Source organism: Gemmatimonadaceae bacterium, from assembly GCA_035633115.1.
GTDB lineage: Bacteria > Gemmatimonadota > Gemmatimonadetes > Gemmatimonadales > Gemmatimonadaceae > UBA4720.
Genome location: DASQFN010000122.1, coordinates 57,672 through 115,342 on the forward strand (window position 1 = coordinate 57,672; position 57,671 = coordinate 115,342).

At 62.3% G+C, this 57,671-nt stretch carries 57 protein-coding genes and 1 tRNA gene (2 of these 58 cut by a window edge); 6 read left to right on the top strand and 52 right to left on the bottom strand.

Going from position 1 to position 57,671, the window contains the following annotated elements; translation table 11 throughout:
- Positions 1–183, top strand: the 3' end of a protein-coding gene (mazG, locus tag VES88_18870; protein HYN83547.1) for a nucleoside triphosphate pyrophosphohydrolase. Its footprint begins 600 nt before the window's first position; the window shows 183 of its 783 coding nt (coding positions 601–783); its start codon lies off the left edge, out of view; its stop codon occupies positions 181–183.
- A gap of 2 nt (positions 184–185) precedes the next feature.
- Here mazG and asnS read toward each other — a convergent pair whose 3' ends face one another.
- Entirely contained in the window at positions 186–1,493 is a 1,308-nt protein-coding gene (asnS, locus tag VES88_18875; GenBank protein HYN83548.1) for an asparagine--tRNA ligase, read from the bottom strand.
- A gap of 67 nt (positions 1,494–1,560) precedes the next feature.
- Between asnS and VES88_18880 the strand changes: the two genes are divergently transcribed.
- Positions 1,561–3,060 carry a HAMP domain-containing sensor histidine kinase gene (locus tag VES88_18880; protein ID HYN83549.1) on the top strand — a complete coding sequence of 500 codons (1,500 nt, stop codon included), beginning with the start codon at positions 1,561–1,563 and terminating at the stop codon, positions 3,058–3,060.
- Positions 3,057–3,578, top strand: a complete 522-nt coding sequence (locus VES88_18885; protein HYN83550.1) for a hypothetical protein — start codon at positions 3,057–3,059, stop codon at positions 3,576–3,578. The genes VES88_18880 and VES88_18885 overlap by 4 nt, the downstream gene beginning before the upstream one ends.
- Before the next feature lie 37 nt (positions 3,579–3,615).
- Here VES88_18885 and recG read toward each other — a convergent pair whose 3' ends face one another.
- The 47 genes from recG to rplM form a co-directional block, all read right to left on the bottom strand.
- Positions 3,616–5,715 (bottom strand): ATP-dependent DNA helicase RecG, encoded by a 2,100-nt coding sequence (gene recG / locus VES88_18890; protein ID HYN83551.1) that lies wholly within the window; start codon positions 5,713–5,715, stop codon positions 3,616–3,618.
- A gap of 3 nt (positions 5,716–5,718) precedes the next feature.
- Positions 5,719–6,651, bottom strand: coding sequence for a signal recognition particle-docking protein FtsY (ftsY, locus tag VES88_18895; protein ID HYN83552.1), 933 nt, complete (start codon positions 6,649–6,651; stop codon positions 5,719–5,721).
- A gap of 189 nt (positions 6,652–6,840) precedes the next feature.
- Positions 6,841–7,881 carry a M23 family metallopeptidase gene (locus VES88_18900; GenBank protein HYN83553.1) on the bottom strand — a complete coding sequence of 347 codons (1,041 nt, stop codon included), beginning with the start codon at positions 7,879–7,881 and terminating at the stop codon, positions 6,841–6,843.
- Positions 7,878–9,092, bottom strand: a complete 1,215-nt coding sequence (gene ftsZ, locus VES88_18905; GenBank protein ID HYN83554.1) for a cell division protein FtsZ — start codon at positions 9,090–9,092, stop codon at positions 7,878–7,880. The genes VES88_18900 and ftsZ overlap by 4 nt, the downstream gene beginning before the upstream one ends.
- Positions 9,093–9,310: 218 nt before the next feature.
- On the bottom strand, positions 9,311–10,570 hold the full coding sequence (ftsA, locus tag VES88_18910; protein HYN83555.1) for a cell division protein FtsA: 1,260 nt from the start codon (positions 10,568–10,570) through the stop codon (positions 9,311–9,313).
- Positions 10,567–11,406 carry an FtsQ-type POTRA domain-containing protein gene (locus VES88_18915; GenBank protein ID HYN83556.1) on the bottom strand — a complete coding sequence of 280 codons (840 nt, stop codon included), beginning with the start codon at positions 11,404–11,406 and terminating at the stop codon, positions 10,567–10,569. Before VES88_18915 ends, ftsA begins: the two co-directional genes overlap by 4 nt.
- A complete protein-coding gene (murC, locus tag VES88_18920; protein ID HYN83557.1) occupies positions 11,403–12,782 on the bottom strand; it encodes a UDP-N-acetylmuramate--L-alanine ligase in 1,380 nt (459 codons plus the stop codon). The genes VES88_18915 and murC overlap by 4 nt, the downstream gene beginning before the upstream one ends.
- 31 nt (positions 12,783–12,813) lie before the next feature.
- A complete protein-coding gene (locus VES88_18925) occupies positions 12,814–13,929 on the bottom strand; it encodes a UDP-N-acetylglucosamine--N-acetylmuramyl-(pentapeptide) pyrophosphoryl-undecaprenol N-acetylglucosamine transferase (GenBank protein ID HYN83558.1) in 1,116 nt (371 codons plus the stop codon).
- 2 nt (positions 13,930–13,931) lie between these two features.
- Positions 13,932–15,110, bottom strand: a complete 1,179-nt coding sequence (locus VES88_18930) for a putative peptidoglycan glycosyltransferase FtsW (protein ID HYN83559.1) — start codon at positions 15,108–15,110, stop codon at positions 13,932–13,934.
- Entirely contained in the window at positions 15,111–16,478 is a 1,368-nt protein-coding gene (gene murD, locus VES88_18935; protein HYN83560.1) for a UDP-N-acetylmuramoyl-L-alanine--D-glutamate ligase, read from the bottom strand. It abuts the gene before it with no gap.
- The gene (gene mraY / locus VES88_18940; GenBank protein HYN83561.1) at positions 16,475–17,617 is read right to left on the bottom strand and encodes a phospho-N-acetylmuramoyl-pentapeptide-transferase; all 1,143 of its coding nucleotides are present in this window, start codon (positions 17,615–17,617) and stop codon (positions 16,475–16,477) included. Before mraY ends, murD begins: the two co-directional genes overlap by 4 nt.
- Entirely contained in the window at positions 17,617–18,981 is a 1,365-nt protein-coding gene (gene murF / locus VES88_18945) for a UDP-N-acetylmuramoyl-tripeptide--D-alanyl-D-alanine ligase (protein HYN83562.1), read from the bottom strand. The genes mraY and murF overlap by 1 nt, the downstream gene beginning before the upstream one ends.
- On the bottom strand, positions 18,978–20,438 hold the full coding sequence (locus VES88_18950; protein ID HYN83563.1) for a UDP-N-acetylmuramoyl-L-alanyl-D-glutamate--2,6-diaminopimelate ligase: 1,461 nt from the start codon (positions 20,436–20,438) through the stop codon (positions 18,978–18,980). Before VES88_18950 ends, murF begins: the two co-directional genes overlap by 4 nt.
- A complete protein-coding gene (locus tag VES88_18955) occupies positions 20,438–22,444 on the bottom strand; it encodes a penicillin-binding transpeptidase domain-containing protein (protein ID HYN83564.1) in 2,007 nt (668 codons plus the stop codon). Before VES88_18955 ends, VES88_18950 begins: the two co-directional genes overlap by 1 nt.
- Positions 22,431–22,742, bottom strand: a complete 312-nt coding sequence (locus VES88_18960) for a hypothetical protein (protein HYN83565.1) — start codon at positions 22,740–22,742, stop codon at positions 22,431–22,433. The genes VES88_18955 and VES88_18960 overlap by 14 nt, the downstream gene beginning before the upstream one ends.
- Entirely contained in the window at positions 22,724–23,674 is a 951-nt protein-coding gene (rsmH, locus tag VES88_18965; GenBank protein HYN83566.1) for a 16S rRNA (cytosine(1402)-N(4))-methyltransferase RsmH, read from the bottom strand. The genes VES88_18960 and rsmH overlap by 19 nt, the downstream gene beginning before the upstream one ends.
- A complete protein-coding gene (locus VES88_18970; protein ID HYN83567.1) occupies positions 23,671–25,320 on the bottom strand; it encodes a tetratricopeptide repeat protein in 1,650 nt (549 codons plus the stop codon). The genes rsmH and VES88_18970 overlap by 4 nt, the downstream gene beginning before the upstream one ends.
- Positions 25,321–25,438: 118 nt before the next feature.
- Positions 25,439–25,512: transfer RNA gene (locus VES88_18975), tRNA-Val, on the bottom strand.
- A 25-nt stretch (positions 25,513–25,537) separates the two neighbouring features.
- Positions 25,538–25,738: a hypothetical protein gene (locus tag VES88_18980; protein HYN83568.1), complete on the bottom strand. Its 201-nt coding sequence runs from the start codon at positions 25,736–25,738 to the stop codon at positions 25,538–25,540.
- A gap of 98 nt (positions 25,739–25,836) precedes the next feature.
- Entirely contained in the window at positions 25,837–26,484 is a 648-nt protein-coding gene (locus VES88_18985; GenBank protein ID HYN83569.1) for a tetratricopeptide repeat protein, read from the bottom strand.
- The gene (gene cheB / locus VES88_18990; GenBank protein HYN83570.1) at positions 26,481–27,554 is read right to left on the bottom strand and encodes a chemotaxis-specific protein-glutamate methyltransferase CheB; all 1,074 of its coding nucleotides are present in this window, start codon (positions 27,552–27,554) and stop codon (positions 26,481–26,483) included. The genes VES88_18985 and cheB overlap by 4 nt, the downstream gene beginning before the upstream one ends.
- Positions 27,555–27,657: 103 nt before the next feature.
- Positions 27,658–28,056: a hypothetical protein gene (locus VES88_18995; GenBank protein HYN83571.1), complete on the bottom strand. Its 399-nt coding sequence runs from the start codon at positions 28,054–28,056 to the stop codon at positions 27,658–27,660.
- The gene (locus tag VES88_19000; GenBank protein HYN83572.1) at positions 28,040–29,353 is read right to left on the bottom strand and encodes a DUF4388 domain-containing protein; all 1,314 of its coding nucleotides are present in this window, start codon (positions 29,351–29,353) and stop codon (positions 28,040–28,042) included. Before VES88_19000 ends, VES88_18995 begins: the two co-directional genes overlap by 17 nt.
- Complete coding sequence (locus tag VES88_19005; protein ID HYN83573.1) at positions 29,353–29,577, bottom strand: hypothetical protein; 225 nt, start codon at positions 29,575–29,577, stop codon at positions 29,353–29,355. The genes VES88_19000 and VES88_19005 overlap by 1 nt, the downstream gene beginning before the upstream one ends.
- 233 nt (positions 29,578–29,810) lie before the next feature.
- On the bottom strand, positions 29,811–30,281 hold the full coding sequence (locus VES88_19010) for a hypothetical protein (protein ID HYN83574.1): 471 nt from the start codon (positions 30,279–30,281) through the stop codon (positions 29,811–29,813).
- Positions 30,278–30,619 (bottom strand): roadblock/LC7 domain-containing protein, encoded by a 342-nt coding sequence (locus tag VES88_19015; GenBank protein HYN83575.1) that lies wholly within the window; start codon positions 30,617–30,619, stop codon positions 30,278–30,280. The genes VES88_19010 and VES88_19015 overlap by 4 nt, the downstream gene beginning before the upstream one ends.
- Positions 30,619–30,993 (bottom strand): hypothetical protein, encoded by a 375-nt coding sequence (locus tag VES88_19020; GenBank protein ID HYN83576.1) that lies wholly within the window; start codon positions 30,991–30,993, stop codon positions 30,619–30,621. Before VES88_19020 ends, VES88_19015 begins: the two co-directional genes overlap by 1 nt.
- The gene (locus tag VES88_19025) at positions 30,986–31,729 is read right to left on the bottom strand and encodes a DUF4388 domain-containing protein (GenBank protein HYN83577.1); all 744 of its coding nucleotides are present in this window, start codon (positions 31,727–31,729) and stop codon (positions 30,986–30,988) included. Before VES88_19025 ends, VES88_19020 begins: the two co-directional genes overlap by 8 nt.
- Positions 31,729–33,660, bottom strand: coding sequence for a tetratricopeptide repeat protein (locus tag VES88_19030; protein HYN83578.1), 1,932 nt, complete (start codon positions 33,658–33,660; stop codon positions 31,729–31,731). Before VES88_19030 ends, VES88_19025 begins: the two co-directional genes overlap by 1 nt.
- Complete coding sequence (locus tag VES88_19035; GenBank protein ID HYN83579.1) at positions 33,660–34,292, bottom strand: chemotaxis protein CheC; 633 nt, start codon at positions 34,290–34,292, stop codon at positions 33,660–33,662. The genes VES88_19030 and VES88_19035 overlap by 1 nt, the downstream gene beginning before the upstream one ends.
- Before the next feature lie 32 nt (positions 34,293–34,324).
- On the bottom strand, positions 34,325–36,088 hold the full coding sequence (locus VES88_19040) for a chemotaxis protein CheA (protein HYN83580.1): 1,764 nt from the start codon (positions 36,086–36,088) through the stop codon (positions 34,325–34,327).
- Positions 36,089–36,451, bottom strand: a complete 363-nt coding sequence (locus VES88_19045; GenBank protein ID HYN83581.1) for a response regulator — start codon at positions 36,449–36,451, stop codon at positions 36,089–36,091.
- Positions 36,452–36,462: 11 nt separating this feature from the next.
- Positions 36,463–36,906, bottom strand: coding sequence for a chemotaxis protein CheW (locus VES88_19050; GenBank protein ID HYN83582.1), 444 nt, complete (start codon positions 36,904–36,906; stop codon positions 36,463–36,465).
- Positions 36,887–37,990, bottom strand: a complete 1,104-nt coding sequence (locus VES88_19055; GenBank protein ID HYN83583.1) for an RluA family pseudouridine synthase — start codon at positions 37,988–37,990, stop codon at positions 36,887–36,889. Before VES88_19055 ends, VES88_19050 begins: the two co-directional genes overlap by 20 nt.
- Positions 37,873–38,406 carry a signal peptidase II gene (gene lspA, locus VES88_19060; protein HYN83584.1) on the bottom strand — a complete coding sequence of 178 codons (534 nt, stop codon included), beginning with the start codon at positions 38,404–38,406 and terminating at the stop codon, positions 37,873–37,875. Before lspA ends, VES88_19055 begins: the two co-directional genes overlap by 118 nt.
- A gap of 28 nt (positions 38,407–38,434) precedes the next feature.
- Positions 38,435–38,857 (bottom strand): TraR/DksA C4-type zinc finger protein, encoded by a 423-nt coding sequence (locus tag VES88_19065; protein ID HYN83585.1) that lies wholly within the window; start codon positions 38,855–38,857, stop codon positions 38,435–38,437.
- The gene (gene ileS, locus VES88_19070) at positions 38,858–42,133 is read right to left on the bottom strand and encodes an isoleucine--tRNA ligase (protein HYN83586.1); all 3,276 of its coding nucleotides are present in this window, start codon (positions 42,131–42,133) and stop codon (positions 38,858–38,860) included.
- Positions 42,134–42,155: 22 nt separating this feature from the next.
- A complete protein-coding gene (locus tag VES88_19075; protein ID HYN83587.1) occupies positions 42,156–42,836 on the bottom strand; it encodes a YggS family pyridoxal phosphate-dependent enzyme in 681 nt (226 codons plus the stop codon).
- Positions 42,837–42,966: 130 nt separating this feature from the next.
- Entirely contained in the window at positions 42,967–44,136 is a 1,170-nt protein-coding gene (gene rseP / locus VES88_19080) for an RIP metalloprotease RseP (protein HYN83588.1), read from the bottom strand.
- Positions 44,130–45,263 (bottom strand): 1-deoxy-D-xylulose-5-phosphate reductoisomerase, encoded by a 1,134-nt coding sequence (dxr, locus tag VES88_19085; protein HYN83589.1) that lies wholly within the window; start codon positions 45,261–45,263, stop codon positions 44,130–44,132. Before dxr ends, rseP begins: the two co-directional genes overlap by 7 nt.
- Positions 45,260–46,114 carry a phosphatidate cytidylyltransferase gene (locus tag VES88_19090; GenBank protein HYN83590.1) on the bottom strand — a complete coding sequence of 285 codons (855 nt, stop codon included), beginning with the start codon at positions 46,112–46,114 and terminating at the stop codon, positions 45,260–45,262. Before VES88_19090 ends, dxr begins: the two co-directional genes overlap by 4 nt.
- 4 nt (positions 46,115–46,118) lie before the next feature.
- A complete protein-coding gene (frr, locus tag VES88_19095) occupies positions 46,119–46,673 on the bottom strand; it encodes a ribosome recycling factor (protein HYN83591.1) in 555 nt (184 codons plus the stop codon).
- Positions 46,670–47,386, bottom strand: coding sequence for a UMP kinase (pyrH, locus tag VES88_19100; protein ID HYN83592.1), 717 nt, complete (start codon positions 47,384–47,386; stop codon positions 46,670–46,672). Before pyrH ends, frr begins: the two co-directional genes overlap by 4 nt.
- Positions 47,387–47,390: 4 nt before the next feature.
- The gene (gene tsf / locus VES88_19105; protein HYN83593.1) at positions 47,391–47,984 is read right to left on the bottom strand and encodes a translation elongation factor Ts; all 594 of its coding nucleotides are present in this window, start codon (positions 47,982–47,984) and stop codon (positions 47,391–47,393) included.
- Between the two features lie 153 nt (positions 47,985–48,137).
- Positions 48,138–49,076, bottom strand: coding sequence for a 30S ribosomal protein S2 (gene rpsB, locus VES88_19110; GenBank protein ID HYN83594.1), 939 nt, complete (start codon positions 49,074–49,076; stop codon positions 48,138–48,140).
- A gap of 16 nt (positions 49,077–49,092) precedes the next feature.
- Positions 49,093–49,491 (bottom strand): 30S ribosomal protein S9, encoded by a 399-nt coding sequence (gene rpsI / locus VES88_19115; GenBank protein HYN83595.1) that lies wholly within the window; start codon positions 49,489–49,491, stop codon positions 49,093–49,095.
- Positions 49,491–49,943, bottom strand: a complete 453-nt coding sequence (gene rplM / locus VES88_19120; protein ID HYN83596.1) for a 50S ribosomal protein L13 — start codon at positions 49,941–49,943, stop codon at positions 49,491–49,493. Before rplM ends, rpsI begins: the two co-directional genes overlap by 1 nt.
- 561 nt (positions 49,944–50,504) lie before the next feature.
- On the opposite strand from rplM, the gene VES88_19125 reads away from it, so the two are divergent.
- Positions 50,505–50,972, top strand: coding sequence for a hypothetical protein (locus VES88_19125; GenBank protein HYN83597.1), 468 nt, complete (start codon positions 50,505–50,507; stop codon positions 50,970–50,972).
- Between the two features lie 70 nt (positions 50,973–51,042).
- On the opposite strand, the gene VES88_19130 is transcribed toward VES88_19125, so the two are convergent.
- Genes VES88_19130 through VES88_19145 form a run of 4 tightly spaced genes read right to left on the bottom strand, consistent with a single transcriptional unit; the run spans position 51,043 to position 55,953 of the window.
- Positions 51,043–51,567, bottom strand: coding sequence for a biotin/lipoyl-containing protein (locus VES88_19130; GenBank protein ID HYN83598.1), 525 nt, complete (start codon positions 51,565–51,567; stop codon positions 51,043–51,045).
- The gene (locus tag VES88_19135) at positions 51,540–52,784 is read right to left on the bottom strand and encodes a hypothetical protein (protein ID HYN83599.1); all 1,245 of its coding nucleotides are present in this window, start codon (positions 52,782–52,784) and stop codon (positions 51,540–51,542) included. Before VES88_19135 ends, VES88_19130 begins: the two co-directional genes overlap by 28 nt.
- Before the next feature lie 10 nt (positions 52,785–52,794).
- The gene (locus VES88_19140) at positions 52,795–54,399 is read right to left on the bottom strand and encodes an acetyl-CoA carboxylase biotin carboxylase subunit (GenBank protein ID HYN83600.1); all 1,605 of its coding nucleotides are present in this window, start codon (positions 54,397–54,399) and stop codon (positions 52,795–52,797) included.
- Positions 54,400–54,402: 3 nt separating this feature from the next.
- Positions 54,403–55,953 (bottom strand): acyl-CoA carboxylase subunit beta, encoded by a 1,551-nt coding sequence (locus VES88_19145; protein ID HYN83601.1) that lies wholly within the window; start codon positions 55,951–55,953, stop codon positions 54,403–54,405.
- Between the two features lie 164 nt (positions 55,954–56,117).
- Between VES88_19145 and VES88_19150 the strand changes: the two genes are divergently transcribed.
- On the top strand, positions 56,118–57,116 hold the full coding sequence (locus tag VES88_19150) for an integron integrase (protein HYN83602.1): 999 nt from the start codon (positions 56,118–56,120) through the stop codon (positions 57,114–57,116).
- 369 nt (positions 57,117–57,485) lie between these two features.
- The coding region annotated (locus VES88_19155) for a hypothetical protein (protein HYN83603.1) crosses the window boundary (this coding region is incomplete at its 3' end): on the top strand, positions 57,486–57,671 show 186 of its 214 nt. 28 nt of the annotated region lie beyond the right edge of the window.

The window sequence follows — 57,671 nt, forward strand, 5'->3', positions numbered from 1 at the left end:
TGCGTGAATCTTTGCCGGAAGGCCGGTGTCCACGCGTCGCTGGCGCTCGATCGCGCGAACTCGAAGTTCGAGCAGCGCTTCAGGAATATCGAGGCGATGTGCCGCGAGCGCGGCATCGAGATTGGCGAAGCGGGCCTCGAGCAGCTCGACGCGCTATGGGAAGAAACGAAAAGCGCCGAGTGAGATCAGGGTCGAAGGCGATTCATCATGCGCGGAAACGCGATGGTCTCGCGCAGGTGAGACACACCGCAGATCCAGGCGACGGTTCTCTCCAGCCCCAGGCCAAATCCCGCGTGCACGAACGTTCCGTATTTCCGTAAGTCGAGATACCAGTTATATGCCTCGAGCGGCAGGTTCTCTTCCTTGATTCGCTGGACCAGCTTGTCGTAGTCGTCCTCGCGCTGCGAGCCGCCAATTATTTCCCCGTACCCTTCGGGGGCGAGACAGTCGTTGCACAGCACCGTTCGCGGGTCGGCGGGGTTCTCCTTCATATAGAAGGCTTTTGCCTCTTTAGGGTAATTGAAAACGAACACCGGACGGTCGTATCCCTCGACGAGAAGCGTCTCGTCTTCCGCTCCCATGTCGTCACCCCACTGAATCGCGCTCCCCTTCGACTGAAGCGTATTGACCGCGTCGGAGTAATTGATGCGCGGAAAAGGCATCGTCACTGTCTCGAGTCTGCTCACGTCGCGCTCGAGCTCCTTGAGCTCGGGCATTCTTTTGTCGAGGCATCGCGCGACGAGATAGGAGATGAACTCCTCCTGGAGGCGCATGTTGTCGTCGGAATTATTGAATGCGACTTCCGGCTCGCACATCCAGAACTCCGTAAGGTGGCGCCGCGTCTTCGATTTCTCGGCGCGGAATGTCGGGCCGAAGCAGTAAATCCTGCCAAACGCCGCCGCGGCAGCCTCTCCGTATAGCTGGCCCGTCTGCGCGAGATACGCCGTGCCTTCGTCGAAGTACTCGGTGCCGAAGAGACCGCTGCGCTCGCCGATGGCAGCGGTAAGAATCGGTGTGTCGACGAGCAGAAAGTCGCGGTCGTGGAAAAAGTCGCGGATTCCCTGCTCTATCTCGTGGCGCAACCGCGCTATTGCACGCTGGCGCTCGCTCCGCAGCCAGAGATGCCGGTTGTCGAGGAGAAAGTCTACGCCGTGCTCCTTTGGCTGGATGGGATAGTCAGTCGGGCTCCGCCCAATGATGACGAGGTCCGACACGGCGAACTCGTAGCCGCCTGGAGCGCGGACGTCAGGGCGTACCGAACCCTGTACCTCGATCGTCGTTTCCTGGGTAAGCTCATCGAACCGTTCCCACGCCTCCGGTGCAAGACTACTTTTCACGAGTACGCACTGCACGGTGCCACTACCGTCGCGCATGACGATAAAGGCAACTTTACCGGATGAGCGCAGATGAGTCACCCAGCCTCGCAGCCGGACATCGTGTCCGGCATGAGCGCTGAGCTCGGCTATTCTTGGCGTTGGGAGGGGGGGAATCATTGCGGATGGGGTGGATACTGCGATTGCGCGGCAAGCTAGACCACGCCTATAGGGGTGTCAACAGCGTATGACGCTGCGAACCAGGCTTGGGCTCGGGATCGTATCGATCACGATAATTCTGCTTGTTCCGTTGCTGCTGGCGCTCCGATCGCTGGAGACGGTGCACGGAATTACGCGAAGCCTGCGCGATCGCGAGTTTGCCGGCTCGCTGCAGCTCGGCCGGTTCCGTCAGGTCACCGACGACATCAAACGAACCGAAGACGCGCTGTTGTTCGTGCATGACGAGGCCAGTCTCGCGCGCATGAAGCGCAATCTCGACGCGCTCGCGGCGATTGGCGATTCTCTCGACAGATACAAGCTCAGCCCACCAGGCGAGACTCGAACGGCAATTCTCGCGCTCCGGGCCGCAACCGACGCGGAATACGCTGCGGCCGCGGGAGGCAACAGCACTGCGGCGGAGGACATCTCGGCGCAGCGAACGCGGCCCGCGATGCAGACAATCGAGCGCATCATCGCTCAGACGGAAGCCAAGCTCCGTGAAGAAACGCGTGACAAGGCGCAGCAGACTGCGGAGGCCACCGTCGACGCACAGAGAACTGCCGCGGGCTCACTTGCAATCGCCCTTCTCCTGGCCACGCTGATCGCGATCTGGCTCACGCGCTCGATCAGCCGGCCTGTACACGACCTGGAAAAGGGAATGAGGGCGGTGGCGGACGGCGACTTCACGCACCGGCTTCCGATGGCGGAGAGCCGGTCCGACGAGTTCGGACGCCTTGCCGGCAGCTATCAGAGAATGGCATCACAGCTCGCTGAGCTCGACAAGCTAAAAGCCGAGTTCGTATCCGTCGCGTCTCACGAGCTGAAGACACCGATAAACGTGATCGTCGGCTATCTGGAGCTCCTTCAGGAGAACATTTACGGTGAGCTGAATCCGAAGCAGCGCGAGATCTGTGTCACGCTCGGAAAACAGGCACAGACACTGACACGCCTCGTGAAGCGCCTGCTCGATATCAGCAGGTTCGAAGCTGGCGGCGGAAAGCTCGAGCGTCGGCAGATAGGCCTCGACAGGTTCCTCCACGCGTTCGAGTCGTCGTTCCAGGTTCTGGCGCTTCAGAGGGAGATTTCATTCCGCGTTGTTCGAGGGGACGATCTGCCCGGGCACGTGCTGTGGGACGAGGATCGCATAAACGAGGTGCTGGGTAACCTTCTCTCGAATGCGTTCAAGTTCACGGATCGTGGTGGAACCGTCGAGCTCGCCGTCGAGGGCGTGGACAACGAGGTTTCGATCACAGTGAGGGATTCCGGCGCCGGTATCCCGCCGGAGCAGCTTCCACATATCTTCGAGAAGTTCTACCAGGCGAACAACCAGGCTCAGTCCTCCGCGCGCGGAACGGGTTTAGGCTTGGCGATTGCAAGGGAAATAGTCGAAGCCCACGGAGGAACTATTTCGGTATCGAGCAGTATCGGCGTTGGTACCACGTTCACGATCACACTGCCTGTCCGGGCCGTGGTGACGCGCAGAACACCGTTCCGCCGCACGCCCCCCGTCGTGGAGGAAGTCGCTTGAACCGAAGAGCTTTGGCTGCTATCGCACTTGTCGTTGCAGGCTGTGGCGGGTCGCGGGCGCCAGCGCCACCCGCACTCGCAGTGGCGTTTGCGGCTACGATCGAGCAGGCCCGCCAGCGGGTCGAAGCTGGAGACTATCCGGCAGCGGACCGAATCCTGTCGGACTACGCCTTGCGAAACCAGGGCACTCAGGAAGCGCGCGAAATTTCATTCTGGCGCGCCATGTATATCGTCGATCCCGCAAACCGCACCGCCTCGGTGGCCCAGGGCATCCGCGCGCTCGACATCTATCTCGCAAGCGACGGCGCGATCTGGTACCGGCCACAAGCCGAGGTTCTGCGACGAACCGCTCTGGTGCTTCAGTCGGTGCGCCAGGCGGCGGTGCCGAAGCAGGTGAACGGTCGCGATACTGTCTACATCTCGCGCGAAGAGGAAACTGCCGCGCTGCGCGATCAGCTCGCCAGGGCCAATGCCGAGCTCGAGCGAATCAAGAAGCGCCTCGCGAATCCTGGCCGCTAACGCATACCGCTTCTTCACTGTCAGTGAAGAAGCGGCTTTATCCGACGCGGAATAGCTGCAACGCCCGCGAGTAGCGGGAGGAAAGAACTCGGCGGATTCCCTCATTCGCTCGAGATTCAAGCTCCGGATCCTCTGCCAGGAGCCGCTCGGCTTGCTCTCTCGCGACAATGTTCAATGCTTCGTCGCGAATTGGATCGGCGACTCTGAACGACGGTAATCCGCTCTGCTCTTCTCCGAAGAGATTCCCCATGCCGCGAATCCGAAGGTCCGCTCGCGCAATCTCGAATCCGTCCTCGGTCCCGGCGAAAATCCGCAGCCGCTCCGCCGAGTCGGGACCGTAGTCGCCGAGAAGGATGCAGTACGATGCTTCGGCCCCGCGGCCGACGCGTCCGCGGAGCTGATGCAGCTGCGACAATCCGAACCGCTCGGGATGCTCGATCAGCACGACCGTCGCATTCGGGACGTCGATGCCGACCTCGATTACTGTCGTCGCCACGAGAACATCTATCAACCCATCGCGGAACGCGCGCATCGTCGCGTCGCGCTCCGTCGTTGAAATCCGCCCGTGCAGGAGCGCAACGAGCTTCCCCGCAAACGGGCCCTCGGAGAGCCGCTGAAACATGGTTGTTGCGGCTTTGAGATCGATCTTCTCGGACTCCTCGATCACCGGATATACGACGTACGCCTGCCTGCCTTCGTCGGTCGCGCGCCGCACGAACTCGAGAACCTTGTCGCGTCCCTTTTCGGGCCTGATGACCGTCGTGACCGGCTGCCGTCCAGCCGGCCGCTCGTCGAGCGTGCTGACGTCCAGATCGCCGTAAACCGTGAGAGCGAGGGAACGGGGTATCGGCGTCGCACTCATCAGGAGGACGTCGGGCCGCTCGCCCTTCGCTGCAAGCAGGGCGCGATGCTCGACGCCGAACCGGTGCTGCTCGTCGATCAGAGCAAATCCAAGACGGCCAAACGACGTGCTCTCCTGAACCAGGGCATGTGTGCCGATGACGAGTGCGGGCGCTGTCGAACCGATTACTCGCGCCGCGCGCGACCTGTCGCGTGTCGTCATGCCTCCTGTCAACAGGAGCGGTTGAATCTCGAGAGGAGCAAGGAGCCGCGAGAGCGTTCCGTAGTGCTGCTCGACGAGAAGCTCGGTGGGGGCCATGATGGCCGCCTGGTATCCATTTTCCATCGCAAGCAGCGCCGCAAAGAGCCCGACAATTGTCTTTCCGCTGCCGACATCGCCCTGCAGCAGCCGATGCATCTTCCGGTCGCTGCACATGTCGACAAAGATCTCGCGGATTGCCCTGTTCTGCGCCGCGGTGAGACGGTACGGAAGATTTTTCTTGAGACTGCTCGTCAGGTCGCGGCGGTTGCGAAACGCAATGCCGCTCCGTGCTGCGCGCGCGAGAGCATTACCGCGACGATGGAGGATATGGACGAAGAGCAGCTCCTCGAACGCCAGCCGCGCCCGGCCGCGCATTGCTTCGGCAATCGACTTCGGGCGATGAACCATGCTGAGCGCTTCCGCGAGCGGCGGCACCGAGGCCGCCCGAAGGATTTCAGCGGGTAGATACTCGCTTACCGAGCGCAGCAACGCATCGAGCTGCGCATCGATTATCCCCCTGATGACTTTGAACGAGAGGCCTTCAGTCGCGGGGTAAACGGAGAGAACGCGACCTTCGATGAGGTCGCCGGTCTCCTGGCCAAGGTTCACGTGCTCGCGCGGCTGGAGCTGCCGTCCGTGAAAAAACCGGACGGTGCCGGTGAGGAGCAGCGTGTCGTCTTTCGCGATAGTGCGGTCTAGGAAAGGCTGGCCAGGCCACGCGGCCTCGATGATGCCTGTATCGTCGCGGACGACAGCCTGAAATATTCGCAGCCGTCGGCGCGTTGGAATAATCCCCTTGGATACGACACGGCCGATGATGGTCGCATCCATGCCGGGCTCGAGCGATGCAATCGGGCTCACCGTGCTCGCGTCCTCGTAGCGGTGCGGGACATGAAAGAGAAGGTCGCGCGCCGTGACAATCCCGAGCCTGCGAAGCGCCTCGGCGCGCCTCGGGCCGACGCCCTTGAGATACGTGACAGGCATGTCGAGGTACAGCTTGCCGGACGGCTCCGTCCGCCGCTCACCCTCGCTCAATCGTTAACCCTCTACGAGCTCGCGCGCGAACGCCACAGGGTTGAATGGCTCGATGTCCGCGATCGTCTCGCCGGTGCCGATGAACTTCACCGGAACGCCGAGCTCTTCGCGCACGGCGAGAACGATTCCTCCCCTGGCAGTTCCGTCGAGCTTGGTCATCACGAGCCCGGTAATGGGAATCGCGGCCGCGAAGGTGCGCGCCTGGGCTACGGCGTTCTGTCCTATAGTAGCGTCGAGCACGAGCAGCGTCTCGTGCGGCGCACCGGGAACACGCTTGCCGATGACGCGATGAATCTTCTTCAGCTCGTCCATGAGATTCGAGCTGGTGTGGAGCCTGCCTGCGGTGTCGACTATCACCACGTCGCTGCCGTACGTAACCCCCGCGTCGATGGCGTTGAATGCAACCGACGCCGGGTCGCTTCCGGCTTTGCTACCGACGAACCGCGCGCCGCTGCGCTCGGCCCACATTCGGAGCTGGTCGATCGCTCCCGCGCGAAACGTATCCGCGGCGCCTACCAGCGCAGTTCGCCCCCGCGCTGCCATCAGCGCGGACAGCTTTCCTATGAATGTCGTCTTGCCAGCACCGTTCACTCCGACAACAAGAATGACCGTTGGCTTTGTGGACGCGAACTGCAGCGACGTGTCGTCTCCGTCGGCGCCGAGAGATCGCGCGACGGCCTCCTCGAGTGCGGAGAGGAACTCCTCCTGGGTTTTGATGGTCCCCCGCTTCGCTTGCTGCTCGACGTTCTCGACGAGACGCATGCTGGTCGCCACTCCAAAATCGGCCTCGATGAGAACCTCCTCCAGCTTCTCGAGCGAGCCCTGAATCACACCGGCCTGCGTGAAGAAGCTGACGTCGGTCATCGCAACGTCTCTTACGCGCTGCCACAGCGAGCGACGCGGGGTATCGTCTGCCCGGCGAAGAATTCGGGACATCGATTTCAGCGGATAGAGGGCATAGGGACGAACACTACAACAACCTCAGGCTGGCTGGGAGCCGCCAATCGACAGACTTGGACCGATCCATCCCTCTCGTCATCGGAACTTTTCGAAAACAAAAAGAGCGCGAATCATCGCGCTCACCCCCGCGCTCCTTGCGCGGTAAACCAGCCAGCTGAGGCTTCGCTAGTTCGTGCTTCCGACAGGCGCCTCGAACGATGCCACCGTGCGCGACCGCATGCGGTTGAACAAGCCACGCTCGGATGAGGCAATGGGCATTCCACCCTGCATTTTGAGCGCCACACGCGGATCGCGCTGAACGCCGCCGACGAGAACCTCGAAATGAAGATGCGGACCCGTTGCGAGCCCGCTCTTGCCGACGTAGCCGATCGTGCTTCCAATCGCCACACGCGACCCTCCGCGCACACCGCGCGCAAATCCGCGGAGGTGACCGTACCGGCTCACGAATCCGTTGCGGTGTCGGATGTCGATGACGTTTCCGTATCCACCCTTTCTGCCGGCAAAAATCACGACCCCGTCGCCGACCGATCTGACGGGAGTTCCCATGGCTGCTGCGTAGTCGGTGCCCTTGTGACGCCGCCAGATGCCGAGCACCGGATGGCGCCGCCCGCCGAAAATGCTGGAAATCCTGCGGAACGAGACCGGCGCGCGGAGAAACGCAGCGCGAAGAGACTTACCCGTTGCATCGAAGTACTCACCATTCGAGCCCGAGCCCTTGAACAGAATCGCCTCGACCTCGTTGCCGGAAAGCGCGAGGCGTGCACCGAGGATCTTGTTCACCAGAATTGCACCGTTCGGCTGCTGGAGCCGCTCGACGAGAACGTCGAACTTGTCGCCGTACTGCAGGTCCCTGCTCATGTCAACGCGATACTCGAAGATGTCGGCCAGCGAGTATGCAAGCTCAGCGCGCTCTGAGCGGGATAGACCGGACGCCGGTGAGCGGTCGAGCGCGGAAGACAGGTTGGAGTGAATCACGCCACTCACGGTGACGGTATCGATCTTCGCTACAGTCGACGCGAGGACGACGACGGGCGCGACCTCGACTCCGGCCGGCGGCAACGAAGCTGCGACGGGCTGCGTGGGGGCAAATAGCGTGAACGGTCTGTCATTCGACGTCGACGCGATGGGCGGCGTCATCCGCAGTGCGAAGAACGTGAACAGCCCAACGAATGAATACGTAATGACCCGCGCTGTGCGGATGGTCAATCCATCTGCCTCCGAATGAAGGTCGGGATTTCCATGTCGCTGAGATCCTGGCCTTGGCCGTCCTGCTTATCCAATGACGGCGGAGAGGGCATGGGGGTCACTTTGCGGGGAATATCGGGAGGCGGAGTGCCGCGAGGCTGAATGACCGGCCGGGTGGTAGTGCGCTGAATGGGCAGCTGAATGACCGGAGTCCCGCGCGGCATGGTGTTTGTCGAGGTCGCCGATGGAGTGAAGCCGGTCACCGGTGCCGGGTTCTTGTCAAAGCCGGTCGCGATGACGGTGACTCGACACTCGCCCTGCATCGCCTTCTCGTTGACTGTGCCGAAAATGATCTCGGCATCCTCGCCGACGGCGTCCTTCACGATCTCGACAATCTGGTGCACATCACCAAGCGTGAGATCGTCGCCCCCCGTGATGTTGACGAGGACGCCCGTTGCCCCGGAAACGGAGACGTTGTCGAGAAGCGGGCTCGCGATCGCCTGCTGCGCCGCATCCGTCGCTCGATTCTCGCCGCGTCCGACACCAGTCCCCATAAGCGCCGAGCCGCCCTCCTGCATCACGGTGCGAACATCGGCAAAATCGACGTTGACGAGTCCAGTCACCGTGATCAAAGTGGAAATGCCCTGCGTTGCGTGAAGCAACACTTCGTCGGCCTTCTTCAGCGCGTCATGGAATGGAATTCCCTTCCCGACGACGGCAAGCAGCCGTTCGTTCGGAACGACAATCATCGTGTCAACGTGCTTTCGCATCTCGGTGATGCCGAGCTCGGCCTGGCGCAGACGCTTTCGACCTTCGAAGAGGAAAGGGCGAGTGACGATTCCAACCGTGAGGGCGCCCGCAGCGCGCGCCAGCTCGCATACCGTCGGCGCAGCGCCCGTGCCGGTTCCACCACCCATCCCGCAGGTGACGAATACGAGGTCCGCATTGGTCAGCACGCGGGACACCTCGTCCCTGTTCTCCTCCACGGCCTGCTTGCCGATCTCGGGACGAGCGCCTGCGCCAAGACCACGGGTTAGCTTCTTACCTATCTGTATCTTCACGTCGGACTTCGAGTTGAGCAGTGCCTGAGCGTCGGTATTTATCGATATGAACTCCACCCCGGAGAGGCGCTCCTCGATCATCCGGTTGACTGCATTGCCGCCGCCGCCGCCAATCCCGACGACCTTCATGCGAGCGTTTTGAGACGTGCTCTCCTCGAACTCGAAATTCATCTGGCGGGGACTCCGGGAGGGTGCCTTGAGGTGGGAAAAACGAACGCCAATATATACGCGTTTCCCAAAACCATCCAATAGAAAATCGGATGGGCTCCCAGGAATTCGGAGTTGAACGCGGAAATCGTGGATTCCCACAACAATGGGAATCCCGACAGCTTTATGATGTGGAAAAACTCAAGCCGCGACCGCGTCGAGAGTTGCGCTCGGCTGAGGCGCTAGAAAAAGTCCTGAAGCCAGGTCTTTACGCGCTGGGCGAGGCGATCCACGTTGGGCGAGGCCAGCGGTCGGCGCTTACCCGCCGCTGAAGCACCAGCCAGCGCAACCCTGTTGGCGCCGTAAAGAGCCAGTCCGACGACGGTCGAAAACCGGGGCGCGTCAACTGAATCGGCCAGGCCACCAATGTGCTCCGCAGGCTGGCCGATCCTCACACCAGTCCCGAAAACATCGGTCGCCAGCGCGGCAACACCCTCCATTGCCGCTGCTCCGCCCGTGATAACCACTCCACCGCTCAGCCTGTTGGCGTATCCGGCCCGCTCGATCTCCTGATGAACCAGGTAGAAAATCTCGTCTATGCGTTGGTGAATGATGTGAGCAAGAACTTCGCGGGCTACATGGCGCTGTCCCTGCGCGACCGTGCTCGGGAGCTCGATCATCTCGTCGGGGTCGATCATCGGCTCGTATGCGCAGCCGTAGCGCTCCTTCACGCGCTCGGCATCTGCCTGCGTCAGGCCAATCCCCTGCACGATGTCGTTCGTGACATTGCTGCCACCGAAGTTCACCGTCGCCAGATGCCTGATCTTACCCTCGTGAAAGATCGCGACGTCGGTTGTCCCTGCTCCCATCTCAACGAGTGCAACCCCGAGCTCCTTTTCATCCTCGGTCAGAACTGCGAGGGCACTGGCGAGTGGCTCGAGCACGAGCTCCTTTACGGAATAGCCCGCACGCTCGACTGACTTGCGGAGATTCGTCGCCGGCGAGCTGCCGATCGTCACGAGATACATCTCCGTCTCCAGGCGCGTGCCCACCATTCCGATGGGATCGCGTATTCCCTGGTTCTTGTCGACGGTGTACTCCTGCGGGATCGCGTGAAGCAGCTCGCGATCCTGGGGCACCGGCTGCGCACGAGCAACTTCGTTTGCGCGGTTCACGTCTGCCTTCGATATCTCCTCGCCGTTGACGGCGACGATTCCCTTGCTCGTCATCGCGCGCACATGCTCGCCGGCGATTCCCGCATAAATCGACTCGATCTTCGTGCCCGCCATCCGCTCTGCATCTTCGACGGCTTTCTTGATCGACCGCGTGGTTTCCTCGATGTCCGATACAATTCCGCGCCTCAACCCGGTCGTTCGTGCCTGACCGACGCCCAGAACTTTGAGCGTGGGCTGACGGTGACTTTCACCGACAGCTTCGGCAATCACGACGGTGGTTTTTGCCGAGCCGATATCGAGCCCGGCGATGACGCGTTCCTGAATCATTGCAGCCTTGCGATAACCTGATCGCGGTAACGAAGATCTAGCTCGGCGACACGGGAACCGCGCCGTCGCAGGTCTAATTCCACGGGAAAGATATCGGTCAAGCGGGTTGCGGACACCCCCAGCCGCGCGCGAACCCGGAGCATCCGCGGACCGCTCACTGCGACTGACGTTGCGGTGTCGCTGTTGATGACAGTGGAATCGCCTGGCGTGGACGGCCGCGAAGGTTGCAGCACCGGCGGCGATTCCGGAGCGTTCGACGTGAGAAGAATGACGACGTCGTCCGATGCATCACGGTACACTTCGCTGATGCGGCGATAGAGGACGGAATGGCGCGCCCGAACATCGCCGAGCATGCGGATCAGGCCCGGATCGCGCTGATTGGAGATGGGCAAGTCGAGCGCTTCACGGGCCGGGTCGATCGGAAGTGAGCGCCCTGTTGAATCCACCACCTCGAGCCCGCGCGCTCCCGGCACGAGTGCCACCGGCGGATTCTCCCTCACTTTCACCACAAGGGTTCCAGGCAGCTTTCTCGAGACGGAGACATCAGCGACCTGGGGCAACGCGCGAACGCGGTCCTCGAGGGGCGCCGGATCGTCCCACACGGAATGCACGGTGTCTATCGCGAGCCGCGCGACCACCGTGTCAGCCGAGAGGTACCGCGTGCCCTCCACTGTCACCCGGCTGACGCGGAAAAAGGCAAGCTTCGAAGCGCCGCGACGCGCGAGCCAGGGAGTCGGCGCGAGCAGCACCAGCAGCAGTATCACTACCGCGATTCTCCACCTTTTTCGCGGGCGAGGCTTGCTGATCTCGGTGAGATCCAGCGGCGCCGGACTCACTTTTTGCCGAGGCGCTGGCGGAGCTCTGCACCCGTTCGCGTGATGTCACCCGCGCCGACGGTGAGAACGACGTCTCCTTCGCGCGCGTGCGTGGCAATCGCGTCGGCAAGCTCGGAGCGCGGTCCTTCCCAGTCCGGGCCGCGGCCGTTCGTCAGCATCGATTCGGAGATCAGCCCGGCGGTGACGCCGGCGATGGGCTGCTCGCGCGCCGGATAGAGATCGCAAAGGTAGACGACGTCGGCCAGACCGAGGGCGTTTGCGAATTCGCGGTGGAAATCGCGCGTCCGTGAATAGAGATGGGGCTGGAACGCAACGATTATTCTGCGCTCGGGGAATGCCGCACGAGCCGCCTGCAGCGTGGCTTCGATCTCCGTCGGGTGATGCGCGTAGTCGTCGACCAGTGTGACGCCGGCGAAGTCGCCCAGAATCTGGAACCGACGCTCAACACCGGTGAAGGCCTCGAGGCCCGCACGCATCGCTTCGAGCGTGGTGCCAAGCGCAATTCCCGACGCAATCGCCGCGAGAGCGTTGCGAATGTTGTGCATTCCCGGCACGCGCAGCGCAACCGCGCCGAGCTCCTCGTCGTCATAGCGGACGCTGAACGCCGACCCGCCGTTTCGCGATTCGACATTCGATCCAACCAGTCGCGCGTCCGATGACTCGATGCCGTAGCGAATGATTTCGGCGCTGCTGGGAACTGGGAGCGTTGTCGCTCCAGGGTCGTCAGCGCACAGAACAATGACGTTTGCTCCCCGCGCGAACCGGGCGAATGCGTCGCGGATCTCGCCTAGTCCACCGGGATAGATATCGAGGTGATCCTCCTCGACGTTCGTGACCACGGCGATCGTCGGCGACAAGGCGTGAAAGGAGCGGTCGTACTCATCAGCTTCGACGACGAACAGCCTGTCCGAGCCGGAGATGAGATTTCCGTTCCACGCTCCGACTCTTCCGCCGGCGAGACCCGTTGGATCCAGTCCGGCAGAGCGAAGCGCTTCAGTGGTCATCACTGTGGTCGTCGTCTTTCCGTGAGTGCCGGCGACCGCGACGAGCTGCCCGCCCGATACCGCGCGTCCAAGAGCCTCCGCGCGGCGGGTAACGGGTATGCCCAGCTCTTTCGCGCGCTCGAGCTCAGGGTGATCACGCCGCACCGCGGACGTGACGACGACCTCGGAGGCGCCAGTGACATGAGCCGGATCGTGCCCTTCGAAGAGCTCGATACCAAGGCCTCTCAGATCGTCCGCTGTTGCGAGGGTCGCGTCGCACCCCGTAACGGGATAACCGCGCTTCACGAACAGCTCAGCCAGCGCGCTCATTCCTGCGCCGGCGATGCCGACGAAATGAATCGGGCCTGTCCTGGCCGGCAACGGGTCTTTCACATCCACGGGGCACATCTCACACGAAGGTAGCTCATCGAGTGACTGTCTCGCCGGCGCCGATCATGTCGAGTATGTGGCGGGCGATATCCTCGGCTGCCTTTGGGCGAGCGCGACTCGCTGCTGCAGCGCTGCGCTCCGCCAGCGCTGTCGGATTTATTACGAGAGTGCGGACGGCGTGATCGAGGCGCTCGGCCGTCAGCTCGGTCTGAGGAATGAGCTCCGCCGCACCGGCCGCAGCGAGCGCCTTCGCGTTTGCTGTTTGGTGGTCGGCTGCGGCAGTCGGGAGCGGGACCACGATTGGCGGAATGGCCCACGCGCAAAGCTCTGCCGTAGCCATGGCTCCTCCGCGACTGAGCGCAAAATCGGCCGCCGCGTATGCTTTCGCTATCGGCGCCAGGTACGGACGGACTCGCACGCGCTCGCTCTCCAGACTGGCAAATTCGCTGTAGCTTCGCTCGCCCGTCGCCCAGATGATGAATACCTCCTTAATCGCATCCGGCGAGTGCAGCCAGCGCGCCACCGTTTCATTTATCGCCTTCGCACCCTGGCTCCCGCCGTAAACCAGCATCACGCTTCCTCCCTCTTCCGGAAAGCCCCATTCCGCTCTCGCCACCCGGCGGTCCGGGAGCGGAGCAGGCGGTGGCTCGATCGGATTGCCAGTATCAAATATCTGGGTGCGACTGCCGGGCGAGAGGTGGCGGCTGGCTTCAGGAAATCCGTTGTGTACCTGCCGCGCAAAGCGGCTGAAGAAGCGCGTCGTCAGTCCGGGAAAACTGTTCTGCTCCTGAATCGCGATCGGCCTTCGATGAACGACGCCGTGAGCGAGGGCAATGCCCGACGCGTACCCCCCCGTGCCAACTATGCACGCCGGTGTGGACGCGGCCGAAATCCGGGAGACGCTTCGCCACGCGCTCACGGCGCCCCTCACGGTTCGCCAGTTCAGCCACGGCTGCGAGCGATACAGAGGATGCAGGTCCAGAAGCTCGTGGGGAAATTCAGTAGTGGGCAGCACCTGTCGCTCGATTCCGCGCATGGCTCCAATAAAGAACGGCTCGACGCGAGGATCGAGCCTGCGCATTGCGCGCGCGATTGCAAGGCCGGGATAAAGATGTCCGCCGGTGCCGCCACCGGCGAAAAGGATTCGCACTCCTACGCCCGGCCCATGACGAATGAGGGATCGGTCGCCCGCCCGCCGATGATCTTTTCTCGTGTGCTCCCGATGTTCACGAGGATGCCTGTCATCAGCATCGACAGCACGAGGTTGGAGCGGCCGTAGGAGATGAAAGGCAGCGTGAGGCCCGTTGTCGGCAGCAGCCCAATAGCGACGCCGATATGCAGGTAAGCGGTTAGAACTACAGTTGTAGTTATTCCAATCGCCACCAGCTGCAGAAACTTCGACCTCGCCGCTCTGGCAATCCGGAATCCAAGCACTACGTAGAGGGCGAACATCAGAATGACGAACGCAAGCCCGACGAATCCTCGTTCCTCGCCGATGTTCGCTGCAATGAAGTCGTCGTACGCCAGAGGCAAGAAACCGTACTGCTGCCTCCCCTGCCCGAACCCAACTCCGAACAACCCGCCCGACCCGACCGCAATCAGCGACTGTTTGAGCTGATAGTCGACATGAGGCGCCGCGGATCCTGGATCGAGAAACGCCATCATGCGAAGCAACGCGTAGTTGAGTCGCTGAACCTGCGACCACAGTAGGGGAATTGCGATGATCGCGAGCACAACGACGTGTCCGATTCTCACTCCGCCGGCAAAGAGGATGATCCCCATGATGAGTGTGTACGTCATGGCGACCGACAGATCGGGCTCGAGCGCCACGAGAATATCGAGGACGCCGACGACGAGAAGAAAAGGGAGCAGGCCCTTGGTGAGTCCCTGCAGCGCGTCACCCTTCTTTACGACGAGCATCGCCGTCCACACGATCACCGCGATCTTGCCGAGCTCGGATGGCTGGAGTGATGCACCCACGAGAAATCGCCGAGAGCCGTTCATGCGGGGCGCAATCGATTCGGTGAAAGGCAGGATCACGACGATCAGCAGCACGATCGACAGAATCATCACCGGCCAGGCCCACCGATACCACTGCTCGGCGTCGATCTTGGCAAAAATCGCGAAGACCACCATGCCGGCCGCAACCCCGGCCAGCTGCTTCAGAAAGAACGCGGCACCGCTCTGGCCGGACTGCTGAGCAACCATCGCGCTCGCGCTGTACACGGTCCCCAGGCCCAACGCGAGAAGAGCCAGCGTTACGAGGACCAGCAGGCGGCCCTCGACGCTCATGTTCCATCTGTACCGGATGTCCGCTACTGCTTCAGCCATCTATTTCTCCGCCGCGAGCTCCCTGAAGCGAGCCCCCCGCTCCTCGTAGTTCCTGAACATATCGTAGCTCGAGCAGGCGGGCGACAACAGAATTGCATCACCGGGTGTCGCGAGCTCGCGTGCTCGTCGGATCACTTCCTCGAAGTCTGCATCGACCCTCTGAAGCGGAACTATCCCGCTTAGATCCTTCTCCACCTCCGCGCCAGCCTCTCCGTACGCAACGACATGCTTCACGTTTTTTCTGATTGCGGCACTGAGAGATGTATATGGCTCCCCCTTGTGTCGACCACCGAGCAGGAGAATCGTCGGGCGGCGCATCCCTTCCACCGCGACACGAGTCGAGCTGACGTTCGTGGCCTTGGAGTCGTTGATCCACTGAACTCCCCCGAACTCGCCGACGATCTCCAACCTGTGGGACAGCGGGCGAAAGGCGGCGAGCGCTGCGCGGATCCGTTCACGCGCCTCGAGACTCTGAAAACCCTCATCAGCCACATGCACGGCGAGCGCGGCTGCAAGCGCATTAGCGACGTTGTGGTCGCCGAGCAGGCCGAGCTCGTTCCGCTCCATCAGCACGTTACCGTACAGCATCAATTTTCCTGTTGCCGGATCGAAGCATGCCTCGGATCGCCTTTCGAGCGAGAAGCCATACTTGCTGCCGGAGACCTCGGCCGTCATCGCCTGTACGCGATCGTCGTCGGCGTTCACGACCCAGCGACTGCTCTCTCCCGCGTTTGCGAAGAGAAGCGCCTTGTCCGCGTAGTACTCGGCTTCGCCCGCGTATCGATCGAGATGATCGGGACTCAGGTTCGTGAGAACTCCGACTGTGGGCGCAAGACTTGGCGTGTCGTGCAATTGAAACGACGACATCTCGAGTGCGATCCACTCGGGCTGAGGGTTGCGCAGCGCAATCTCCGTGAGCGGCGTGCCAATGTTGCCGCCGTCCTCGGCATCGACACCCAGCCCTCGCAGAATGTGTCCGACGAGGGCAGTGGTGGTAGTCTTCCCGTTTGTGCCCGTGACAGCGACGATTTTCGCGGATGTCAGGTGCCGCAGGGCGATCTCGATCTCGCTCACAATCGGAACGCGCGCGTCGCTGGCTGCACGAAGGGGCGGCGCCTCGGGAGGTATCCCCGGGCTCACAACGACGAGCGATGCGCTGGCGATTCGTTCCAGGTCATGCAACCCTGAAACCGCGTCGGCCCCGAGCGCCTTGAGCTTCTCGGCGTTCTCCGACGCCGCGCTCGAGGCGCCCGAGTCCGAGGCATATACGCGTCGTCCTTCGGACAGCAGCAATCGCGTGACGGCGGTTCCGCTTTTTCCCAGCCCAAGAACGGCTATCTCGCCGCCGGGCGGAGCTTCTTCCGTCATCTCAACTTGAGCGTGCTCAGCGCAACGAACGCGCAAAGAATTCCGAGGATCCAGAAGCGCACCACGACCTGTGCCTCATCCCACCCGCCTCTCTCGAAATGATGATGGAGCGGCGCCGTTCGAAACACTCGATGCTCGTCCGCGTAGGGCCTCCCGTGACGCGCCTTGTGAACCTTGTACGTCACACGCTGGATGATGACCGAGAGCATTTCCGCGACGAACACTCCGCCGACCAGAACGAGCAGAAACTCCGACTTGAGGAGTATCGCGACAACTCCGAGCGCTCCCCCCAGGGCGAGCGAGCCGGTGTCGCCCATGAAAACCTGCGCCGGGTGCGCGTTGAACCACAGGAATCCTATACATGCTCCCATCACCGCCGCGCAGAAAACGGTGAGCTCTCCCGCGCCGCGGAGATAATAGACCTGCAGGTACGCCGACGCATCGATGCGCCCGACGACATACGCGAAAATCGCAAGCGTCGCCACGGCGATCGCTACGAGGCCCGCCGCCAGTCCGTCGAGACCATCGGTGACGTTCACCGCGTTGCTCGTGCCGGTCAGCACGAAAGTGACGAAAAGAACGTAGAGCCAGCCGAGCGCGGCAGTGGCCGGAACGATCAGGATGTACTTGTAAAACGGGAGCGTGGTCGAAGCCCCCGGCAGCGTAGACAGCGGATACTTCCATATGAACCAGCCGAGCGCGAAGCCGATGGTTATCTGGCCTATGAGCTTGTAGCTCTCGATGAGTCCCGTGTTTTTAATTCCGCGCTGCCGCTGCTTCAGCTTCAGATAATCGTCGGTGAACCCGATGAATCCCATCCACAGCATGACGACCATTGCCAGCAGGACATACTCATTGGTCAGCTTAGCCCAGAGAAAAGTCGGGATGAGCGTCGCGGTCAGGACGATCAGGCCGCCCATCGTCGGCGTGCGCTTCTTCTCGCGGTGACTGTCCGGCGTTCCCTCGCGAATCACCTGATGCAGGCGCATGCGGCGGAGGCGCCGGATGATGATCGGGCCGACTATGAATGACACCAGCAGCGCGGTGACCGCCGCGCCGGCTGCCCGAAACGAGATGTAGTTGAAGATGCGGAGAAAACCGAAATCCTTTACGAAGGGAATCAGGAGATAGTTGAGCACTATTGCGTCGCCCAGGTAGTGAGATGTGGAACGAGCTGCTCCAGCTGAACCCCTCGCGAAGCTTTCAATAGAATAACCGCATCCGGCTCGAGTCGCGGCGCCAGAAGCGGCCAAAGCTCTTCAACCGAGCGTGCCGTGATCACGCGTTCGTCCGCGGGGCGGACGCGCTGAAGCGACTCGGCAAAATCTCCCACGCCGGCCACTACCTGAGCACCTGAATCCAGCGCCAGACGACTGATGTCGTCGTGACATTTGTCCGAAGCCGCGCCGAGCTCCCGCATCGTTCCCAGCACGATCACACGCTGCCTTCCGTCTCCAACGCCGCTCAGGAGCCCGATGGCCGCTCTCGTGGAGCCCGGGTTCGCGTTGTATGTGTCGTTTATCAGTGTCGCCCGCCCTAGCGTCTCCCAGGCGACGCGCATCTTCGGCGCAGGCATACGCGCAATTCCGGCCGCCATCGCCTGGTGCGTCACGCCGCAAACATCACCGACTGCAATCGCCAGCATCGTGTTCTCGAGGTTGTGCAGGCCTCTGAGCGGCGGGCTCACCGAAACCCCGTTCAGCTCGATCGTGCCCCGCCCGTCGGCGTGGAGTTTCCACGCGCGCGGTCTCACATCACCCAGCTCCAGACCGGCGATCACGACACGCTCCGCTTTTCCTTTCGCGGCTTCGCCAATCTCCGGCTGACTTGCCGGTGCGATCCCAACCGCAACGCCGTCGTAACACGCGGTTTCTTCCCGCAGCACACCGGCCAGATCGCCGAGCCCCTCGAGATGTTCTTCCGCAACGGACGTCACGACCGAGATCTCGGGTCTCGCAATCTCGCGCAGTATTGCAACCTCGCCGGGTATATTCGTTCCGAGCTCGATCACGGCAAGCTCTGCTTCAACCGGAGTCGCCAACAGCGTGAGCGGGACGCCGATCCTGTTGTTCAGGTTGCCGGTCGTCGCGTGGACGCGAATCTCTTCGCCCAGTGCTGCCCGGATCAGATCCTTCGTCGTCGTCTTGCCATTGCTTCCGGCGACCGCCACGACTGTTCTGCCCCAGGCCTTCCTCCAATAGCTCGCGAGCGCGCCGAGCGCCACCAGTGTGTCTGCGACCTGGAATACCGGAACGCCGAGGATCCCAAGCGGACGACTGCTCGACACGACGACGGCGGCTGCGCCAGCCGCTACTGCCGACTCCAGATAATCGTGTCCGTCGAAGCGCTCGCCGCGGAGAGCGACGAAAAGCTGCCCTGCCTGGATTGATCGAGTGTCGGTGGTGACTCCGGCGAGTGCAAGAGGGCCACGCGGAAGCGAAACGTTGGAACAATGCTCGAGCGCGGCCGCCACGCGGTCAAGCGTCCAGAAGAGTGAGCTCAATGTGATGTCAGCAGCTCACGGACGATTTCCTTCTCGTCGAACGGCGCCTTTGTCGTCCCGCGAATCTGGTATGTCTCGTGTCCTTTTCCCGCCAGCAGAACCACATCGCCGGGCCGCGCCTGCTTCAGCGCGTGCGCAATCGCCGCGCGGCGGTTCTCGATTCGCTCGTGATCCTTGCGAGTCATTCCCGCTTCGATGTCGTCGAGTATCCGTTCGGGGTCTTCGGTTCGCGGATTGTCGCTTGTGACGATTACCACATCCGCTCCTTCCTCAGCCGCTCTCCCCATTTCGGGACGCTTCCCGCGATCGCGGTCGCCACCGCATCCGAAGACCAGTATGAGCCTGCGCGTAACAAAGGGACGAATGGCCGTGAGAGCGCGCTCGAGTGCGTCCGGCGTATGGGCATAGTCGCGGAGAACCGCCGGTGATTGCGAAACAACCTCCAGTCTTCCCGGAACCTGCGGAAGGTCGTTCAATTTCGTAACGAGCGCCGGAAGCGGAACGCCGAGGGTCACGGCCACCGCGAGAGCCCCCAACGCATTGTGAACGTTGACGTCGCCAATCAGCGGCAGGCACACCGGGAACGACTCGTCCCGGTAATGCACTGTCCATTCACTTCCCGCGGGAGAAAACTTCACGCCCGTGGCGCGCATCTCGGCGCGCGAGCTCACCCCGAAGAGAATTCGCCGCCGCCGGCGCGGAAGTTTCTGCAACGCGGCGTCGTCCGCATTCACCGCCGCGTGCCCGTCGGGCTTCACGTAATCCATCAGCGCTGATTTTGCCTTGAAGTACGCTTCCATCGTGCCGTGATAATCGAGATGATCGCGGGTGAGATTCGTGAAGACGGCGGCGTCGAACTCGAGACCGTCGATTCGCCGCTGATCGAGGCTGTGCGAGGATACCTCCATTGCTACCCACCTCGCGCTCCGGTTTACGAGCTCACGCAGGATTCGCTGAAGCTCCACCGGCCCGGGCGTGGTCAGCTCATTCCCGCCCGGAACCACTTCGCCGGCCGTGCCGAGAAGAACGCCGAGTGTTCCGATCGATGCGCTCCGCGCGCTGGCATCATCCAGCAGATGGCGAAGAATTCCCGCAGTGGTGCTCTTTCCGTTCGTCCCGGTGATGCCGATCATGCGGAGCTTGCGCGATGGGTTCCCGAAAGCGGTCGACGCGGCGATAGCCGCCGCTTTGCGCCCTTCGCGAACAACGATCGCGGGAAGCGAAGTCCGGCTTGCATCTTCGACCATGGCCGCGGTCGCACCCTGTTGCTCGGCGCGCGCGAGGTAGTCGTGGCCGTCGAGAACCGCGCCCTTCACCGCGATGAACAGGAATCCGGCTCGCACTGCGCGGCTGTCGTCCGATATTCCGTCGACGAATTCCGGCAGATTTCCGGGAACCGCGGCCAGAAGCCCCGCGGCCTCGAGGGCCGAGGTCACGTTGGCCAGCGCGAAGCGCATCACCGAATGTGCTGAAGTTCGACGACGCTGCCCGCAGCCACCAGCGTACCTGCGGGAGGCAGAGTAGCGGTTCCCCGCTGGGGCACCAGACGGACGCGGAATCCTGAATGATGCAACGCGCGAACCGCATCGCGAAGGGCGAGTCCGGATATGTCGGGCACCGGCCGCTCCGATTGATCGAGCGGCCTTGCACGCGCAACATGGGGGAGCGCGATCGTCACGGCCTGTCGCGCTGCAGCTTCCTCTTCCCCCACTCCCGCCGATCCATCGTTCGAGCTCGTCGTCGCCAGGACCGCAGCGGCTCCTGCTTCGGCGAGCGTATCTACTGAGCCCGTCACGCGTCGCACCCGCTCGACACTCGCGAGCTCGGACCTGTCGAGCGCGGCGTCGCGCGCGGCGAGGGCGGCGCGGAGTATCACCTTTGTCACCGGGGCCGCTATCTCGCCGCCATAGTAGGCCTGCCGCGGACTGTCGAGCTTTACGAGCACGACGTATTGCGGCCTGTCGGCGGGGAAAAGTCCGACGAAGGAAGCAGTATAGTTGCCGAGGACATATCCCTTTCCCTGCACTGTGCGGCGCGCCGTGCCGCTCTTGCCGCCGAGGAGATAGGTCGCGAGATCAGCTCTCGTTGCGGTGCCGCTTTCGACAACTCCGAGAAGCATCTGCTGAACGTCGCGCGCCACGGCGGGACTGACGACGCGGCGAATGACTCGCGGCTTAGCGCGGTAGATCAGATCGCCGTCAGGTGACCGTATCTCCTTCACGAGGTGCGGCTCCATGAGCTCCCCGCCATTTGCAATCGCGGCATAGGCGGCAACCAGCTGCAGCGGCGTGACCGCAACCTCGTAGCCCATGACTATTGAGGATCCCGACGTGCGGTTCCAGCGAGACGGCTCGCGCAGAGTGCCCTCCGCTTCCGCAGGAAGTGGAATACCGGTTCCAATCCCAAATCCGAAGTCACGCAGAGTCTCGAATTTCTCACGGGGAGTGAGCCGTTCCGCAAAGCGGACGATTCCAATGTTGCTGGAGTACCGAATGACGTCGCTCAGCGAGAGCTGGAGTGCCTTGTGGTCATCGGTGACGAGTCGGCCCTCGAGCACGGCCCGACCGTTGAACGTCTCGACTACCTCGTCGGGGCGCGCGCGGCCGCGCTGGAGAAGAGCGGCGGCGATGAAGGGCTTGAGGGTCGACCCGGGCTCGAACGGCTCAGCCACGGCTGTGTTGGCCACCGTGCCGGGATTCGCGCGCCGGCTCGCCATCGCCAGAATCTCGCCGCTGAAGGGATTCATTACTACTATGTCTCCCCCGTCTGCCTGCAGACTGTCACTGGCTCGAACCAGAGCGCGCTCGCAGATCTCCTGGAGCGTCTCGTTGATCGTGAGTGTGAGACTGGAGCCCGCCCTCGGCGGCGACCGCCACGCCGCCGGGGCATCGATCCCGCGACCACGAACATCCACCGCACGCCTCGTCCCGGTACTGTCCCCCCGCAACACGCCGTCCATCGCAAGCTCTATCCCGTCGAGCGCCCGCCCGTCTGCGCCGACCCGTCCGACGATTCTCCTTATTCCCCCTGCGGTTGCAAAGTCGCGCTGCATGACGGTCTTCGGATGCACGCCTCTCATGTTGGTGAGTGCGGCTATCTCGGACGCGATATAGAGCTCCGGAAGCGAGACCCACTTCACCATCGGGTCAGTGGCGCGCTGGATCAGCCCGGGGGAAACGCGCATCTCGCGCAGCAGGTCCGCGAGCCGCGGACCGTCCAGGACTTCGCGTGGGGCGATGTCCACGTGAACCAGCTCATGGCTGTCCACGAGCACGGTTCCCGATGCATCGAGAATCGGGCCGCGCGGAGCCGGCACTGTGTCCGAATCGAAATGCAGTGCTCGCGCGCGCTGTGCCCACAAATCTCCCTCGACGAGCTGGAGCTTTGCCGACTGCGCCAGAAGCGCGGCGGCAAAGACCAGAAGGGCCAGGGAGATGATCGTCAGGCGGCTAGGGCGTCTCACCGCGTCTCGTCTGTCTGGGCAGTATCACTACCTGTGTGTCCGCGGGCACGTGCATCCCGAGCCGAGCTTCGGCGATTGGAATGAGCTTCACGCGAGATGATGCGTCGCGAATCTCCGCATCCAGCCGGACGCGCTCGTTCCTGAGCTGGCGGAGCCGCGCCTCCATGCCGCTCATCTGACGCGCCTGCGCGTCGCCGTAGCTGCGTCTGGTGACGACAGCAGCGGTTGTAAGGACGAAGCCGACGAGCACCGCCCCTACGATCCACCGGCCCCGTACGGCTACGCGGCGCGTCGCCATGCACGAAGGCGCGCGCTGCGCGCGCGGGGATTGCGGGAGATTTCTTCAGCAGAGGCCTTCGTGGCTTTGCGCGTCACGAGCTCACCCAGCGCTTTGCCCCCGCACGTGCATTCCAGCTGCCGTGGCGGGCAGATGCAATCGCGGCTCCATTCCCGCATTGCATGCTTCACGATCCTGTCTTCTCCGGAGTGGTACGCGATTACCGCGAGCACTCCTCCGGGATCGAGGTGGTCGCGCAGGATCGGAAGCGCGCGCTCCAGCGAGGCGAGCTCGTCGTTCACGGCAATCCGAAAACCCTGGAAGATTCTCGCGAAATCAGAGGGACCGCTTCTCGCCCCGAGCGCTCCGCGAATGGCCCGGACGAGATCGTCGCTCGATTCGAACGGCACCGTTCGCCGGCGACGGACGATCTCGCGCGCGAGACTGCGCGCGCGAATCTCGTCGGCATAGTCGCGAAGCACGGTGACCAGCTCGGCTTCTTCGAGTGTGTTGAGCAGATCTGCCGCGGTCATTCCGGCGGCCGGATCCATGCGCATGTCCAGCGGCGCGCCTTCGCGAAACGAAAACCCGCGCGACGCTTCGTCAATCTGATGCGACGAAACGCCAAGGTCGGCGAGAATACCTTCGAATTTCTGTCGCTGGTGCGGGAGCAACCTGTCTGCCTCTGCGAAGTTGCCCAATATAATGCGAAATCGGCCCGCCGCCTCTTCGGCTGCGAGCCGTTCGCGCGCCGCGCCGACCGCATTCGGGTCGCGATCCATCGCGGTGACATCCGCCCCGACTGCAAGAAGGGCGGCGGAATGTCCGCCGCCCCCCAAAGTGCAATCGAGAATTGTTTTTGCTCCTTCGAAAACTCCCCTCACCTCATCCACGAGCACCGGCGCGTGGTAGGCGCTGTCCCACGCGCCGCCCTCCGGTGCCCCCGGAATCATTTGCAGTAACGCTTGACCATCTCGTCGGTTGCGGGAGTGTACTGCGGAATTGCCGTGAGAACCTGCTTCGCGGGCTCCGGATAGCTCTGCAATCCGGCAGGGACATTCTCCTGAGCCGTGGCGAACGAATCCTTGGCGAGCCGTGCAAGCGAGCAGCTCTTGGACGTCTGCGCTTCGGTAATCGCGCTCTGCCCGATCGTGAATGCGGAGACACCCATGAGGAACTTGGCGTCGGAGGAAGGCTCGAGCTGATCGGACATCTTGAGGAAATCAACCGCCTTCTGAAGATCAGCACGGTTCTTGGACGCGTTACCCGCCTTGTACGCCGCATTGCCCTGAGCCAGCGCCACTTTGGCGAGTGTGCTCCTGTCACTGCCATTTCGCGACGCGAGCTGGATGATCGACATCACGCTGTCGGACTGGTTCATCGCAACGTAGATCAGGGCGATTTGCGCGTATCCGCCGTCGATCTTCGGATTTATCTGAACGGCGCGACGGGCAGCGGCGAGAGCCGCCGCGTTATTGCCGGCCTTGCTCAATGCACTCGCCTGGCTCAGAAGCAGAGTCGCGTTGGTGGGATACTTTGCAACGCCCTGCGCGAAAACGTCGGCCGCCCTCTGAAACTGGTTCTGTGCGGCTAGCGCGCCTGCGGTCCTGATGAAATAGGTCGTGTCGGCGGCAGAGGTGTCGGCCTTGATCAGCTCGGCTCCTGTCTGCGCTGCCAGGTCGAACTTCTTCGCTCCGAGATATACGAGCCACGCGAGGCGAAGCATCTTCGGATCGCCTGGATTGTTCTTGAGCGCTATGTCGATGATCGGCAGCACCTTGTCCCACTGACCCGTCTGCGCGAGATCGTTGATCACCTGCTCGCGAAGCTTGTCATTGCTCGGGTCGGCGGCCATGAGCGAGACGAGCGTTTCAGTCGCGCGCGGATCCTTGCGCTCCTGGTAGATGGCAGCAACGAGAGTAAGCGCGGGAATGTTGCGGGGATCGCGTGCGATGATCCGCTGCGTGATTGCCAGCACCGAGTCCGTCTGCTTCTGGGCGTTCAGAGCGTTGGCGAGGCACACGCCGGCGATCGTTCCATTGGGATACTTCGAGAGCGCTGATCGGGCGGCCTGCTCCGCCTCCTTGTACTTGCCCTCACGGTAGCGGAAAGCACACGTCTTCTCTCCCTCGAGCTGCGCGCGGGCGGACTGATACGCTTTTGACACGGCCTGCGCAGCCTGATCGAGCTTTCCTTCTGCGGGCGGGAGCGGCTGCTGGATCGTGTTGTCGCGCGCGATGACCAATCGTGCCTCGAGCTTTACGCCGGTTGGCGTCTTCGTCACCGTGCCTTCCATGTATTCATCGGCGCGAAGCAGGTTTGCCAGCGCGCGGGCGTCGTTCGACTGCAGCGCCTCGGTCGTCGAATAGCCCGACGCCGTGAGCGTCGCGTGGACGTCCTTCTGAGGAATCACGAGCAATTTCTTGGCGTCGACGTCTCTCGCGAGGCGCGACCTTATCGCTTCAGCAGCCTGAACTCCGAGACCCGGCTCGCTGCTTTGAAACGTCGTGATCATCAGATGCGGAACCGGCTCGGTTCGCTGAGCGAGTGCCGGAGCGAGCGGTGCCAGAGTCACGAATGCGGCGGCCGCGAGCAGCATTCGCTGTCCGGAGAGTTGGTAGTGACGCAAAGCCTGACTCCTTTTACTCAGTGTTGTGTCCAAGAAAACGCGTGAACAAATGTACCCCGCGAAGCATCTCCGGGTCCGTCAATTCGAATGGGCAAGGAGGGACTCGAACCCCCGACATCCTGCGTGTAAGGCAGGCGCTCTAACCAACTGAGCTACTCGCCCCTGGCTGCAGAAACCGAGCCGCTCCCTACTTCAGGATCGCAATGGGCACCAGCACACAGTACCCGAGCACCAGAAGTATTGGGGCGACAGTCGTGCCACCACGAGCGAGATCGGCGAAACCGACGACGATAACCAACAGCGCCGCAACCCACAGAGAGATGGACTGCGTGCGCCGACTGATTCGGCCACTTGGTGGAGAGGCGCTTCGCGAGTCGGAATCGACCATTGGGCGATAGTGTAGACGCGCCGCAAAACGGTGTCAAGCAGCGACACGGCAGGAGCCCAAGGCGTCATTGTTTCTTAATGAAGCGCTAATGCACCGGCTCAGCTGTAGCTTGGCGCGAGCTCTCCACGATCGGCCAGACGGATTGCTTCCGCGCAGCGCTTTCCCCAGACGTTGAAGCGATTGGCAGAGTGTCCGGCTTTCCAGGTCGCGCGAGCCTCTTCACTCCGCGCGCCGGCAAGCTGTGACCGGCCGAGCTCGTAGTAGCCCTCGATGAAGTTGGGCGCGAGCGCCACGCTCTTTCTGAGACACTGTTCGGCAGCGCCGAAATCATTCTGCGCGGCCAGGAGAAGGCCGAGGTAGAACCGCGCGTACAGCGCGGCCTTGGGATCCCGAATCTGCCGCGAGCAGTTGTCCAACAGCTCCGCGGCGGCAGCCAGCTCGCCCTTTCGCATCTGCACGTAGCCCATGTTGACGCGCGCCATCGCATGCAGCGGATCCTCTGCCAGAAGCTCTTTGAGAAGCTCCTCCGCCTTGTCGTATGTGCCTTGCCGCATCAAAGCCCAGGCAAGCAGCACTCTCGCATAGACATCACTGGGTGCCAGCTCGAGTGCCTGAAGCAGCGCAATTTCGGCTCTCGAAAAATCACCGATGGCGATCAGATTCCATCCTTTCTCCACGAACGTGGAGGCGCCGAGATGGTCTTCGCGAAGGACGACTTGCCGCAGAGCCCCCGAGTTGCCGGTCACGCTACTCTCCGGTTTGCCGTGAGAAGGTCGTTTATCACGGCCGCGATGTCTCGCGACGGGACGACGGCATCGGCGCCCGCAGCCTCGAGCGCGGCCGCCGGCATACCATAAATGATGGAGGTCGCGCGATCCTGAACGACCCCAGCCCCTCCGGCGCCGCGCAAAGATCGCAGACCCTCCGCCCCGTCGCGGCCCATGCCCGAGAGCACAACGCCGATCGCGTTTCGTCCGAAAATTTTCGCCACGGACTGAAACAGCGGATCAGCCGACGGCCTCGCCCCGCACAGAGGATCGCCGGCGTCGATCTCGATCGTCACACAGTAAGTGCCCCGACGGAGACGGACCTGGCCATCGCCCGGCGCGAGATATAAGCGTCCGGAGAAAAGCGGGTCACCATCGGCAGCTACCGTCACGGGCAGCGCCGTCAGCTCACCGAGGCGAGCGGCAAGCGTTGGAATGAACTCTGCCGGCATGTGCTGGAGGATGAGAACTGCGGCGTCGAGGTCCGCCGACAGCCGCGAGACCACTTCAGCCAGCGCGCGCGGACCGCCCGTCGATGCCGCGATCACGACCGCCCTGGTTGCGTTCTTCGGCAAGACCGTGCGCCCCGGTCGTTGCACAACGCGAGGCTCGGCGGCCGCTGGTTCGCGCTCGCCGAATCTGACGGCGGACGCAGCATCGAGAGCGCAAAGCAGCTGCTCTCTCACTACCAGCATGTCGATGCTCACCGGCCCCGAGGGCTTCTGAACGAACTCCACGGCGCCAAGCTCCAATGCGCGAACAGCCGACGCGTTCTCGTCCGACGATCCAGCTGCGCTGACGACGATTACCGGTAGCGGCATTTCCTCCATGATGCGCTCGAGCGTGGCCAGGCCGTCGAGTCTCGGCATGGCTACATCGAGCGTCACGATGTCGGGGGAAAGCGAACGAATGCTGGCGAGAGCCTCGAAGCCGTCTGCTGCCGTGCCCACCACGCGAAAGTCGTCCCGAAGCTCGACAACTTCGGCGATCAGCCGGCGCATGAAGGCGCTGTCGTCGACGACAAGCACGCGTTTTGTTTTCTCTGGCACCACAGAATCCCGGTTTGGCTTCGTCTAAGCTCGGCGAAAAATCCGCTCGCGGCCGCTGACCGACTCAAACATTCCGCGCGATTTTCCGAGAAGCGTTTCTACTTTACCAAGGACGAGGAAGCCCCCCGGCAGCAACACCTCGTGGAACCGCTGGAAGAGCCATTCCTGCGCTGGTCGCGTGAAATAGATAATGACGTTTCGGCAGACGATCAGGCTCATGCGGCTGGCTGCATATCTCCGGCAGGACTTTGGCGGCGATAGAGGCGTAGGTGTCCGGATTCCGGAAGAACTTCGACACGTTGATAGTCAGCGTTGCTATCAACGGGTCCGAGTCCAGAATGCTGCCATATTCCTGGAACGACGACGCGCCCTTCACGCGCATTCGCACCGAGATGCGCCTTCTGAGGCAGGTGTCCTTGTAGCTCGAGCAGAAAAAACCGCGATCCCGCTCGATTTTTCGGCACAGCGCCGCGAGCTGCGGAAAATCAGCGGGCGATTGCACCCGCATTCGCCGCACGCGTGTAAGCCGCCTGCGCTTCGTCAGTCCGCCCGGCGCGCTTCAGGATGTCACCAAGGTTGCGATAGAGCTGCGGCATTGCGCTGTTGGTCTGCACGGCCTGCTCGATGCTCTGACGCGCTCTGTCGAAATCGCCCCTCGCCTCGTGCGCGACGGCGAGATTGTTCAGAAGCACCGCCGCCGCCGGATATCGACCGACGCCCTCCGCCAGAACCGACACGGCGGCGTCGAACGCGTTTCTCGTGATTTCGAGAACTCCGGCGTAATGGTACCACACTGGCGGTGGCGCAGAGCCACCCCATGCATTTCTGGCCGCCGCCAGAGCGGCCGCGGCCGCGTCGAGATCCCCGCGCCCGAGCGCAAGCGAGGCCAGCCCGATGTGCGCAAGCGGCTCGGGCTTCGCAGCCCTGTTCACAACCTGCTCCAGCGCCAGCCGCGCCTTCTCATGTTGCCCCAGGCGCTCGTATGCGTAGGCGAGGTTCACGAAAACCGCATTCATGCGGGGCGCCGAAACGGCGGCGGTCTGAAACGCAGCCGCTGCGTCGGGCCACCTGCCATCTCGAAGAGCGATCAGACCGAGATAGAACGACGCCGCCGCGTCCGTCGAGCGCAGCTCGCCTATGCGCTTGAACTCGCGTGCCGCGTCGCTGTACATCCGCGCCTTGTAAAAAGCGATTCCGAGATTCCGATGCTCGGCGATGACTGAGTCCGACACGACCGGCGCACTGTCCTGCGAGCTGACCGCAACCAGAAACGCGCCACTCACCAGGCCATACAACGCCTTGCCTATCGCAAATTCGCCAAGCTTCGTTTCCTGCATCAGCTCACGAACGTTCCGATTACCGTCTATCAGTGGTAACAGCGCCTGCTGCTCGCGGCTGAACGCAATGGTGTTGTGAAGCATTTGCTGGCGGTCGAGCGCGAATACGATGTCGAAATTCGGGACTTTTTTTTCGATGAGCGACCATTCGTCGACCCGCCTTGCACCTTCGAGCAGCAGCTCCTGCGGATCCACTGCCGTTCGCACCACTCCCGCTGGTGGATTCTCCCCGGGCTCGAAGCTGAAAGAGCCGTGAGTCCAGTTGAACATCGCGAAGACGGCGTCGTCGGTGTCGAGTGTCCGCGTGCTGAGCGACGCGTAGCAGACGAGTCCATTCTCGAAGTAAATCGAGCCGGAAGCATCGTCCACGTGCAGCGTGAGGCAGCCGGTCTTGCTCCCCATTGCCAGCAGCTGCAGCACATCGGGAAGACTGGCCTCGCTGAGATTGCCCCTGATCGCCATCAGCGCAGCTCTTCGACAACGCGATCGGCGAACTCCGGCCAGATCGTGATCGTTTTCGCGGCATCGAGCTGGTCCGGCCGGGAGCTGAGATGGCCAGCCACGCCAAGGCGACCCACGCTCTGCTCGAGCGCCGGCGCAATGTCGGTCAGGAATTCCTCGAATTCCCCGTCGTTCAGCTCACCCTTTCTCAGCGGATACTCCCGATCCGAAAACGAAACTCCCAACCCTCATCCTCAATTCACCGGGAACTAACTGCGACGTCAACAGAAGACTACACGCTGCCCGCTGAACGCTACGCGCCTACCGCTGCGCGCTAAACCCCCGGCACTTCTTCAGTCCTACCTTGGATGCCGGGCCATTGAATCGAACGATGCAGTGTTGATGGTTTTAGCGCGAGGCCGAAAGCTGGGAGCGTTCAGCGGGCAGCGTGTTTTCCTCTGTTGCAGTTCCAGATCCCTCAGTTCAGCGGTCCGAACAGCGCGTCGAGACTGGAATTCAGATCCGACTCGAGATCCATCGCCAGCTCACCGCTGGCTACATTTCCGTCAACGCCGCCGAGGGCGTCCCTGAACTCGCCGAAGTAAAGGCGCACGAGTCCGAGCGTGCTCTCGCGATCGAAAGCCGCCAGGAGGAGGCACTCCTTCCCGCCTGCAGGACACGCACCCATGAACACGCCCTGGCTTCGGCCACCCTGATGCATTCCGAGGAAAGGGCGCCCCGACAGCTGCTTGCCGAGCTCGCGTCCCGAAGCATTGATCGCGGCCGCGAGACTGCACGCCGTCTTCACCTCGGCGGCGCTTTGAAATCCGAACTGCGCGAGGACCTTTCCATCGGGCCGCAACACGATGGCTCGCTGCACTCTCGAGTCCTGCATGAAGCGTCGCAGAGGGACATCAAGCCATTCCGCGCTCACTGCTCCCGTGATCATATCAGCTCCGCTGCACTGAGCATCTCGAGGCGCAGCTTCCCAAGGTTGATTTTCCGATTCGTTACGGCAACGAGGACGATATCTCCCCTGGCAGTCGCGCAGACATGCCCGCGATCGGCCTCGAGGCGCACAAACGTCGCAGTGCCTAGGCCGGCATCGTCGGCAGCCTGTCGAGTCTTCCTGAACAGTGAGGACGCCAGAGCCGCAGCCGACTCCCAGCTCTCACCGAGGCCGTTCGTGCGGGCTATCACCATCCCGTCTTCGATGCCGACGAGCATCGCTCCAACCACTCCGGGGTGGCGCTCGATCTGCTCGACTACGGTGTCGTATTCGCTCATCAGGCCACCTCCTCGCGCCAGGTGAGCGCGCGCACGGCCGCGTGGTCGAGGAGCCTTCTCACGAATCCCATCGGGACCGCCGGAGACGCAGCGACCAAAACGATGTCATCGCCTCCCGCCGGGCCGATGGCGAGGTTGGCTTCCGTGCACTCGCACGAGATTGCACGCCAGCTTCCGAGCGGAAGATGTCGCATTGCCCTGCTCGCCTCAGCTCCAATCGCCCCGAGTGCCGCGCCGATCTCCACGCTGACATCCCGGCCGAGACGGTCGATGTACATTCCGGCGCTCACACCCCCTGCCGAATCGAGCAGCAGGACGGTCTGGTCGCCATCACCGATGATCTCGACGAATGCCAGCTGCGCGCTCTCATCCATGCGCCATCGCCTCTGTGGGCGCGGCAGCGACGATGAGCCCCGTGCAGGTCATCCCGTACACGGTTCGCGCGACCTCGAACTCGCTCACTCCGAGTATCGAGGCTATCTCACGCAGATTCCGCTCACCATCGATCATCGTCAGCACCTCCCACTCACCTGGTCGCAAATCGATCGACGCGTACGGCTCGTCTCCGGGCGGAGCGAGTTGTGGAATTACGAACGCGTCGGGAATCCTGTCTGCCATGCGCGACCACTCGTCGATTCTGCGTGCTCCCTCCATCAGCAAGGACTCGGTGCTCACGCGAACCGCCGCCGCACCGTCGAAGTCGCCGCTCTCACCGTCGGTGAAGGAAAATCCTCCCTCTTTCCACGAAAAGAGCTCGAATACAACGCTCTCGATCTGCAACCGCATGTAACGATCGACGTCGCGCCGGGATACCGCGCCCTGCGCCACGAGAATCTCTCCCAACAGGCGCTTGTCGCCACGCCGCTGCGTCGCGCGGGCCTCGCGAAGCTGCAGCTCGGTAACCTTGTCCGCCTTCAGGAGGAGGACGCCGAGAGTATGCGGATTGTCACGCATCGTAGCGTGGACCACCGCGCCCGACCGGAAATACACATAACCCTCGCTGCCCCGCGCGGCAGAATGCACGCGCAGTCGTCCGCTCTTCCGCGCCAGGTCGAGCAGCTGGAATACGTCGTGAATGCCGATGTCCTGGAGAGGTCCTTCGATTGCCACTAGATGTTCTCCAGGCGCGTCAGGTGACTGTACTTCCGCGCCGCGGCGTGATTCGGGTTGAACTTCAGAACACGCGCGAATGCTCGCGCGGCGTCACGGGTGCGCTTGAGATCGAGGAGCGCTTCGCCGAGAACGATCAGGGCTGCGAAGTGGTACACATTCGATCTCAGCAATCCCACGACGCGGCGGAGCGCGTCACGTGGCCGCCCCATCGCTCGGTGAACCGCGGCAAGCTCGACTGCGACAGCCTCGTCCGACGGACCCGCACCAAGAGCGGCTGACAGCTCCTTTTCCGCGACGTCGTAATCGCCGCGCGCGGCAGAACAGCGCGCCAGCAGGACCATGCCTTCTTTCTCGTCAGCGCCTCTCGCCATGGCGCGCCTGGTCTCGGCCATCGCCCGCTCGTGCAAACCCTTCGATAGGTAGTCGCGCCCAAGCGTATAGTCGGGCACTGCCGCTCCGGCCGCACCCATTGTCGCCACTGCCGCAGTGCTTTCGGGAGAATCCATCTCCAGAATCATGGTCTCCGCCTGTGCCCGCGGATCGAGGCGGTGCGCCTGCTCCGCGCATTCCGCAGCGCCGGCTTCGTCACCGAGGCCCGCGAATGCTGCGCTCAATGTGACATGCGCATGTGCAAGCGTAGGCTCGGCCTGAACCGCGCGGACGCACGCATCACGCGCCCGCGCATGATCCCCGAACTCGAGCAGCACGCGTCCGATGCCGCTCCAGGCGCGCGGGTGATCGGGATGGTCGTGCAGCAGACTTCGATAAGCATCGAGCGCGAGCTGTAGATGTCCCTGGCGAAAGAGCGCCAGAGCGAGGTTGAGTCGGGCACTCTCGAGAGAAGCGTCGTCGCGGACAGCCCGCCTGAAACAGTTCGTCGCCTCACGAACATGGCCGCCATCCCAGAGCAGCGCGCCGAGATTGTTCTGCCCAGCCGCGTACGCCTTTGCTCGCCCGATACAGCTTCGGAAAGTCTGCTCTGCCTCGGATGTGCGACCAAGAAGGTAAAGCGCAATTCCACGCTGATTGAGAACCCGTGGAGACGCACCGCCAAGACTGATCCGCCTCTCGCACGCAGCGAGGGCATCCGCGGGTCGGCGCAGAAAAAGGTGGAGGCTGGCGATCGACTCGAGTGCTGCACCCGGATCTTCCCCGCTCTCCAAAGCTGCGCGGCATTCTCTCAAAGCCTCTGCGTGATAACCTTTTACCCGGAGCGCCAGCGCCAGCGTGAGGTGCGGGCTACCGATGGAGGCTTTCGCTTCGTCTGCAGGAGCGCCTCGCTTTACGGCGCTGTTCCCTGCCCGCAGAGTATCGAGGGAGAGGTTTGCCTCTGCGCGGGTGAGGCGTGGGTTCAGCGCCACCGCCCGTCGGTTTGCTTCCCGCGCCTCCTCGAGCATCCCCAGGTCCCCGAGGATGAAGCCCGCGAGATAGTGCGAGTCGGGGTTCGCGGGGTTGAGATCGATGGACCGCCGCAGAAACCGGAGCGCTTCCTCGCCGCTGCCGCGATTGTAGAGAATCTCGGCAATGAAGAAATGAAGCACCGAGCTCTCGGGGTCGTGCTGAAGCGCGCGGCGGAACTTCGCCTCGGCGAGATCGAGATTCCCCGTGCTCTTCTGGGCTATTCCGCTCTCGACGAGCGCACTGATGTCGTCCGGAGCTTCCACAAGGCGCTGCTCGAGGTCGGCGGTCCGCTGTTCCAGCAGCCCCGCTTCACCATACGCGATTTCCAGATTCCGCCGGGCAACCCGCATTCGCTCGTCGAGGGCAAGTGCCCGGGAAAACGCGGCGATTGCCTCGTCGAACATACCGCGCCGAAAGTAGAGCACGCCGAGGTTGTTCTGCGCCCCGGGATCGGTCGCGTCGATGCGTCGCGCGAAGGTCCGGAGGATCTCGACCTGTGCCGTCGTTGCGGCGCGAGGCTCGGGCATCAGCTCAACCGCACCGCGCGAAAGATCGCCGTGAATGAATCGGAATCCGGCAGGAGCAGAAAGAATCCGCGGAACCGCTCTCCGATTTCCTCGAAGGTGAACTCGGTCTCGACGCAGCAGACTGCGATGTCATCAGACAACGCTGCCACGCATTCCATCAGAATCTCACTCGTCGTAGCGATCCGAAAGCGCGGCGGCGAGGGCATGAGCTGCATCTCGAGGAAGTCGCTGAGAGCCGTCATGTAGGCTCCTCCGAGAATATTGCCGGCTTCTCTGAGAGCGGACTCCTCGAGCAGGGTGAAAGGGCCATCGCCGGCACGTCGCTCGCGGCGGAGCATCAGATCGGCGAGCCGGCGCGCGGTCGCCACCGGCAGGGCGAGCAGCGTTTGCCCGTTCAGCGAGCCCTGCATGTCCATCATCACGCCGACGATCGGCACGTCGGCCGCCGCTATCTCGGGGACGAGCTCGGCCAGCTGGCCGACGTTTACCGTCGGGACGTCGATCATGATCCGCGCGCCGGTCATCAGAGAGAGCGCCGTTGCAGCGTGGCCGGCGCCGATGTTCGCTACCTCCTTGAGCGCGTCGAGACGCGCCGGCGACAGCGAGCGGAGAGCGCTGGAGCCAAAAGTCACTTCAGGTAGCCTGGTATTCTGCATTTGCCCGCCTAGGCGACGCCGCGCGTATCGAGAATCAGCGCCGGCGCTCCGGTGGAAAGAATCGTTGCCCCGCTGAACAGCTGCGGCATTCCGCGCGCGGGATCGAATGGCTTGACTACGATTTCCTGCTGCCCGACGAATTCGTCCACCACCAGCGCCGACCGACGCTCGGAGAAATCGAGTACGACCATATGGCCAGCACCGTTCGGGCGCGGTGGATGCCCGAGTCGAGCCCGCAAATGCACCACCGGCATCGTCTCGCCACGAATGGAGACAACTTCCCGTCCGTCCTCGACGCTCGACATTTCGGGCGTCAACACCATCGTTTCCACTACGTGAGTGATTGGAAGCGCGTAGGTCTCGCCCGCAACTCTGGCCAGCAGCGCGTGGATGATCGCCAGCGTGACCGGCAGTCGAATCGTCATCGTGGTGCCCCTGCCCAAGGCAGTCGTGAGCTCCACCGAGCCGCCCAGCGATCGCACCTTTGTCGCGACAACATCGAGTCCCACCCCTCGTCCTGAAATCCTCGATACGCGCGCCGACGTAGAGAATCCAGGTTGCGCGATCAGGTCCAGAAGCTCACCGTCAGTCAGATTTTCCTGAGCGGGCGACACGAGATTTGCGGCACGGGCACGCTCGAGGACTTTCCGTGCATCTATCCCGCACCCGTCGTCACTGACGTGGATCACGACGGCGGAGCGCTCTCGCTCAGCGGAGAGGACGAGCTTGCCGATCTTGGGCTTGCCGGCATCCCTTCGCGCCGACGGAGACTCGACTCCGTGATCGAGCGAATTCCTCAGCAGGTGCATCACCGGGTCACCGATCTCGTCCAGCACCGATTTGTCGACTTCGATGTCTGTGCCCCGTAATTCAAGCACCACCTGCTTGCCCAGCTCGTGCGCGGTGTCGCGGACAAGACGCTCGAAGCGCTCGAATGCCTGGCCGACAGGCACCATGCGACTTTTCGTGATCTCGTCCTGAAGATTGCCGATGAGCCTCGACGCCTGGGTAACGACTTCCACCAGCGGCTGCGCGCCTGATTGTCGCACCAGCTCGGTCAGGCGCCCGCGCGCGATCACGAGCTCGCCGACGAGATTCATCAGCGTGTCGAGTCGCTCGGCGTCGACACGCACGCTTCGACGAGTTTCCATCCCACCGGCGGAGAACATGGGTATTACCGGAGTCTTCCGCGCAGGAGTGTTGCGCAGCGGAGCGTTGCGTACTGGAGTGTTGCGCAGCGGAGCGTTGCTTACGGGAGTGTTGCGCAGGGGAGTGTCGCGCACAGGAGTGTCGCGCACAGGAGTGTGACGCGGACCCCGCGCGGAACCGGGATCCGAAGCCGCGGCGGCCGGCCATTCCATCGTCGGCATGAGCGACGCTGCGACGTCAGAATCTCCCGCGCCGGCCAGCGACTCGAGCATCTCGACTGCGGGCGTCAAGTCGGGATTGGCATTCCTGTCGCGCGAGACAATAACTACCGCGCTCTCGAGGGCATCGACCGCGTCGAACAGGACGTCGATCACCGCCGGCGAGGGCGACGTCTCATCCCGACGCATCTTTTCGAGGAGAGTCTCCAGCGCATGGGACAGATCGCGAATGGACTGGTACCCCATCGCGGCGCTCATGCCTTTCATGTTGTGCACCGCCCTGAACAACGCCGAGACGTGCTCGGGCCCGGCGCCCCGCTCGATGGCGAGGAGCGCATTGTTCATCTCCGTCAGCCGCTCCCGTGCTTCGGCGCGGAACAGCTCGGAGTAACGCGCCGCGTTCACTTACCCAAGCACACGCTGCACCGCCTCCAGCACCCTGCTCGGCTGAAACGGCTTGACGACAAAATCCTTGGCGCCCGCCTGTATCGCTTCGGCTACAAGTGCCTGCTGTCCCATGGCGCTGCACATCAGCACCCGGGCCTGCGGATCGAACTGCGTTATCGCCCGCACCGCCTCAATGCCGCCCATATCGGGCATGATGATGTCCATCGTCACGAGATCGGGCTTGAGTGACCGGTACTTCGCGACGGCCTCGGTTCCCGATTCAGCTTCGCCAACGACATCGAGACCAGCTTGAGTCAGGATGTCGCTGATCATCGTTCGCATGAACACCGCGTCGTCGCACACCAGAACCGTACTGTTCACATTGTCCCCCTTCAGGCAAGAGCGATTTGCACCATCGCGCCAAGATCGATCAGCGCGTCGATTGACACATCCCTGTCCAGCACACCTATGTCGTGCACCTCGTCCACAACCACGCCGGCAACCCGGGTTCCACGCTCGACGAGCAGAATGCTCGCGGTGGCATCGTCGGCCGGCACGCCGTATTCCGACATTGCCGCATCGAGCACAGTCACGATGCTGCCTCGGAGATTGATGAGCCCGCGCACCTGGCGGGGCGATCCCGGCAAAGGCGTCGCCGGCTGGACCGGAATCACCTCGCGCACCGAGCCGAGGCCGGCGCAATGGCGCCGCCCGGCGAGCGTGAACACCAGGACCTTTACGTTTGCGTAGGTCTCAGCCGCGGGCTCGCGCGGATTGCGAAGCTCGCTCGGGCTGTCGGTCTCGGGGAGTGCCGGTCTAGCTGCTGCGCTGGTCATAGAAGCCGAGGGCGACCATCGGATCCTCGGCTTCAGGCAACCCGGAGCCTTCGGCTATCGCGGAGAGCGAGCGCTTCAGATCCTCGGGTAGCGGTGAGCGGATGTCCATCGGCGCGCCAGTGATTGGATGAGTGAACGCGAGCCACGCCGCATGCAGAAAATGCCTACGGGGCGGAAGCCCGGCGATTCGCCTTCCTCCACCTCCGCCGTAGGTGTCGTCACCGATCACCGGGTGTCCGACCGACGCGAGATGAACGCGAATCTGGTGGGTCCGCCCTGTGTGCAGATGAGCGCGCAGCAGGTCTCCCGATCCAAAGCGGGCGAGCCGGACAAAATCCGTTCTCGCCTGCCTTCCGCTACTGACGATTGCCATACGCTTTCGGTCTCGCGGGTCACGGGCGATGGGGCGGTCGACCGTGAGCGTGTCGCCGGCCAGATGGCCCCAGATCATCACCGCATACCTCCGGTGTACCCTCCGCGCAGCGAGAGCAGCGGACAGAATCCGGTGCGCCCGCTCGGTCTTTGCGACTATCAGAAGCCCCGATGTTTCCTTGTCCAGGCGATGAATTATGCCCGCCCGGTCTGCGGCCGTGCCCGCCGCGAGGTCGGCGCCCCTGCCGAGCAGCGCATGCACCAGCGTTCCGGACCAGTTGCCGGGCGCCGGATGCACCACCATGCCCGCTGGTTTGTCGATCACCACCAGAGCATCGTCCTCATAGGCGATCGACAGTGGAATGGCTTCGCCGACGATCTCGCGCGTGACGGCCTCGGGCTGTTCCACGATGACGACGTCACCGGTGACCGGACGGTAGCTGGCCTTTTCGCGCCGGCCGTTCACAGTGACGTTGCCGTTGGCGATGAGAGTCGCCGCGTGGTTCCGCGAAATGTCGACGCGCTGGGCCACAAGCAAGTCGAGGCGGACGTTACCGTCCGCCTCGATCAGATACTCGCTGCGCCGGGCGGGAGTCAGATGTCGGTGCCTGTGCGCGATACGGGGGAAACCGACGACGCAGGAACGGTGGCCACTTCCTTGGCCATCTCGTGGTCTCCAAGGGTGGCTTCGTCGGCGTTCTCGTCGCCCCACAGAACCCAGGCGAGAAGAAATGCGCCGGTACTCACAGCCATGTCGGCAACGTTGAATGTCGGCCACCGCATGTCGCCGATTCCGACATCGATGAAATCAACAACGCCAGCGGCGGATCGGATGCGATCGATGAGATTGCCAATCGCGCCACCACACACCAGTGCGATCGCCAGCGTACGGACCAGGTCGCCTTCCCTCGTCGCGCGGTACAGGCGGCCGAGAATGAACAAAGCGCCCACCGTCAGCGCCATGAAAATCCAGCGTGAGTACGCGCCGAGGTGCAGCCCGAATGCCGCGCCCGGATTGTATACGAGAGTCAGACGCACAGCAGTGCCGAGCAGCTCGTGCGGCATCCTCTGCGGGAAAAGCGCGTAAACGGCCAGCAATTTGGTGATGACGTCTGCGACGACCACCACCAAAACAACTGTCCAGAATAGCGGCGAGTTAGCTCTGCCTCTTTGCATCTTCCTCACGCTGCTTGCAGTCGATGCAGAATCGCGCATGCGGCAATGCGTCGAGCCGCTCGTAGGCGATGTCCTGGCCGCAGTTGTGGCACTTCCCGAACGTCTCGGGTGAGCGGTAGAGTCGCCGCAGCGCCTCATCGAGATGCCAGAGGAAACGGCCCTCCTGGCTCGCGAAGAGAAACGCCTTTTCCCTCTCCATTGCGTCGGTGCCCTGATCCGCCATGTGGAACGAGTACGCGCTCAGGTCCCCGTCGGCACTCTGCGGCGTCGACCCGAAGGTCTCGTCGTAGTGCCCGAGCTCCTTGAGAACTCGCTTGCGCTCATCCATCAGGCGCTTCTCGAAATGATCGAGCAGCTTCTTCGTCATTGGCTTCTGCTTCTTAACGGCAACGGGTGATGCCATCTAAACGGCCCTCTCGAGTGCGATGCTGACCGCCTGACCGTCAATGTCAACCGATTGCACCGCGTTATGTGATTCGATATTCCCACCGATTGTTATCTGCCGCGCCAACACCTCGTCGGCAATCCACCTCGTGTGGAGTTTGACCGCCGCCTCGATTTCCGCAGTCCCGCCGACCCATAAAACTATTCGATCGCTCACCGCGAAGCCTGCTTCTTTTCGCATTCGCTGAACCCGACTCACGATTTCCCGCGCTAACCCTTCGGCGCGCAGCTCCGGCGTTATCGCTGGATCGACCGCCGCGAAATATCCGCCGCCTTCCTTGACGACCAGGCTTCCGGAGGCGCGGCGAACGATTACCAGATCATCTACGTCGAGCTGACGGGCTTCGTTTCCAACCGAGATCGCGAGCGCCTCTCCTTTCTCGAACGCCAGCAGCGCTTCACTACCGAGCGCCGATACCGCCGACGCAGCCAGCGGAGTCTGTTTCCCGAATTTCTTTCCGAGCGCCCTGAAATTCGGTTTTGCCTCGAGGGTAACCAGCGCATCAGCGGAAGAAAGGAAGGTCACCTCCTTCACGTTCAGCTCGTCCGCCAGAAGGCCAACGAGCTTCTCCATACCGCGTGCACCGACCTTTGGATCGAGCGACCCTCCTCCAGGCACGACGCAGACCATTCGCTGAAGCGGCTGGCGAACGTTCACTCCGGCGTCTTCGCGCGCAGCCCGCCCGAGAGTGACGAGTGTGCGCAAATGGTCCATCGCCTTCTCGAGATCGGCGTCCCGCTCGTGCGCTACCGCGCGCGTGTAGGCAGCGAGGTGTACCGAGTCTCCGGTCAGCTCCGTGTGAATCCAGTCGGTGAGAAACGGAGCGAACGGCGCAAGCAGACGACACGAAACAACGAGAACCTCGTGGAGCGTCGCGAACGCCGCTCGGTTGTCGTCTCCGTCTACATCGTAGAACCGGTGACGGTTCAGGCGAACGTACCAGTTCGATACGTCGTCGACGAAGAAATCCATCACGGCGCGCGCCGCCAGGGTCGCGTCGTACCGCTCGAGCATCGCGTCGGCCTGTCGCTCAACGCCGGCGAGCCGGGAGAGAATCCAGCGATCTATGTCGGGCCGTTCGGCTGCAATGGGATCCAGCGCCGAGGGCTCCCATCCGAAATTCGCGTACTGCGCAAAGATTCCGCTGTAGACGTTCTTGAATGTCAGGAGGAATCGTCCCGCCGTATCGCGGATGCCGGACTCGTCGAACCGCCTCGGCATCCATACCTGGCTCGACGCAACCAGAAAGAGTCGCACCGCATCTGCGCCATACCGAGGCAGAACCACGTTCGGATCGACGACATTTCCGCGGCTCTTCGACATCTTGATCCCTTCGGCATCGAGCACGACGTCGTTTACGACCACCGAGCGAAACGGCGCCGTATCGACTGCGTCCTGAACCTCGGCCTGATGCGCGAGCGTATTGCGTGGGAGCGCGTCACCGAGACCAGTCGCGATGGCGAGCAGCGAGTAGAACCATCCCCGTGTCTGATCCACGCCTTCCGCAATGAAATCCGCCGGGTAGTTCGTCTCCAGCTCCTTGCGATTCTTGAAAGGAAAGTGCCACTGCGCAAACGGCATGGACCCGGAGTCGAACCACGTGTCGATCACCTGCGGGACGCGCCGCATCGTTCCGCTGCACACCTCACACTTCCATTCGTGCCGGTCGATGTACGGCTTGTGCGCATCGAACGTCGCGCCGAGCGGCTCGCCGAGGCGCTTCTCCAGCTGCTCGAAGCTTCCGATTGCCTCCACGTGCGACTCGTCTGCGTCGCAGAGCCACAGTGGCAGCGGCGTTCCCCAGTAGCGGTCGCGCGATATGGCCCAGTCGATGTTGTTCTCGAGCCACTCTCCGAACCGTCCCGTTCCGGATTCCGGCGGATGCCAATCCATTCGAGCACTGCGAGTCAGCATCGCGTCACGGAACGCGGTAGTTCGGATGAACCACGAGCCGCGCGCGAAATAGAGGAGTGGCGTCTCACATCGCCAGCAGTGCGGGTACGGATGCTCGATCTGCCCTGCCTTCCACAGAACGCCGCGTCGCTCGAGCGCCGCGATGATTTTCGGATCTGCGGCCTTCACGAACATTCCTCCCACCACGGGCATATCGGCCGGAAATTCTCCGCGCTGATCCACGGGCTGTACGAATGACAATCCGTTTCTCTGACCGGATGCGTAGTCGTCAGCGCCAAACGCCGGCGCCATATGCACCACGCCGGTGCCACCGTCCGAGGAGACGAAGCTCTCGGCAACAATCAGCTCGTGCCTGCCTTCACCGAGCTCTATCCAATCCAGCGGACGAGTGTACCGCGTGCCCTCCAGCTGAGCGCCAGTCAGCCTTGCGGCAGTCTCCCAGCGGTCGGTGTAGCCGTCGCCAAGCACGGCCGCCGCGCGCGACTCGGCGAGAATGATCGTTTCCGATCCATCGCCGCTCCGTCTTGTCAGCTCCAGGTAATCGAGCTCAGGGTTGACGGCGAGAGCAACATTGGAGACAAGAGTCCACGGCGTGGTGGTCCAGACGAGAATTCGACGCCTTCTCCGCTTCTCAGTAGTTGCCGAGTCGTCTGAAGAAACAAGATCGAGGGCGATGTAGACGCTGGGATCTTTGACATCCTTCCAGCCCTGTGCGACCTCGTGACTCGACAGCGCTGTGCCGCAGCGCGGACAGTACGGAAGAATCTTTTGGCCGCGATAAAGGAGATCGCGCTGGTAGAGAGTCGTTAGCGCCCACCAGACGCTCTCGATGTATTCATTGGTGTAGGTGATGTAAGCGTGGTCGTAATCGAGCCAGAACCCGATTCGCTCGCTCATCTTTTCCCAGTCGGCCTTGTAACGCCAGACGCTCTCGCGGCAGAGCGCGTTGAATTTCTCGACCCCGATCTCCTCGATCTGCTGCTTGCCGCTGATGCCGAGTTGCTTCTCCACCTCGATCTCCACGGGCAGCCCATGCGTATCCCAGCCGGCACGCCGTGCGACGTAAAAACCTTTCATCGCGCGATGGCGGCAGAAGAGGTCTTTGATGGTTCGCGATAGAACGTGATGGATGCCGGGGCGGCCGTTCGCCGTAGGCGGTCCCTCGAAAAAGACGAACGACGGCTTTCCCTCGCCGGCGCGCAGCGTGCGGGCAAAGAGATCCTCGCGCTTCCAGCGCTCGAGGACCTCCTGCTCCAGCTCGTCCGCGGGCGCACCCGATGCAAGCGTGCGGTAACGGAATTCGGATCTCGTGGCGGTCATTTGCTGAAGAATCTCACTCCGTTCACTCGCGGACGCCGAACAAGGTCGTTCCGAGACGAACAATCGTCGCCCCTTCCTCCACGGCAATCTCGTAGTCGCCGGACATTCCCATCGACAGCTCTGACGCCGGATGTCCGTCACCAGACAGAAGCTGCCTCGCGTCGCGCGCGATGCCGAACGTGCGCCGCAGCTCGGTCTCGTCGGCGTCAAGCCGGCCCATTGTCATTACTCCTTCCACTCGCACGCCGTTCATGCTCGTGAGCCGGCGCGACGCCGCCGCCAGCTCCTCGAAGTCGAACCCACCCTTGGTTCCTTCGCGCGCGGCATTGACCTGAAGGAGACACTGTACCGCCCGCCCGCGATCGCGGCCGAACGCGTCAACCGAATCCGCGAGACGCGGGCTGTCGAGCGCATGAAACATTGCAAATCGGTCGAGCGCCTTCACCTTGTTGCGCTGAAGGTGTCCGATCAGGTGCCAACGGACAGGCTCGCTGACTTCCGGCATTTTGCCCAGGGCTTCCTGGACGCGGTTCTCGCCGACGTCGTGAATGCCGGCCTCCCAGGCCGCGCGCACCGCATCCGCTCCGTGAGTCTTCGTCACTGCGACGATCGTCACCGCCTGGCCGTGTCCGCCGCGTTCAGCAGCGAGCTTGATGCGCGCTCGCACGTCAGCGACGCGCGCGCCGAGCGCAGGAAATGTCATAACCTTCAAATTTAATTAACCACTGGCAGCTATAACGGAAGGTTTAAACGGATTCGGCGGATCGAGCGGATCGAGTCGTGCTGGCGTCCACGTGAGTGCCGGTCATAGATGCCAGACGACGCGCGCGCCGTTACCCGAAATTCTTGATTAGACTGAGAACGAGGCGCCGCAGGTCGTTATAAGTGACGAGCGCGAAGAGCAGAAGCACTGCGGCCAGCCCCGCGCGCAGGATGTAGTCTCGCGTTTTCATGCTGAACGCACTGCCCTTCACTGCCTCGAGCAGGTTCACTAGAATCTGTCCCCCGTCAAGTATTGGGATCGGGAGCAGATTGAACACTGCCAGATTCACGCTGATCAGCGCGATCAGGAGGAGGAGATTCTCCAGACCCCCGCGCGCAGCCTCGACCGACGCCGTGGCAATCATTATCGGTCCACCAAGCTCGCTCGCCGCAACCTTTCGTGTCGCCAAGCCCTTCAGCGCGTCGATGACCGAACCCGCCATTGCCCAGGTGATGGTCCAGCCATTCACGACGGCTTCACCGAAGCCTATCGGCCGCGATGCCGTACCTGGCAGGATGCCGATGCGTCCAATCGTTTCGATTTTACCGGTGGCCGCATTCCTCGACGTATCGGGAAGTGGCGTGACCTTGACCGTTCTTCGGGTTCCACCTCTACTGACTTCGAGCTCCAGCTCTTTCCCGAGAGACCCGGCAATGGTTACAACAAGACTGTCCCACGCGAGCAACGGCACGGCGTTGATCGCTATGATGCTGTCACCCCGGCGGAGCCCTGCGAGATCGGCTGGCCGCCCTACGACTACCGAGTCGGTGGTCGTGGAGACATACGGCATTCCATAGTAGGCCAGCATTCCCGTCATCACCACGAGCGCGAGAATGATGTTCATCGTCACACCGGCGAGCAGAATGACGAGGCGCGCCCACAGGGGCTGTGACTCGAGCCACCTGTGCGCCGGAATCGGCTTTGGTCCGAACGGCATCATCGCCTCCGGATCGAGCGGCTCTCCCTTTGTTGCGATTTCCGTGACGGCATTCTCGCTGCCGCCCTCAATAAATGCAGTAGCCTCGTCGTCTTTCGACGCCATGCGCACGTAGCCGCCGAGTGGAAGCGCGGCTATGACGTATTCGGTCTCACCCCAGCGTTTCTTCCACAACGCCTTTCCAAAGCCTATGGAAAATCGGGGAGTGTAGACGCCGACCGCTTTCGCGGCGAGGAAATGCCCGAGCTCGTGAACGAACACGACGATGCCGAAGACAATAAGTGGTGCAACCCATGCTAACATCCGAATGACTCCATCACGTGGCGGCGCGCCTTCATGTCGGCGTCAAGCAGCTCTTCCCTGCTTGTCGACGGCAGATCACCGAGACGCTGCAAAGCGGAATCTATCGAGGCGCAAATGTCCGCGAACCGGATGCTTCCGGCCAGGAACAGCGCGACGGCCTGCTCGTTCGCCGCATTGAACACTGCGGGTGCCGCGCCACCCCGTCGACCGGCATCGATTCCAAGCCGGAGCGCCGGAAATCTTTCGTAAGCCACAGGCTCGAACGTCATCGGAGACAGAGCAACCGGGTCGAACGGGGGTACACCGCTGTCCGTCGCTCGTTCTGGATGCGTGAGCGCGTACAGCACCGGCAGCTCCATGGATGGAACGCTCATCTGCGCGACGACGCTGCCGTCGACAAACTCGACGAACGAGTGCACAACGCTCTGCGGATGAACGACCACCTCGATCGAATCGTACGGAAGCCCGAACAGAAAATGCGCCTCGATCACCTCCAGCGCCTTGTTCACCAGCGTCGCACTGTCGATCGTGATCTTGCGACCCATTGTCCAGGTCGGATGCTGCAGAGCGTCGGTCAGAGTCGCGTCAGCCAGGCGCTTCTCGGTCCATTCCCGGAACGGTCCGCCCGAGGCGGTGAGGATCACCCGGCGAATCTCGCTGCGGTCGCGTCCCCCGATGCACTGCAGAATAGCGCTGTGCTCGCTGTCCACCGGGACAATCTCTCCACCGCCTTCTGCCGCGGCTTTTGTCACAAGCTCGCCCGCAACGACGAGGGTCTCCTTGTTGGCGAGCGCCACGCGCTTGCCGGCCGTCAATGCCGCGATGGTGGCATCGAGTCCCGCCGCACCGACGATGGCGTTGAGCACAATGTCGGCGTCATCGCGCGTCGCCGCCTCGACAAGACACTCGGCGCCGCGCTGCCAGCTTTCCGCACGAGCCTCGGCGAAATTGACGAGTCCAACATAAGCCGGGCGGAATTCACGCACCTGTTCGCGGAGCAGGTCCGCGTTGCTGTGTGCCGTCAGCGCAACAACCCGAAATCGATCCCTCTGACGCGCGATAACCTTGAGAGCGGTCGTGCCGATGGAGCCCGTGGAGCCAAGGATCGCAATCCCCCGCTGATTCATCCTGGCGCCGGAATCAGAAGCTGGCTTAGAATCAGATACGCGACAGGTATCGCGAACAGCAAGCTGTCCCATCTATCCAGAAGCCCACCGTGGCCGGGAAGCAGTGCTGACGAATCCTTCACGCCTGCTTCACGCTTGAGCATCGATTCGGCGAGGTCACCGATCTGGCCGGCGACGCTGATCGCAATACCGAACACGATCATGCCAAGAGGCGTCAGCGCGAGATGCGCGAATGGCTTGAGAAATACAGTCACATAAAACCAGCAGCTTGCGATTGCGGCAACAACGCCGCCAACGGCACCAGCGACGGTTTTTCCCGGACTAATCGATGGCATGAGCTTCCGTTTTCCGAACATCCGCCCGAAGGCGTAGGCGCCGATGTCGGTCCCCCACGTAACGCCAATCGGCAACATCACCAACGCCGTGCCAGCGAGCGCCCCTATCGCGTAGTCATGGTAGCGCAGCGGATAGATGAACGTACTGAGCGCGGCGTACAGGAGTCCGAAGAGCGTCACCGATACCGACACCAGAGGCCGGCCAGCTACACCACGCAGCCATATCACACTCGCAAACAACGCCAGGAAAATCAGCGACGCTTGAGCGATCGAAAGCGTAAAAACATCCAGATAGTGTGCGTGAACCAAAATGGGAATCGCCGCGGCGAGAACTATCCCGATCGTCGACATCGGGTTCGTTCCACCTGCGCGTGCCATTCGATACAGCTCCCAGGCGCAAATCCCCGAGACGGCACCGAGGGCAGCGGCCAGAATCCATCCACCGAAATAGACGAGCGCGACCGTAGCGGGCGCGCCCACCAGCGCGAACAGAATGCGCCGCGTGAGCTCCGACACGAGCTCAGACTTCCATTATTTCTGCTTCCTTCCCCTGCAGCAGATCGTCAATCTTCGAGATGTAGTCGTCGTGAAGCTTCTGCAGGTCCTTCTCGGCATGCTTCACGTCGTCCTCGGAGACCTTGTCGAGCTTCTTCAGCTTGTCGCGCCCTTCCGTCCGACCGTGGCGCACTCCAATGCGCGCTTCCTCGGCAAGCTTGTGCACGACCTTCACGAGATCTCTTCGCCGCTCTTCGTTCAGCGCGGGAATCGGAACGCGAATGACTCCGCTCTGCGTCATGGGGTTGAGCCCGAGGTCCGACTCGCGAAGAGCCTTTTCGATTGCCTGCGTCAAACCCTTGTCCCACGGGGTAACGGTGAGAAGCCGAGGCTCGGGCGCAGAGACACTCGCAACCTGATTGAGCGGCATCGTCTGTCCGTATGCCTCGACTTTGACCGTATCGAGGAGATTCACGCTCGCCTTTCCCGTCCGGATCGATGCCAGCTCCCTCTTCGAGCTCTCGAGAGCCTTCTCCATTCCGGCACGGGAGTCCTTGATGATCTGCGGTATCGTGTTCATTGAACTATTGTGCCGATCCGCTCGCCCTTTACGGCGCGCGCGATCGCTCCGGGTGTGTTGATGTTCAAAACGATAACGGGGAGATTGTTCTCCCTGCACAGCGCGATTGCCGTCTGGTCCATCACGCCAAGCTCCTTCACCATCACGTCGCGATAGCTGATGTCAGTGAACAGAGTTGCCGTCGCGTCTTTCTTTGGATCTGCGGAATAGACTCCGTCGACACTCGTCGCCTTGATGATTACCTGCGCCTTGGTCTGAATCGCCCGCAATGCAGCCGCGGTGTCCGTGGAGAAATACGGATTCCCTGTTCCGCCGGCGAACAGAACGACGCGTCCCTTCTCGAAGTGTCGGATGGCTCGCCGCCGGATGAATGGCTCGGCGATCTCTTCCATGTTGATCGCGGTCATCACCCGTGTCTCCATGCCCGCGCGCTCGAGGACATCCTGCATCGCCAGCGCGTTGATTACCGTTCCGAGCATACCCATGTAGTCGCTGCCGACGCGGTCCATGCCGAGCTTAGCGAACTCCGCTCCGCGTACGATATTGCCGCCGCCAATGACGAGGCCGATCCCGATGCCCATGCCGACTACCTGCTTGATGTCTTCGGCAATCCTTTCGAGTGTGTCGAAGTGGAATCCGGTGCCATGGCCTCCAGCGAGTGCTTCGCCGGAGACCTTGAGCAGCACACGTGTGTAGGCGACCGGACTCGCCACGAGGTTATTCCTCTCCCATCTGGTAGCGAACGAATCTGCGCACCTGGATGTTCTCGCCAACCTTGGCCGACGCTTCCTTGATGAGATCGCCAACGGTTTTCTTCGGCTCGCGGATCCACGGCTGGTGCATGAGGGTGTTGTCTTTGAAGTAAGCCTCGACCTTCCCCTCCACCATCCGCTTCACGATCGCCTCCGGCTTGCCACTCGACTTCGCCTGCTCCTCGGCGATGCGTCGCTCGACCGCGACCTTCTCTTCGGGAATGCCATCGCGGTCAACGGCGATTGGCGCGGCGCTCGCGATGTGCAGAGCGATCTCGCGCGCGAGCGTCTTGAAATCATCGGTACGGGCGACGAAATCGGTCTCGCAGTTCACTTCCACCATGACTCCCACTTTTCCGTTGTGGTGGATATAGCTGGTGATCAGTCCCTCGCTGGTCTGCTTTCCGGCGCGTTTCTCGGCTTTCGCAATTCCCTTCGCGCGAAGGTGCTCGACCGCCCGGTCCATGTCACCCTTGTTCTCCTGCAGGGCCTTTTTGCACTCCATCATTCCCGCGCCGGTTCGCTGGCGCAGCGTCTGTACATCCTTTGCCGTGAACACTTTTCTATTCCTCTTTAAGAAACTCGCGCGCGAATTGCGCGGCTTGTTGTCGTTATCCACCAAATCCGTTCAAATCAGTTCACATCGTCACACCTACAAGAACGCCGCCGGCGATTCTGCCGGCGGCGGGTTCCTACCCGCAGGCAGGTGAAGTTAACCCTCTACGGGCTCCGCGTTAGCTACCGCGTCGCCCGCTCCGCTGGTCTCTACCGCAGCGTCCGCAGAGTCTGATTCACCCGACTCTGCTTCTCCGCCCGTCTTCAGCCGCGCAGCAATCGCTTCCGGCTTTGCGCGACGGCGACGGGGCCGCCGCTTCTTCTTCCGATCGCCTTCTCCTTCCGGCTCGGCGCCGCGGTCGGAGCTGTATGTGTACGACTCCGTCTCCTCGGCTTCCTCGCGAATTGGTGCTTCGCGCCGCGCCTCGACGATCGCGTCGGAGATCGCATGCGTCACGAGCTCGACCGACTTGATCGCATCGTCGTTGCCGGCAATCGGCACTGTAATGAGATCGGGATCGGCGTTCGTGTCGACCAGAGCGATAATCGGAATGCCGAGCTTGTTTCCTTCGCTCACGGCGATGCGTTCCTTCTTCGAGTCAACGACGAACATCAGGCCCGGAAGCCTCGTCAGATTCTTGATGCCCGAGAGGTTCTTCGAGAGCTTGTCGCGCTGACGCGCCATCATCAGCTGTTCTTTCTTCGTGTAGTTCTCGAAATCTCCGCCTGACTCACTGCCGGCCTCGAGCTCCTTCAGGCGCCGGACCTGTTTCTTCACCGTCTGAAAGTTGGTGAGCAGTCCACCGAGCCACCGCTCCGTGACGAACATCGCCCCGCAGCGCTCGGCTTCCTCCTTCACAATGTTGACGAGCTGGCGCTTGGTGCAGACGAACAGCACTGCGTCGCCGCGCAGGATCACATCGCGCGCGAGCTTCTTTGCGAGCTCGAGCTGACGCAGTGTTTTCTGAAGGTCGATGATGTGAATCCCGTTGCGCTCGGCGAAGATGAAGCGGCGCATCTTCGGATTCCAGCGGCGGGTCTGGTGCCCGAAATGGACACCGGCGGCGAGTAGCTGATCGAGATTGGGCTCAGTCATTCAGTGGAGGTTTCCTCTAACGCTTGGAGAACTGGAATTTCTTGCGGGCTTTCGGACGGCCGGGCTTCTTGCGCTCGACAGCGCGTGCGTCGCGCGTGAGCAGTCCGAGGTCGCGCAGCTTGCGCCGGTGCGATTCGTCGATCTTCACCAGGGCGCGGGCGACAGCGAGACGCAGCGCACCGGCCTGACCGGTGAGTCCGCCGCCTTCTACCTTCGCGATGATGTCAAAACGACCGAGCGAATCTGTTGCTGTGAACGGCTGCTGAATAGCGGCAACGTGAGCCGAGCGCGGGAAGTAATCGCCCAGAGTACGGCCATTCACCTGCCATTTTCCGGAGCCGGGCTTGAGATACAGTCTGCAGCGCGCTTCCTTGCGGCGCCCGATTGTGTGCGTGGTTGTCGTGCTGTCAGCCATTACTTCGTCTCACCCTTTTCCTTGAGGTCCAGAACCTTCGGCTGCTGAGCGGCGTGCGAGTGATTCGCATTCGCGAAGACGCGCAGCTTGCGGCGCAGCGCCTGCCGGCCCAGCGCGGTTTTCGGCAGCATGCCGTATACCGCTTTTTCGATCACGCGCTCGGGATGCTTCTCGAGCATCGCTGCAAAGGGGACGAAACGCTCGTGTCCCATGTAGCCGGTATGGTGAAAGTACCGCTTCTGCTCCGCCTTCTTGCCGGTGACTTTTACCTTCGACGCGTTGATGACGATGACGTTGTCACCTGTATCCATGTGCGGTGTGTACATCGCCTTGTGCTTCCCGCGGATGATCTTCGCGACTTCGACGGCCAGGCGTCCGAGCACCATTCCATCGGCGTCGACGATAAACCAGTCGTGCTTGATGTCCTTCGGGGTTGCGGTGTATGTCTTCATTGTTGCGAGTTTAGACTGTGCGTAGAGCCGCACCCTGCCCTTGGGTCGGGAAGGCGGCGGGTTTCGGAGGCTTTGTATTGGGGTTCTGCGACAGCCTTTAAATTTACGAATCGCAGTGACTTAAGTCAACAACTGGCGCCCGCGTTTCGCCACCGCCACATTCGCCGCTCCCATACTCACAGGATCACCGATGCATGTAACACTGCGCTGGTATGCCGGCGCCTCTGCAGTGCGCCCCGGATCAGCGAGGGGGACACGTTCATTTCGTTCTCCAAGTAATTCTGCGTCCACGGGTCGAGCTCAAGAAAGTCTACTGCGAAAACCGCAGGTGCGAGGCGGGAGGTGTCGGGGGTCCCAGGTGGCAGGTGAGGTGAGAGGCGATTCTCTGAGGCCTCACCTCCGACGTCGCGACCTGTCTCCTGCGGCCTCGCACCCGTGATTTTCTCGTTTGATCCTATCGCTAAGCGCTGAACGGATGCGGTTGCTGTGATGTTGCGGTGCCGATATGTTTGCCCTCCCTTTGCGTTTAGCTGCTGGACATCCCATTTCTGGAGATCGCTGATGCGCTTTACCGCACTGGCAGGATGCGTTGTGCTTTTCGCTGGATGCAGCACGAACGAAGCACCGCCCGCAGTTGATACAACGGCTATGGCCCCCGCCCCCGAGGCCGCACCCGCGGCACCAGCGTCGCTGGCCACCTTCGCCGGGATTTGGAACGTGACCGTGAAGCCAGAAGGGCGCGACACGGTGGTGGCGACGTATGTGCTCAACACCACCGATTCCACCGCCTGGTCATTCGCCTTCCCGAAGGGTAAGCCTGTTGCGATGAGAGTGACGAGCGTGCGCGGTGACACGGTGGTAACGGAGACTGACTGGTTCGACAGTAGTGTTCGACCAGGTCTCAAGGCGCGCAGCAACGTTACTTCGTGGTTACGCGACGGAAAGTTGGTCGGGAAGAACCTCGTTCATTATCAGACGACGGGAGCGGACACCGTCCGCATCTTCGACACCGAAGGCACCAGGCAGTAGCTAGTCGTGCAGCACGGTCGGGTAGTGGGCGACGACTGACCCACTGCCCGGCTGAGTCTGCAGCCCTCAATTACTGTAGCTCGACGAGAATCGCGCCCTTCTCCACTGCCATTCCGACTTCGGCGTGCAGAGCTTTCACAGTCCCGCCTGTCTTCGCGCGCAGCTCGTTCTCCATCTTCATCGCTTCCATCACCACGGCGCCGTGCCCCGCAACGATCACGTCGCCGACTGCCACATTCACCCGCACGACCAGGCCCGGCATTGGCGCGATGATGGGAGCCGGACCTGACGGTTTCGCGACTGCCGCGGTGATGTCGCGAATTGCACGCGTCCGCTCATCCAGCGCCTCGACTTCAAAGCGATGGCCTCCAACCGATAGGACATAACGGCCACGCCTACCCGTCCGACGGACAATCACGCGATGGACTTCTTCGCCCAGCGTGAGGACGGCGAGCGGAGTTCCCTCGATCGGCTCGAGACGGGCTTCGACTTCGCTGCCATCTATCTTCGCGGTCGTTCCGTTCAGCTCTACTTCACGGCGCTCGCCATTGAGATCGACGACGTACTTCATGCGCCCGCCGGAACGAGCTCGCATACTGTCTCGACATGCGCTGTCTGCGGAAACATGTCGAAAGCGACCAGCGATCTTATTTCATATCGGGGCAGGCGCGACAGATCACGCGCGAGCGTCGCTGGATTACAGCTCACGTAAACCAGAACCCGTGGCTGTGGTGAAGCTCCATCGAGAACGTCAGTCACGGTCGAGCCGAGCCCCGCGCGCGGTGGATTGAGAATCACGGCGTCGGCGGGAAGTGCAGAAGGCAGCGCAGTCTCGACTCTGCCGCGAATGGACGTCGAGCCTTCCGGGAGGCGGCTGGCGGACCAGTTTGCAGCTTCAGCGTTCAGCTCGATCGCGGTTACTCGTGTGCCGGAGCCTGCGAGCTCGACAGCAACATCGCCAGTGCCTGAATACGCATCGATTACATGGCAAGGCGTGTGAGACGTAACCCGCTCGACCACGTGCTCATGTAACTGCGCCGCGACCGCCTCGTTCACCTGAGCGAATGATGCAGCCGGCCACCGCGACTCCCGATGGACGCGACGGTCCTGCAGCAGTCTCCTCGTTCCCGAATCGTTTTCCCACCACAACGCGGCGAGGCTCGGCACGGCGGCGAAGAGGTCAGCGGCCATCGGAAAGTGCGCCGCTCCAATAAGCGTGAAGACGGCGCCTTCAGAAGTGAGCCGCACACTTCCCCGCAGCGGCTGCCAGTCCGGGAAAAAGCGCGAATGCTCGAGGATCGATCGCCAAACGGCCACAGCGCCGCTATCGGTGATCGGACAATCCTCGAGCCGGAAGATCTGCGACGGATCGTCGTACCTGTGCAGACCGGCAATCCACTCCCCGCTCGCGGATTTTCGCATTGCCAGAGTCAGTTTGCTTCGATATCGCCATTCGTTGTCGCTCGCGCGTATCTCCACCTCGCTGACCTTGCGCTTCCCAATCCGTTCCAGAGCGTCGCGAATAATCCTTTGCTTGGCGCGAAGCTGCGCCGCGTATGACATGTGCTGGATCTGGCAGCCGCCACAGTGATCGCGCGTGTAATGCTCGCACGGCGGGTCGACTCGTACCGGAGATGGTCGCGCGATGGTGCGAAGGGTCCCGCGCGCGAAGCTCGCTTTCCCGGCAATTCTCGCGGTGACGAGATCGCCTGGCGCCGTGCGAGGGACGAACACTACCAGTCCGTTGCTGCGGCCGACGCCGTCGCCGCCTGCGGCGATGGATTCGATCTCGAGCGAAACCATTTGCGGCATCAGCCGAGGCTCAACGAAGTGATTCGAGGCGCGCGGTGTTCTTCCACCGATTCGAGCCGTCCGCCGTCGCGCACTCATTATATAGAGGTGCGCCCGCGACTCCGGCGAGGCTCGTCCCAGCAGCCGACGTACGCGGGCCGGGACCATTCGCTTTTGCGGCCTGCCCCAGCGTCGCCTGCGCCGCCGGTCCGCGGCCGCGGTCTCGCTCGGCCAGCAACGCCGCGGCGATTGCGGCGATCTCCGTTGTCTCCCTGGGCGGGCGAACGTTAGTCAGCGATTCAAGACGTCGCTCGAGCCACTGAATCTCGATCTCCCCGCGCCGGAATTCCCCATCTTCCATCAGCCGGAGGTGGAAGTCTCGTGAGGTCTCGACGCCGTCGATCACAAGCTCGAGAAGTGCGCGATGCATCCGCTCGATCGCGAGCTCCCTCGTCGCCGCCCACACTATGAGCTTGGCGAGGAGCGGGTCGTAATGGAGGCCGACTTCACTGCCCGACTCTATCCCGCCGTCCCAGCGGACTCCCGGGCCGCTCGGGATATGCAGATAGTCGATGCGGCCGGTCGAAGGAAGGAATCCATTTGCAGTGTCTTCACTCGTGATTCGGCACTCGATCGACCAGCCCCGCGGTTTGATCTCTTCCTGCTTGAAGGGGAGACGCTCTCCGGCCGCCACACGCAGCTGCCACTGGACCAGATCGATCCCGGTGACGAATTCCGTCACCGGATGCTCGACCTGGAGGCGCGTGTTCATCTCCAGGAAATAGAAATTGTCTTCGCTGTCGAGCAGAAACTCACAGGTGCCGGCGTTGACGTAACCCGCCGCGCGAGCGAGGCGCACCGCAGCCTCACCCATCCAACGTCGAAGCTGCGACGACACTGCAACGCTGGGCGATTCCTCCAGCATCTTCTGGTGACGTCGCTGGACGGAGCACTCACGCTCGCCGAGTGAAAGAACGTTGCCGTGCCTGTCGGCCAGAACCTGAATCTCGACATGCCGCGGACCCTCGATGTATTTCTCGATGTAGACCGCGTCGTCACCGAACGCGTTCTGCGCCTCTCTTTGCGCGGCTCCAAGCGAAGCCTCGAGCTCCGACGCCTGACGAACGACGCGCATCCCCTTCCCGCCACCGCCGGCGGCGGCCTTGAGCAACATGGGATACCCGAAGGTTTCCGCGAGTGCGAGCGCGGACTCGACATTTGTAAGCGCCTCGGTCGTTCCGGGAACCACGGGCACGTCGTGCTGCAGCGCCAGCGTGCGCGCCGCTGTCTTGTTCCCGAGCGCGGCAATCGCTTCCGCTGGTGGACCGACGAACATAAGTCCTGCGTCACGCACTGCCCGCGCGAACCATTCCCTCTCGGAAAGAAATCCGTATCCAGGGTGAATCGCCTGCGCGCCGCGCTCCCGTGCAACTTCGATGATGCGATCGCCGAGGAGGTAGCTCTCGCGCGAAGGAGGCGGGCCGATATTGACGGCTTCGTCTGCTTCACGAACGTGCGGCGCCGCTGCATCTGCGTCGCTGTAGATCGCGACGCTCTTCACACCCAGCTCGCGACACGCCCGGATTACTCTTACGGCAATCTCGCCTCGGTTGGCGACCAGAACTTTTGAGAACACGGACTAAAGCGGGATATTCCCGTGTTTCTTCGGCGGGTTTTTGTCGCGCTTGCGCTGAAGCGTCGACAGCGCTTCGATCAGCCGCGGCCTCGTGTCGCGCGGATCGATGATGTCGTCCAGATAGCCTCTGCCGGCGGCGATGTAAGGATGCGCGAACTTGTCGCGGTATTCCTGAATCTTCTCGTCTGTCGCTTTTGCGGGATCATCGCTGGCGGTGATGTCCTTCCGGAAAAGAATCTCCACCGCGCCTTTCGGTCCCATCACCGCAATCTCGGCCGTCGGCCAGGCGACGTTGAAGTCGCCGCGGATGTGCTTCGAGCTCATGACGTCGTACGCTCCACCGTACGCCTTCCGCGTGATGACGGTGAGCTTCGGCACAGTCGCCTCGCAGTAGGCAAAGAGCAGCTTCGCTCCGTGCTTGATGATTCCGCCGTGCTCCTGCGCAATGCCCGGCAGAAATCCGGGGACATCCTCGAACGTCACAACTGGAATGTTGAACGCGTCGCAAAACCGTATGAACCGTGCCGCCTTGAGTGACGCGGCGATGTCGAGGACACCCGCAAGCACAGCCGGCTGATTCGCGACGATGCCGACGCTGAACGCGCCCAGGTGGGCGAAGGCGCAGATGATGTTGCCGGCATATTCGGGCTGGATCTCGTAGAATTCGCCGTCGTCCACGACGCGCTTGAGCACGTCGTGCATGTCATAGGGTTTGTTGGGGTTATCCGGTACGACCTCGAGTAAAGCTTCATCTCTTCGATCGGCTGGATCGGACCCCGTGCCCCGGGGCGGATCGTCGAGGTTGTTCGACGGAATGAATCGAAAAAGATCACGGATCGCCTGGAGGCACTCGGGCTCGGAATCGTGCGCGACGTGCGCGACGCCCGAGATTGCCGAGTGCGTGTTGGCACCGCCGAGCTGTTCCATGGTCACGTCTTCGTGTGTCACCGTCTTCACGACGTTTGGGCCGGTCACGAACATGTACGAGCTGCCGCGCACCATGTACGTGAAGTCCGTTATCGCCGGAGAGTACACTGCCCCGCCGGCGCAAGGGCCGAGTATTGCGGATATCTGCGGAATTACGCCGGAGGCCAGGGTGTTGCGGAGGAAGATGTCGGCGTAGCCCCCGAGCGAAACGACCCCTTCCTGTATCCGTGCGCCGCCGGAATCGTTGAGGCCGATAACGGGCGCGCCGTTCCGCATCGCAAGGTCCATGATTTTGCAGATTTTTTCAGCGAACGCCTCGGAGAGCGATCCACCGAACACGGTGAAGTCCTGCGAGAAGACGTAGACGATGCGGCCGTCGATGCGTCCGTGGCCAGTGACTACGCCGTCCCCGTAGTAGCGTTGCTTCTCGAGCCCGAAGTCGTGCGAGCGGTGGACGACGAAGCGGTCGAGCTCGACGAATGAGCCTTCGTCGAGGAGAAGATCCAGCCTCTCGCGAGCGGAGAGCTTTCCCTTCTCGTGTTGAGCTTTGAGGCGTGCCTCGCCGCCGCCTTGCTCCGATTCTGCTCGCCGGCGCTCGAGGAGGGAGAGCTTGTCCCGCATTGTCATAGGCGGGAGAAGCTAACGTTAGATGGTTGAGGCATCTACCCTGACGCGACTCCTGCTTCTGACTGTTCGAGGAAGAATCGGATTCACGCCGCGAGTTTATGGTGATGCGATCGGAGGCGTTGGCGTGACTCTTCCGGCTTATGTCGCATCCGCCGGTCCTTACGATCCCTGCGGCCCACCTCGGACGCGGAGTCGAGCCGGAAAGAAGGTACCGTCTGCTCGAACGCGTGCGGCATCGCTTGAGAACGCTACGGTACAGCCTACGAACCGAGCGAGCGTACCTCGATTGGATTCGCCGCTTCATTCTCTATCACGGGCGGCGGCACCCAAGCGGGATGGGTGAGCGCGAGATCGCGACCTTCCTGACGCATCTCGCAGTCGAGAAGCACGTGAGCGCCTCGACCCAGAACCAGGCATTGCACGCAATCCTCTTCATGTATCGCCACGTCCTTGCGCAGACGGTCGGATTCGTATCTGACATAGCGCCGGCGAAGCGGGGGCGCCGTCTTCCTATAGTATTGTCGTCCGGTGAAGTTCGCGCGATCCTCTCGCGTCTGCGCGGTGTGCACCGGTTATGTGCCACCCTGATGTACGGGAGTGGCCTGCGAGTGTCGGAGTGCATTGCGCTCCGGGTGAAGGACATCGACTTCGATCGCAACGAAATCACCGTTCGCGCGGGCAAGGGCGACAAGGATCGCCGCGTGCCCTTGCCTCGAACCGCTATCCCGGCTCTGAGCGTGCATCTCGAGCGCGTGAAGGCTCAGTTTCAGCGCGATCTGCGCTGCGGTATGCAGGGTGCGGCATTGCCCGGCGCATTGGGACGAAAGCTCCCGCACGCAAACCGCGAGTGGAGCTGGCAGTACGTCTTTCCCGCCGTTCGGACCTACACCGAGGGCGAGACTGGAATTCGCCGGCGCCACCACATCCACGACACCGCGATTCAGCGGGCGTTCACCGCGGGGGTGAGAGCCAGCGGAATTGCCAAGCGCGCGACGTGTCACTCGCTGAGGCATTCCTTCGCGACGCATCTTCTGGAGAGCGGAGCGGACATCCGGACGATTCAGGAACTGCTGGGCCACTCGGATGTCCGGACTACGATGATCTACACTCACGTGCTGAACAAGGGCGGGATGGGTGTCACGAGTCCAGCCGATCGGCTCTGAGAACCACGCGCGTGACCCACTTAGGTGACAGGGGTCCTGCCAGTCGATGCTCGGGCTCTCCGCCGCCTTCAACAAAGTTTATGTCGCAAGACTTCTGCGACATTTCGCGCATCTCCGGGTGCGCAAGATGCGATCAAGTCGGTGTCGCTTCGATCGTTGCGCACGCGGCCGACATCTCTCTCAGCATCAATCACTGCAGACGCTTGCAGCAATTTCCCGTGCGCCGCAGTATATCTTGGCGACCCAAGTATTAGTTCATACAGCAGCCGTGGATTCTTTCCCAAAACAGGTTGAGGCGCCGGCGCGGGGAGGCTCGCTTTCTACGCGGATGGCGAGTCAAACAAGTCCAGCCGACACATCAGGCTGCTCGTGAAGCCCAACGGCGCCCACATCGTCTTCGTGCGCACCCGCGAGCGCGTCGGATCGAACGAACTTCGCTACACACGACCTCGCGGGGGTAACATGTTTCATGTTGTGCACGACACCGGCATTGCTCGACACGGTGGGAAATGGGCCGCCTCGGCCGCGGCGCTTGCCGTTGGAATCTGCAGCGGC

Excerpts from the sequence above, each read along its gene's own strand:
- rsmH (HYN83566.1), bottom strand. The coding sequence starts at position 23,674 with ATGATTCCGGGGGCACCGGAGGGCGGCGCGTGGGACAGCGCCTACCAC.
- asnS (HYN83548.1), bottom strand. The coding sequence starts at position 1,493 with ATGATTCCCCCCCTCCCAACGCCAAGAATAGCCGAGCTCAGCGCTCAT.
- ftsA (HYN83555.1), bottom strand. The coding sequence starts at position 10,570 with ATGATTCAGGAACGCGTCATCGCCGGGCTCGATATCGGCTCGGCAAAA.
- VES88_19065 (HYN83585.1), bottom strand. The coding sequence starts at position 38,857 with ATGGCATCACCCGTTGCCGTTAAGAAGCAGAAGCCAATGACGAAGAAG.
- ileS (HYN83586.1), bottom strand. The coding sequence starts at position 42,133 with ATGACCGCCACGAGATCCGAATTCCGTTACCGCACGCTTGCATCGGGT.
- rpsB (HYN83594.1), bottom strand. The coding sequence starts at position 49,076 with ATGACTGAGCCCAATCTCGATCAGCTACTCGCCGCCGGTGTCCATTTC.
- VES88_18930 (HYN83559.1), bottom strand. The coding sequence starts at position 15,110 with ATGGCTGAAGCAGTAGCGGACATCCGGTACAGATGGAACATGAGCGTC.
- VES88_18960 (HYN83565.1), bottom strand. The coding sequence starts at position 22,742 with ATGGCGACGCGCCGCGTAGCCGTACGGGGCCGGTGGATCGTAGGGGCG.
- murD (HYN83560.1), bottom strand. The coding sequence starts at position 16,478 with ATGACGGAAGAAGCTCCGCCCGGCGGCGAGATAGCCGTTCTTGGGCTG.
- rseP (HYN83588.1), bottom strand. The coding sequence starts at position 44,136 with ATGTTAGCATGGGTTGCACCACTTATTGTCTTCGGCATCGTCGTGTTC.
- rplM (HYN83596.1), bottom strand. The coding sequence starts at position 49,943 with ATGAAGACATACACCGCAACCCCGAAGGACATCAAGCACGACTGGTTT.
- VES88_18980 (HYN83568.1), bottom strand. The coding sequence starts at position 25,738 with ATGGTCGATTCCGACTCGCGAAGCGCCTCTCCACCAAGTGGCCGAATC.
- VES88_19135 (HYN83599.1), bottom strand. The coding sequence starts at position 52,784 with ATGCCGCAAATGGTTTCGCTCGAGATCGAATCCATCGCCGCAGGCGGC.
- VES88_19010 (HYN83574.1), bottom strand. The coding sequence starts at position 30,281 with ATGATCACGGGAGCAGTGAGCGCGGAATGGCTTGATGTCCCTCTGCGA.
- VES88_18970 (HYN83567.1), bottom strand. The coding sequence starts at position 25,320 with ATGCTGCTCGCGGCCGCCGCATTCGTGACTCTGGCACCGCTCGCTCCG.
- VES88_19125 (HYN83597.1), top strand. The coding sequence starts at position 50,505 with ATGCGCTTTACCGCACTGGCAGGATGCGTTGTGCTTTTCGCTGGATGC.
- VES88_18950 (HYN83563.1), bottom strand. The coding sequence starts at position 20,438 with ATGCGCTTCGCGCTGGCCAACGTGACCTCGGCCCTCGAGGCCGCGGGG.
- VES88_19145 (HYN83601.1), bottom strand. The coding sequence starts at position 55,953 with ATGACAATGCGGGACAAGCTCTCCCTCCTCGAGCGCCGGCGAGCAGAA.
- frr (HYN83591.1), bottom strand. The coding sequence starts at position 46,673 with ATGAACACGATACCGCAGATCATCAAGGACTCCCGTGCCGGAATGGAG.
- VES88_19130 (HYN83598.1), bottom strand. The coding sequence starts at position 51,567 with ATGCGAGCTCGTTCCGGCGGGCGCATGAAGTACGTCGTCGATCTCAAT.
- VES88_18880 (HYN83549.1), top strand. The coding sequence starts at position 1,561 with ATGACGCTGCGAACCAGGCTTGGGCTCGGGATCGTATCGATCACGATA.
- ftsY (HYN83552.1), bottom strand. The coding sequence starts at position 6,651 with ATGTCCCGAATTCTTCGCCGGGCAGACGATACCCCGCGTCGCTCGCTG.
- ftsZ (HYN83554.1), bottom strand. The coding sequence starts at position 9,092 with ATGAATTTCGAGTTCGAGGAGAGCACGTCTCAAAACGCTCGCATGAAG.
- VES88_19015 (HYN83575.1), bottom strand. The coding sequence starts at position 30,619 with ATGAGCGAATACGACACCGTAGTCGAGCAGATCGAGCGCCACCCCGGA.
- VES88_19020 (HYN83576.1), bottom strand. The coding sequence starts at position 30,993 with ATGGATGAGAGCGCGCAGCTGGCATTCGTCGAGATCATCGGTGATGGC.
- rpsI (HYN83595.1), bottom strand. The coding sequence starts at position 49,491 with ATGGCTGACAGCACGACAACCACGCACACAATCGGGCGCCGCAAGGAA.
- VES88_19050 (HYN83582.1), bottom strand. The coding sequence starts at position 36,906 with ATGACCAGCGCAGCAGCTAGACCGGCACTCCCCGAGACCGACAGCCCG.
- VES88_19030 (HYN83578.1), bottom strand. The coding sequence starts at position 33,660 with ATGCCCGAGCCTCGCGCCGCAACGACGGCACAGGTCGAGATCCTCCGG.
- VES88_19075 (HYN83587.1), bottom strand. The coding sequence starts at position 42,836 with ATGACATTTCCTGCGCTCGGCGCGCGCGTCGCTGACGTGCGAGCGCGC.
- VES88_19000 (HYN83572.1), bottom strand. The coding sequence starts at position 29,353 with ATGGCGATCAGGGGCAATCTCAGCGAGGCCAGTCTTCCCGATGTGCTG.
- dxr (HYN83589.1), bottom strand. The coding sequence starts at position 45,263 with ATGAATCAGCGGGGGATTGCGATCCTTGGCTCCACGGGCTCCATCGGC.